Here is a 57,671-nt window from a genome sequence, read left to right as displayed (position 1 = left end):
TTGTCTATCTCTTCTAATGTAGGTTTTGGATTTTTCTTTAAAAAAGAAGCCGCATTCATAATCTGACCTGCTTGACAATAGCCACATTGTGCCACATCAATTTCATTCCAAGCTTTTTGAACAGGATGATCACCTTTTTCAGAAAGTCCTTCGATAGTCGTAACTTTATCATTTCCTACGCTAGAAATTGGAAGTGTGCAAGAAAAAGTAGCTTCACCATTAATATGTACCGTGCAAGCACCACATTGAGCAATTCCACAAGAGTATTTTGTTCCAACTAATCCAAGATGATCTCTCAAGACCCAAAGTAGCGGAGTATCATCCTCTACGTCTACTTCGTAGTTCTTTTCATTGATTCGAAGATTATAATTTGCCATTGTTGATATTATTTATTTGGATCAATAATTTAATCAAAATATTGATTTATGAGGTGACTTAAGTCGGTTTTTTGGTGTTAATTGTGACGATCTGCACTAATCAAATATAAATGGATAAATCATCTGTAACCAAAAGTGTTTTTTATAAAGGAGATATTCGGTTATATTTAATTTTGAATTATAAATCTTAACAATCAAACCTATCATGAAAAAGATCAATGCCGCTATCGTCGGAACTGGATTTATTGGTCCTGCGCATTTAGAAGCTCTTAGAAGATTACCCAATATTGAAGTTGTCGCTCTGTGTGAAGTTAATATTGACTTAGCAAAAGAAAAAGCGGCCTTACTCGGTATCCCAAATGCATATACTTTTGAAGAAATGCTACAAAATCCAACTATCGATGTGGTCCACATTTGTACGCCAAATTTTCTTCATTTTTCCCAATCAAAAGCAGTTCTTGAAGCTGGAAAACATGTTATTTGTGAAAAACCATTAGCAACTAAAATTGAAGAAGCTGAAGAACTTGTGGCTTTGGCAAAGGAAAAAGGCTTGGTCAATGCTGTCCATTTCAACCTGCGATATTATCCGATGGTCAGACAAATGAAAACCATGCGAGAAAGTGGTGAGTTAGGAGAAATATATAGCATCATGGGTTCCTATCTTCAAGATTGGTTGTTTTTGCAGACTGATTACAATTGGAGACTAGAACCAGATAAATCTGGAGATTCCAGAGCAATCGCTGATATTGGATCACATCTTTTGGACTTGACAGAGTATGTGACTGGATTGAAAATTACGGAAGTGATGGCTGACTTTTCTACCGTTCATAAGACAAGATTAAAACCATTGAAAGCAATTGAAACTTACTCGGGAAAAATGCTTGATGCTTCCGATTATCAAGAAGTCCCTATCAATACCGAAGATCATGCATCAGTCTTGTTGAGATTTGATAATGGCAACAAAGGTTCGGTTACTGTATCTCAAGTCAATGCTGGTAGAAAAAATCGTTTAAATATCGAAATAGCTGGTTCGAAGTCCAATTTTGAATGGTGCTCAGAAAAGCCGAATGAAATGTGGATAGGAAAAAGAGAAACAGCCAATCAACATTTAATGAAAGATCCTGCTTTATTTACAAAAGAGGCTGCGGGATTGATTAGTTTCCCTGGTGGACACAATGAAGGTTTCCCCGATACTTCCAAACAAATGTTCAAAGAAGTATATGCTGCTGTAAGAGAAGGCAAGCAACCTGAAAATCCTGCTTTTCCAACTTTCCAAGATGGCTTACGTGAACTGATTATCTGTGAAAGAATTATTGAAAGTCATAAGTCGCAAACTTGGGTAAAAGTCTAAGTAATTGACTATTCAAAAGCCTCTTAATTAACGTTATCAAAGGTTTTATAAATCATCAAAAATTTAATGTTGCCGATAAATTAAAATCAAGTAAAAATCTTTAAACTCAAATAAATCAAATACCATGAAACAATCAATTTTCAAAAAAATCGGTTTAGTAGCTTTATTACTAACTACGGTAAGTCTTTTTGCGAATGCTCAAGGAGAAAAGCCAAGTCCAGCAAAAACAGCTGAAGGAGAAATCAATGGTGCTAAAATCACAATCAACTACAGTAGTCCCGCAGTAAAAGGTAGAACAGTATGGGGAGATTTAGTTCCTATGGGAGAGGTTTGGAGAGCTGGTGCAAATGACGCTACTACGATTGAATTTAGCAAAGATGTGAAGATTCAAGGGAAAGAGTTACCTGCTGGAAAATACAGTTTCTTTGTCATCCCAGGCGAAATGGAATCTACATTTATTTTTAATAAAGTAGCCAAACAGTGGGGTGCTTATACTTATGATCAAGCTGAAGATGCGTTAAGAGTAACTGTACCTTCTGGACAGACATCATCTTTAGAGGAAAGATTGGTTTATGAAATCACAAAAACTGGTTTTGAAATCCGATGGGAATATGGTAGAGCTTCTGCAAGTGTAGAATAAAATACAAAAGAGATTTAATATTTAAAATCCGCTTTTTAGTCAAATATGAAAGACTAAGAAGCGGATTTTTTACCTTTATGACAAAAATAGATAGATTTTGAGTTTTGATCCATTTGCTATAGACCTTCCTGTCAAGGAAATCATCCCTGAAGTTCTTCAAGAGCTAAATTCCAAAAATACGCTAATTGTCCAAGCTCCCCCTGGAGCGGGCAAAAGCACACTCCTCCCCTTGGCACTTCTTAACCAACCATTTCTCAATGGAAAGAAGATTTTGATGTTGGAACCCCGAAGGTTGGCTACCAAATCCATTGCCCAGCGAATGTCTGAGTTGCTCGGTGAAAAATTAGGTCAAACCATAGGGTACAGAATTCGCTTTGAAAGCCAAGTATCTGAAAACACAAGATTGGAAGTACTCACAGAAGGTATTCTTACGAGGATGTTGCATTCAGATAATGCTTTGGAAGATGTTGGATTAGTGATTTTCGATGAATTTCATGAAAGAAATATTCATGCCGATGTGGCTATGGCCCTTTGCCGTGAAGCGCAGCAACTGCTAAGACCTGATTTAAGAATTTTGGTGATGTCTGCCACTTTAGACATGCCGCAACTTTCAGCTTTGCTGAATGCACCCGTGATCTCCAGTGAAGGGAAAATGTTTCCTGTTGAAATCAACTACACAGGAGATATTGACCCTTGGTTAATGCCTGAAATGGTTGCTAAAAATGTGATTGATGCCAGCAAGAAATATGAAGGTGATATCTTGGTATTTCTACCGGGACAAGGAGAAATCAAAAAAACAGAAGCGATTCTGAGGAAGCAATTGGACAATTTTTCTATCCATCCACTTTATGGTCAACTCTCCCCAACTGCCCAATATCAGGCAATTATGCCAAATAGATCGGGTAAAAGGAAAGTTGTGCTTTCTACTTCCATCGCGGAGACAAGTTTAACCATTGAAGGAATCACCGTTGTGATTGATTCAGGATTTGGAAGAACTTCAAAGTTTGACCCAAAGTCAGGACTAAGCCGATTAGAGACAATCAGAATCGCAAAAGACTCTGCTGATCAGCGTGCTGGCAGAGCAGGGAGACTTCAGCCTGGGGTTTGCTATAGACTTTGGTCAAAAGCCACCCAAGCTAATTTAGCAAGTTTCAGAACCCCAGAAATTTTAGAAGCCGATCTAGCATTTTTAGTTTTGGATACGATGGAATGGGGAATCAAAGATATTAGAAATTTGACTTGGCTTACGCCGCCACCTGCTGGCACATTAGCACAAGCCTTCGATATTTTGAATCAGCTCAACGCTATTGAAAATGGAAAGATTACGCCACATGGAAAGCTAATCCATACCATACCTGCCCATCCACGAATTGCTCATATGCTCGTGACTGCACAAGATGAAGATAAAATTGCCTTGGCTACAGATATTGCAGGATTATTGGAAGAAAGAGATCCATTATCGCCAGAAACAGGAGTCGATATCAATTTAAGAATTGAAGCATTGAGAAGAGCAAGAAAAGAAGGCTTGTCGGTAAAAGGGGTTAATAAAATTGAAAAAATAGCATCGAATTATCGAAGACTTTTCAAAGCAGAAGTAGATAATTCTCCTGTAGATTCATTTGAAACAGGCTCTATCATTGCTTTGGCCTATCCAGAAAGAATTGCATTTGCTAGACCTGGAAACAATGCCCAATTTCAACTAGCTAATGGAAAATTGGCTATGATTGGTCACAAAGATGATTTGGCACATGAATCATGGTTGGCTATTTCGCACATTGATGCTCGTGAAGGAATGGGGAAAGTATTTTTAGCCTCACCGCTTAATCCAAAGGATTTGGCTCCATTTGTCAAAGAAAAAAGAAAAGTGACTTGGGATAGCAAAAAAGGTGGATTGATTGCAAGTATCGATTTAAGTATTGGAAGCATTGTGTTGCGATCTACTCCTATCCGTGATCTTTCTGATGAAGATTTGATGGAAGCCTTAGCAAATGCATTGATCCAAGAAGGTGAAAAACTTCTCGAAGTTTCTGAAAAAGTACTAAACTTACAGGCGAGAATGTCAAGTTTAAGAAAATGGAGAAGAGAAGAAAACTGGCCTGATTGGTCTATTGAGTCGATTATCAACAATCAAAAGGATTTTCTAACGCCTTACCTTGCAGAAATTCGCAGGCCTGAAGATTTCAAAAAGCTAGATTTAGCAACTATTCTTATTCACACTTTGAATTTTGAGCAGCAAATTAAGTTCAATGAATTAGTCCCTGAAAAAATTACTGTTCCAAGCGGAAGTTCCATTAAGATCAACTACTCCAAACATGGAGAGCAACCTGTCCTGGCTGTTCGCTTACAGGAAGTATTTGGTTGGTTGGAAACTCCGAAAATCAATGAAAATCGAACAAGTCTGCTTCTACACTTGCTTTCACCTGGGTTTAAGCCTGTCCAAGTAACATCTGATTTAAAGAATTTTTGGGAAAATACGTATTTCGAAGTCAAAAAAGAACTCAAAAGGCGCTATCCAAAACACGCTTGGCCTGAAAGTCCTTTAGAAGAAAAAGCTATAAGAGGTGTTAAAAGGAAATAAGAAATGCCATCCAAGCAGATGGCATTTCTTATTGATTTAAATTAAGTCAGACTCGAATTTAATCTAAATTTTCTAAGTGATTTAATAAATTCAGAAAGCTAGCAAGTGTAAATGGCGTAACCATCATCTCCTCCAATTTGTCTAAATATGCTTTTTTCGTATACTCGTATTCTTGTTTGTTGTAAAGTTTAGAAAGGGTAATAGCGCGAGCAGATCTGTAGGTAAAGTTCTGTGTGGTCAGCTCTTGATCTGGATTTTTATTAAATAAAAATTCCATATTCTCTGGGACAGAATATTTATCTAGCCAGTGAAAACCATCTTTAACTAAAAATTCCTCGATTTTTTTCAATATATCATTAACCTCAAAATCATCTTGAAGAAAGAACCTCCTAGGCAAATTGTTATCAATTTGATTCAAAGGTATTACATGAGTTACACTTCTATCTTTGAAGTCACCAAGAGAAGGAAGAAATTGATTAATTATATTTTCGACTTGATCAAACCTAATTCCTAACTGAATTTCGAGGTAGTTAGCATCTGGGTTTTGTATATGGTGAAAAAACAAAATTTGTTTCCCCTCAGAGAATGATTTTGTGTAATGAAGCAATGATGAATCTAATTCAAAACCAAAATCCAACAGAAAATCTTCATGCAATGATATCAATTCTTTAATAGCCATATCCTTTTAACCTGTTTTGTTATACTTTTGTTGTTCATTCTTCAAGAAATAATTGTTTTATTTCTTGAAGAATGAGTTCTACCTCTTCTTTTTTGATGAGAAAATCATCACTTTCTTTATCCACATTATTTTCAAAATGCTTCCAATGTTTTTCAGCTTTTTTGATTGTTCGAGGACTAAGATCAAACTCAACATGATCCAAATAATCTTTAGCAAGATTGGACGACTTGAAATTTCCGAACAAATAAATCCTCAATACATCAACAAATTTATCACTGAGGTCGAATCCTTCTAGAGCTTGAACAAAAAGTCCATTCGTATTTTTATTTTTACTATCATGAATGATCTCCAATAATGGATCTAAGGCCTTTTGATTATTTTCAATTTTGCTCAATGCTCTTGCTGCTAAGTATGCAGCATCTAAATCTTGACCTTTTATAATCTCTATCAATTGATCTACAACTTCCTCCGTACCTATTTCCGCTAGTTTATCAGCATATTCAAAAGCCTCAGCTTCTGATTTATCACACATTTTCTCAAGTAGATATAGTATTTTATTCTCCATGGTTTTCTAATTTAGCAAGTCACAAATATAAGACCATTCTAAAGCCTTGAAAGCGAAAATTTTAAATGAAAATAGAAAAATTTGATAAAATATTGATTTTCAGATTTGTTACTTTCATGCATTCCAAGGGTATTGCTTTCGAATATAATGATAAAAAACATCTTCTTGATTTTATTCTAGACAAGGAATCCATAATAAAATTACGTTTGCCGTTAGATATGGATTTTGACTTTGATAAAAAGCTGCCTATACATACAGATTTCAAGAATTATGTCTTAATAATGATCCGTTCAGGAATTGCTTCTGTGGGATTTTTTGAGAATTATGTAAATCATCAGCACAAAGTCTTTCGGGCTTACATGACGCGTAAAAAGCAAGGGAAAAGTCAAATCAAGCATTTGAAAACCAAAGGAAAATCTAGAGCTGGTTCAAGAATCAGGTTGCAAGAAACTCTAGAATTTTTTGAAAGTATCAATCACCGTATACAAGAGCATTTCGACGAATTTAGAATAGATAAAATAGGAATAAGTTGCTCAGAAACACTTATCCCCTACTTTTATGGTGGGAAAGTGCCTACACCTTTTGACAAGCAAGATGAACGGATTTTCAAGATCCCAAAACATATTCAAAATCCCACTTTTGAAGAGTTAACTGAAGTCAACAAGTTTTTGATGCAATCAGAAATTAGAATTGCAGAAGGTGGACAGTTACATTACGAGGCTTTTATGTACGAAGTAAGGAATAGCGAAATCACTTTAAATGAGGAAAAAGACGAGGACTGGTAAATTATCTGGAATAATTATTGAACATAATTTTAAACTCTGATACTTTATAATTTATAGAATGATTAAAAAAATCACTACTTTAATAGTGCTGGGAATTTTTATTTTTATGAGTAGCCAAACTAATGCTCAGCGATATGGCACAGCAGCTGGTTTGAGATTGGGCTCTAATGATTTCAGCAGAACAGTAGGAATTACCGCTCAGCAAAGAATATTAAAAAATATCACCATTGAAGGAATAGCACAATCAGATTTTAGCAGAAACACGACACTTCATTTACTTTTAGAACGTCACAGACCAATAATTTCCAAAAGATTCAATTACTATTATGGACTTGGTTATTCTCTTGGATGGGAAGAAAGCAATATCAAAAACCCTGCAACAATGGAAATCATTACCACCTACGGAAACAATACGAATGGAATTGATTTGATTGGTGGTATTGAAATGACCATTTTGAATACGACAGTTTCCCTTGATTACAAGCCTAATTTTAATATGTCGGGTAGAGAAGAATTTTATCGAGGTCAGGTGGGGATTTCTGTTCGAACTGTAATTGTAAAAAGTAAGGCACAGGATAAAAAAAGAAGACAGCGCGCAAGAGAAAAGCGTAAAAAAAATAGAACTCCACTTTTTGAGGGTTTAAGAGAAAGATTTAAGAAGAATTAAAGTCCTTTTATATAATTCAGTTATACAATATGGATTTAAAATTTTATTTTAGAATTTGAATAAACACCAAATTCTAACCTATGAGAAAATTTAATGTTTTGCTTGTCCTCTTCTTGATGTGGGGAGCAACTTTTGCCCAAGAAAAGTCCATTTTAGAGCAGCTCGATGAAGTTGCAGTCATAGATCAAAAGGTCATGATACCCATGCGAGATGGGGTGAGATTAGCCACAGATATTTATAGACCAAAAGGCGATACGCCTGTTCCAATCATTTTTTCGAGAACTCCATACAATTTTAATTCCTACAGAGATGGAGAAATGACCACTCGGACACTTCAAACTGCCCTGGAAGCTGTCAAAAGAGGTTATGCTTATGTTGTTCAAAATGAAAGAGGCAGATTCTTCTCTGAAGGAGAATGGGATATTTTAGGAACCCCACTTACGGATGGATATGATGCTTTCGATTGGATGGAAGATCAGCCTTGGAGTAATGGCAAAATCGGAACTATCGGTTGCTCTTCTACTGCTGAATGGCAAATGGCTGTAGCAGCGATGGACCATCCAGCTCACGCAGCTTTGATTCCACAGGGATATGGCGCCGGAGTAGGAAGAATTGGTGATTATTACGAGCAAGGAAACTGGTACCGAGGTGGTGCAGGCCAAATGCTTTTCACCACATGGCTTTATAGCACACAGCACGATCCAATGGCTCCAAGATTGCCGGAAGGAATTCAACAAGAAGATTTATTGCGTTTACAGCGTTTTTATGATATGGCTCCACGCTACCCAAGAGTTGATTGGAAAGAGGGATTGAGTCATTTGCCGATTCAGGATATTATCAAAAATGTAAACGGTCCAAAAGGAATTTATGAAGAAATGATTACCCGTAAGCCAAATGATCCAAAATGGTTTGAAGGTGGACTTTTTCACGATGATATGGAATTCGAAAAACCAAGTTTTTGGTTCGTTTCCTGGTATGATGTCGCAGCTAGTCCAAATTTGGCGCTTTACAATCATGTAAGAAATAGTGCCAAAGATCCTAAAATAAGAGATAATCAATATTTGGTAATCGCTCCTACCCTTCACTGCGCATATACAAGAGCAACGGAAAACACGATAGTTGGCGAAAGATCAGTTGGAGATGCAAGGTTAAATTACAATGAATTGACATATGCATGGTTTGATTTTTGGCTGAAAGGCGAAGAAAATAAGATCAAAGAAGATATGCCAAAAGTTCGCTATTTCACCATGGGATCTAACGAATGGCAATCCTCAGACACATGGCCTCCCAAAGAAGCTCAAATGACAACTTTCTTTCTAGATAGCAAAGGCAAAGCAAACAGCAGATTGGGTGATGGCGTGTTAAGCTCAAAACGACCAAACCGTGACAATCCAGACTCTTTCAAATATGACCCAATGAATCCTGTAAATTCCTATGGTGGAAATGTGTGTTGTACCGGAAATGCTGTTCAAGGTGGTTCTTGGGATCAGCAGGAAATGGAGTTGAGAGAGGATATTTTGGTTTATACTTCAGATGTTTTGGAAGAAGGCATAGAGGTCAGTGGATTTATTGAATCCAAGCTATATCTGTCCACAGATGTAAAAGATACAGATTTGACAATTAAATTGATTGATGTTTATCCTGATGGAAGTGCTTATAATCTAGATGAGACAATCCAAAGAGTTCGTTATAGAGAAGGATACGAAAAGGAAGTTTTCATGGAAAAAGGGAAAGTCTATGAAGTCAATATGACTCCTATGTCTACTTCTAATTTCTTCGAAAAAGGCCACCGTATCAGAATTGAAGTTTCATCCTCTAATTTCCCGAGATTTGACAGAAATATGAACACCGGTGGAAATACCTATGACGAAACTGAAGGTATTGTTGCTACAAACAATATCCATCATTCTAGCAAATATCCGAGCAGCATCACTTTACCAATTGTGAGGAGATAATTATTCTTATAAACAAAAGGGGCTTTTTATTTATAAAAAAGCCCCTTTTGTTTAAATTTAGACCATGAATAAATGGTTGTTTTCAGCAGGTATAATCACCGCTATAATTTCACTATTGCATGTAGCCATTGTCATTGGCGGCTCAGATTGGTATTTATTTTTTGGTGCAGGAACAGAAATGGCGCGACAATCTAATGAAGGCATGTTGGAACCTGTGATTACTACTCTTGGAATAGCAATTGGATTAGCTTTGGTAACTTTTTACGCTTTCCACACTTCTCTCAAGAAAAAGAGATTACCATTTTCAAACTTTATTTTATATGGCTTCTCTTTTGTCATGATTTTTAGAGGGTTAGTTGGTATTCCAATAGTCTATCTTTTAGACCATCCTTATCTCAACGAATTATCCGAACGGCCTCTTTTCATGGTTGTGAGCTCCATTTTTTGTTTAGGATTAGGATGTATTTATTGGATTGGTATGAATAAGATGTCAGGGCTACGCCCCTCTCAATACTAAACCAACCCATTTTCTACGAAGATTAGAGGGCTACGCCCCCGTTTTCGACCAATATCAAATTTGCTTTTTGCTACAAAGATAAGAGTGCCACTCCCCCAATTTTTATCTCCACCGAAATTGAAAAATCCAAACATAAAGGTACAAAAACTATAGTTTTCATATTTACAAAAATCAGATAAAATCTATTATGGGGCGTTAACTTCAACATCTTCGTAGTAAATACCTGAAAGACGAGATCCTAAAGGGGAGTCAACTTGACATATTCGTAACAAATATTAACTAGATACTACAAAAAAAGGGGTGTTAGCCCTGAAATCTTCGTAGATAAAACAATGTACAAGATCCTGAGAGGGGCGTTAGCCCTGAAATCTAAAAAAATCATATTAAGACCATTCAAAAAATATTATTCTTTCCTAAAATCCTTAAAAAACTCCTTTTCATGCAAGGCTGAATTTTTTACTACATCACGATACCATTTGGAGCGTAGAACTTCTTTTTCTGCTTCTGTCAAATAGAAATCTGGAATATCTAAAGCTGCTGCTTTGCGCTGAAGATCAAATAAAAATATTGATGCTGCTACAGAGATATTGAAACTCTCGGTGAATCCATCCATCGGAATATGTACCAATCCGTCAGCTTGTGAAATCATCTCTTCACTCACGCCTTCATGTTCATTGCCAAAAACCAATGCCGTCTTTTCATCCACTTTCAAATCGTGAATGGAAATACTTTCTGCTCTAGGACTTGTTGCATAGATTTTAAATCCTTTTGCTTTCAAATCAGAAACACAGCAAGTCACCGCATTGCCTCCATAATTGCTGTATTTATGAATATCAACCCACTGTGCTGCTCCTCGGGTGACATACGGATTTACCTTATATTCTTGTTCTTTCTCAATGATATACACGTCCTGAATACCAAAACAATCAGCCGTCCTGAGAACGGCTGATGCATTGTGTGGTTTATAAATATCTTCTAAGACAACAGTAAAATACCTTGTTCTCTTAGCCAGAATTTCCTCCATCAAAGCCATCTTGTGTGGTGTGATGTACCCGCTTAGATAGTTTAGAAATTCTTTCTCTTTTGTATCCATTATTGTACCCTTCGATCAATAACTTATTTAAAATAATCCCAATTGATCTTCGTCATCTTTATTTATTTTCAGATCAATCGTAGAACCGATTTCCAAGGAATCGTCAACATCTCCACTTGCTTCAGAATCACCTTCTTCCTTCTCTGATTTCTCTACTTTTTTTGGCTGGATCAATTCAATTTCTAAAATTTGATGGGAAGAGAACTTATTCCCTACCGATTTCCATCCTTTGACATCGATCAGCATATCCAAATCGTATTCATTTTCCTCTTGCTCCTTCCCTTTCTGCAACTTCGCTTTTACTTGAGGTTGTTTTTCAGTGGATACAAGTTTCAAATAAGATTGCTTGTGATCTGAGATAAAATTGAATTTCTTATTAATCGTAGATGTCTCAATTAAAAATCTCTTAACAAAATAGGTCTTCGAGATTCCATCATAATAGATCGCAGAGATCACTTTTTGTGCATCAAATTTCTCTATCAAAAGTACATTTTGAGCTTCGTATCGATTCGTAAGTTCGAAAGTGGTCAATTCATACTCTCCATTTTTGTAGAAAACGACAATTCTATCTTCACCCAAGAAATTCCCAATCAAGACTCCTCTTTGGTCAGTGTTTAACCTGCCAACTGATCTGTCAAAATAGATATCTAGTCCTCCCAAAGTAGAAACACCTTCCATTTTGAGTTGAATTTTTCGGATTGGGTATCTAGTCAAGATATTACCTCCTGCTCCTCTTCCTTTAATTTCAATAGTACTGAAGTCGAAATCAAATACTTTAACTCTAGCTTTTGCTCCTTGAGTAAGGTACACAGTCACAATCTCAGCTTCTCCATTGGCATTTGCTGTGAGATAAAGTACTTTGGACCCTTTGGTTCCCTTCGTCAATTCATATTCTCTATCTCTAGTAACTGCCAAAACTTGAAATCTTTTGACCATCGCTCGTCCAGATTCTCCGTCAAGGTAGATTAGATTGTAAACCATTCGCTCGTCACCTTTGCGGAAGACTGCTACATGGAGAATGTCTTTTCCAACAAAACCTTTCTCCTGAATCCGACTTACAATGCATTTTCCATCTCGCCTGATCACAATGATATCATCCAAATCAGAACAGTCACAAACAAACTCGTCTTTTTTCAATCCATAGCCTACAAAACCATCAGTTCTATTCACATACAGCTTGGCATTGTTCGCAGCTACTACCGTTGCTTCGATTTGATCAAAAGTTCTGATTTCAGTTTTTCGCTCCCTTCCTTTACCATATTTTGACAAAAGATTTTCATAATACTTGATAGCATAAGTTGTCAGGTGCTTCAAATTGTAATTCACTTCTTTCAACTCCTCTTCCAACCTACGCATCAATTCATCTGCTTTAAAAGCATCAAATTTTGAAATCCTTTTGATTTTGATTTCTGTCAAGCGTACAATATCCTCAGTCGTGATATCTCTATAAAAACTTGGTTTGAAGGGGTCTAAACCTTTATCTATCGTCTGAATTACAGCGTCCCAAGTTTCGCACTCCTCAATATCTCTATATATCCTATTTTCGATAAAAATCTTTTCTAAAGAAGAGAAAAGTAACTTCTCCATCAGTTCCGCCTTACGAATTTCCAGCTCCTTTTTTAGAAGCTCTTTCGTCTGCTTGGTATTGTATTGAAGAATATCATTGACAGAAAGAAATACCGGCTTATCTTGGATAATCACGCAGGCATTTGGTGAAATGCTAACTTCACAATCTGTAAATGCATACAAAGCATCAATCGTCATATCAGGTGATTGACCCGGTGCCAATTGAATTTGAATCTCTACATTTTTGGCTGTATTGTCTACAACTTTTTTGATTTTGATTTTTCCTTTATCATTCGCTTTGATAATGGATTCAATCAAAGAATTTGTTGTTGTCGCAAATGGTATATCTTTGATTAACAATGTTTTATTGTCTCCTTCCTCAATCCTTGCTCTAACCTTTACTCTACCACCTCTTTGGCCTTCATTGTATTCAGTAAAGTCTGCTAATCCTCCTGTAGGGAAATCTGGAAGAAGGTATGGTCTTTCTCCTTGAAGAATCTGAATGGACCCCTGAATCAGTTCAATAAAATTGTGTGGAAGGATTTTTGTCGATAAACCTACCGCAATCCCTTCTACACCTTGTGCCAATAAAAGTGGGAATTTGACTGGTAAGGTTACTGGTTCTTTTTTTCTACCATCATAAGAAAGCTGCCATTCTGTAGTCTGAGGATTGAAGACAACTTCCAATGCAAATTTGGATAATCTAGCCTCAATGTATCTCGATGCAGCAGCACCATCACCTGTTCGGATATCGCCCCAGTTACCCTGAGTTTCGATCAATAATTCTTTCTGTCCTAAATTGACAATGGCATCTCCGATAGATTGATCACCATGTGGGTGATACTGCATAGATTGACCAATGATATTGGCGACTTTGTTGAATCGACCATCATCCATCTCCTTCATCGCATGGAGAATCCTACGCTGTACAGGCTTCAAACCATCTTCAATAGCAGGAACTGCTCTTTCTAGAATTACATAAGAGGCATAGTCTAGGAACCATTCCTTGTACATTCCTGTCACAGGGATCGATTCATTCAAAGAACCTTCTTTGTCTTCTAGATTATCATTATTTTGATCACTCATCCTTATTCAATGTATTTCTTTGTTTATCTCCCTTATCAATTTAGGGGAGATACATTTTTTTCAAATAGAAACTAATTCAAAACCTTTATCAGGCTATTCTCAAAGCAGAATTAAGCAGCTTCGTCCTCTTCTTCTGACTTTTGATCTTTCTCAGGATCATTGTGGACGATATCCTTTTCAATCTTGAGGTTATCAATGATAAAAGTCTGTCTGTCAGGAGTGTTTTTACCCATGTAAAACCCAAGTAGGTCAGCAATTTTGGTTTCTTTATTCAGGATGATCGGCTCCAAGCGGATATCTTCACCGATAAATGTCCCAAACTCTCCCGGAGAAATTTCACCTAAACCTTTGAAACGTGTGATTTCAGCAGTTTTCCCAAGCTTATGAATCGCTCGTTGTCTATCTTCATCTGTGTAGCAATAGATCGTCTCTTTTTTATTTCTGACTCGGAACAAAGGGGTATCAAGAATATACAAATGACCATTTTTTACCAAATCGGGAAAGAATTGGAGAAAGTAAGTCATGATCAGCAATCGAATGTGCATTCCATCCACATCGGCGTCAGTTGCAATGACAATTTTTCTGTATCTGAGATTATCTATTCCGTCCTCAATGTTGAGTGCATGCTGAAGTAAGTTGAATTCTTCATTTTCATACACCACTTTCTTGGTCATTCCAAAGCAGTTCAAAGGCTTTCCTCTCAATGAAAAAACAGCCTGTGTCTGCACATCTCTTGATTTGGTGATGGAACCTGATGCGGAATCTCCTTCCGTAAGGAAAAGCATAGTATTATTCTTCTTTTCCTCGTCACCTTTCGGATCATCGTAGTGAACACGACAATCTCTCAACTTCTTATTATGCAGATTGGCCTTCTTTGCTCTTTCGTTTGCGAGTTTCTTGATGCCCGAGATTTCCTTTCTTTCTCTTTCAGATTGAAGGATTCTCTTCAATAAAGCATCAGCAACAGCAGGATTTTTATGCAAATAATTATCCAGCTCTACTTTTAGGAAATCATTGACAAATGTTCTCAAAGTAGGTCCATCAGCGCCAATTGTTTGTGAACCTAGTTTGGTTTTGGTTTGAGATTCGAAGACTGGCTCCTGAACCCTTACGGCGATAGCTGCTACAACACTCTGACGGATATCAGAAGCATCATAATCCTTCTTATAAAACTCTCTGATAGTTTTTACAATCGCCTCTCTGAAAGCCGCTAAATGCGTCCCTCCTTGCGTGGTGAATTGTCCATTGACAAAAGAATAATACTCTTCACCATATTGATTGCTATGAGTAAGCGCCACCTCAATGTCATTCCCTTTGAGATGAATGATTGGATATCTAGCACTTTCTTCATCAACTTTTCTCGTCAAAAGATCATAAAGTCCTCTTTCAGAAAAGAATTTCTTTCCATTATAATTGATAGTCAGTCCAGCATTCAAAAATGCGTAATTCCAAATCTGATTTTCTAAGTATTCTGGGATGAAATGATAGTTTTTGAAAACGCCAGAATCAGGTGTAAAAGTGATTTTCGTTCCATTTCTGTCCGATGATTTTTCAATCTTCCGATCTTCTTTCAGAATTCCTTTTTCAAATTCTGCAACTTTTGTTTCTCCATCTCGATAGGACTGAACTTTAAAGTAATCAGAAAGTGCATTTACCGCTTTTGTACCCACACCATTTAGTCCAACTGACTTTTGGAAAGCACCTGAATCGTATTTTCCTCCTGTATTGATTTTGGAAACACAATCGATAACTTTTCCCAAGGGAATGCCTCGTCCGTAATCCCTTACCTCTACTTTATGTTCCGAAATTTTAATATCAATCGTTCTTCCATAGCCCATCATGTGTTCATCGATGCTGTTATCGAGAATTTCTTTCACTAGGACATAAATACCATCATCTTGGGCGCTTCCATCACCCAACTTTCCGATATACATACCCGGTCTTAACCTGATGTGTTCTCTCCAGTCAAGTGACTTGATACTATCTTCTGTATATTGAACGTGTTCTGCCATTTGTGAGCGTTAATAATATGGGGTCTTAATTAATTAGAATTGGCCTGTACTGATTTGAATTTTTGAACCAAAATCCAAAATAAGGCAGCAATCCATATTACAAATAATATAGGAATAAGGTAAAAGAAGAAACTGAATTGTCCAGAACTTATTTCATTTTGGTTGTTGATGCTATGAACAAATAGGGCCATGATCATCAAGGAAATATTGATAATTCCCACAAAACTATAAATCCAAGCCAACATAAAGTCGCTTAAACTGTCACCTTTCGGGAAAATCCGTTTCAGGTTTGGTGTACTTTGGTTTTCTATCAATTTTCCAGGAGTAATCATCAGGACATTGAGTACGATGAATAAAATGATTCCTGAATAGAAAAAAGTTTCTTTAGGAACACTTTTCAAAAAGCCCCCATTTTCATCAAGCTGATAAGCTACCACGTCAGAAAGTGACGCATAGATATAAAGGAATGATAGAATGAATACTAAAACTGATATAAAATGAAATACTTTGCCAAATCGGTAATACATAATGGTGATTGTTTTAAGCCGCTAATATAAAGATTTATGCTTACCAAAATCGAATAGGTTTTTTCCTTTATTCAGTTTTTATCAGTAGTTTTCAGACACAAATTACCCAATAACCTGAAAGTAAGATGAATCTGAGTCCTGTAATAATTGCCATCCCCATTTATTTTCTTTTGATGGGAATCGAGTTGATTGTCCTTCGATTTCAAAAAAATCCGAGTTATAGAATGAATGATGCCATTACCAACATCAACCTTGGTGTAGTGTCACAAGTGAGTGGTGTTTTTATCAAAGTACTTTCGATTGGAGTTTATGCTTTCTTGTTTGAGAAATTTGCCTTTTTCCAGATTGAAAATAACATTTGGACATTTCTCCTGCTGTTTTTCCTTTATGACTTTTGCTATTATTGGGCACATAGAAAATCGCATGAGATCAATTTGTTTTGGGGTGGCCATGTAGTCCACCATTCTAGCGAAGAATACAATCTATCCGTGGCATTGAGACAGAGTTCTACGCAGACGATTTGGACTTTTTTCTTCTATTTACCGTTGGCTTTTATTGGCTTTGATCCGATTTCACTGGTTTTGGTGTCAGGGCTCAATCTACTTTATCAATTTTGGATTCATACCGAGGCAATCGGTAAAATGGGTTTTCTGGAAAAATTCATGAATACACCTTCACATCATCGGGTCCATCATGGAAGAAACCCAAAATATATTGACAAGAATCATGGAGGAACATTTATTATCTTTGATAAGTGGTTTGGGACATTCCAAGAAGAGGAAGAAAAGCCAACCTATGGCATCACCGTTCCTGTCAACAGCTGGAATCCTGTTTGGGTCAACTTATCGCATTATGCGAATATGAAAGAGGAAATGAAGCAAATCCCAAATTGGTCAGATAAAGTCAAGTACCTCTTTAACAAACCAGGTTGGCTGCCTGAATATTTGGGTGGACAAAGGGAAGTGAAAGATGTAGATGAAAGTTACAGGAAGTTTGATACGAATGTGCCTAAACCCTTAAATTTCTATGTTTTCTTCCAATATGTGGTTTTGATGGGTCTGACAGCCTATTTTTTATTCAATTTAGATTCTTTTGATTGGGTGATGAAAGTTGCCCTATCCGCTTTGATTATTTGGAGTACTGTGAGCTTTTCGGGGATTTTTGAACAAAGTCGCTGGTATCATGTTCAAGAAATCGTCCGAGTTGCGCTTTTCTCAGTTGCAGCTTGGTATATCGGGTTGAATTTCTTCCAGGAAAATATAATCATCACAGGGCTTTTTCTCTATGCTATCTCCTCTTACTTTTGGCTTTGGAAAAACGAATCGGTCGTCAAAAATTTCCAAAAGTCACTCAACAATGAAAAATTACATGCGTAGCATCTGTTTCTTAGCCCTAATTGCTTTTTCACTTTTATTAAATTCTTGTACAGGAAAATTAGAAGTGGGAAATATCGATCTCGTCAATTGGAAAAATGACAGATATGGTTGCAATGGTTTGAGAATTCAGCAGCTTGATGAAATCCAGAAAATGAAAAATGATTTTTTGGGAGCAAATAATCAAGAATTAATTAAAACCTTTGGAAGACCTGATCGGGTGATTTTGGTAGATAAAAGTCAGAGTTATTTCTACTATTTCTTGGATCCGAGTGAACAATGTGACAATCATGATACCGAGACATCACCACTTAAAGTCATGTTTCGTATGAATGCCATCAATAAGGTGAGTGAAGTGAATATTAGTAGATTGGATCCTTAAGATTAGCAGTTGTAATTAAGTATTAAAATGATTAAATTTTAATGAAATTAGATTAAAAAGGCTTTTGCTTAATAATTCAAAAGACATGAAAATACTTCTAGACATAAAAGACGATAAGGCTGCTTTCATTCTTCAATTGCTTCAAAACTTCAAATTTGTTAACGCCAAACAACTTACACCATACAAAGCCGAGGTGCTGGAAGGATTACAAGAGGCTGTAGAAGAAATGAATGAGATCAAGGCAGGTAAGAAAGAAGCTCGACCACTTAGCGAATTTCTTAATGAGCTATAAGGTAGATACTATTGCTCCTTTCCGAAAAGAAGATGATACGTGTTTATTTTAAAAGAATAATGTATTCAGAAAACACTTTACTTCGGCTTCAAATACTCTGGGATTTCTTTCCAGCCATTTTTAGGGACTTTTACGGAATCAGGAACAGTTATTTCAAATAGAATATCATAAATGGTAGGATCATCCATATAATAAAACCCTAATCGCTTTTCCCCTTTTTTCACTTTCTTACATTCATTTGAAAAACAATTATCGTATTGCATTTTACCATTTGCCAAATAAGAAACTTTCATTCCAACTCTTTTGCTATCAGAATATTTTTCATAAAAGTCAACGACAGTATATCTCTTTTCAGAAGTGTTTGAAATATGTATTTTATAAATATTAAATCCCAAAACAATGATCATGAAAAGTAAGAATAATCCAAGCAGCAGTTTCATATGAGGATCATCCAAATCATTTTTATTTTGCAGTTCAATCATTTGTAGTCTTTTTTAATCAATTCATTATTTATCTTTATGAAAATGCTCTCTGAGTCCAAAATCTTCTTTTCTTTTTAGTCAATACCTTCTTATTTCTTCAGGAACTTCTGTCCAACCTGTTCTTGGGCTTTCGATCTTTAGAGAGTCTGGAATTAAATAGTATAAAAGTATTTTTGAAAAAGATGCTCGATCCTCTTCAACGGATAAATAGCTGTAATCAGGAATTATTTCGGCTTCAGATACTCTGGGATTTCTTTCCAACTTCCAACAGGTGATTTAATTGAATCAGAAACAGGATGATCAAGTAGTATCCTAGACTTTTTTTTCCTAAATATAGGAACTTCAACTACATAAAATTCTCCAACTTTTGGTTTAAAAATTCCTTTAGGTGTGTTGTTTACATACTTTTTTGACTCAAGAATAAAATTAAACTGAACATCTGGACTTTGACCCCAAGCAGGAACAATTCGTATAACCTCCCCAATTACATATCTTTTTTCTAAAGCATTATAGTCCTTTTGCCAAAAATAATTGACGATAATAATCACCAAAATCGTTAGTATCGTTTTAATCAATAGTGATCTGATTTTTTTCTTGGCAGCTTCCATTTTGATTAGATTTTTAGAAATAAATTTGAAAAAACTCAATATTCCAACGGATGATTAGTTGTACTTAAGAATCACTTTGGCTTCAAATACTCTGGGATTTCTTTCCAGCCATCAAAAGGTGATTTAATAGTATCGGGAGCTTGATGATCAAGCAGGATCTTTGAATTTTTTTTCCTGAATATAGGAACTTCAACAATGTAGTTTTGTCCAATCTTTGGACTAAAATATTCTCTAGGCCAAGATTTTATATAGTATTTACCAGAAATTGAGAATTGATATTCAACTTGAACTCCTTGTTTTAAAAGCGGATGAATTCGTAAAACCTCCCTAATGACATATCTTTTTTCCAGAATATTATAGTACTTCTTCCAATAATTATCAAAAACAACAAGTACACAAATTATCAATACCATTTTAATCAATAATGATCTGATTTTCTTCTTGGCAGCTTCCATTTTGATAAGATTTTTTGAAATATACCAGAAGAATAGTTAATTACAAATACAACTTTAGTCTAAAAATCAAAAATCCCCTTAGAAAATACTTCCAAGAGGATTTTTATAACTATTTGCTTTTTCTATTCCTCCAAAAAACAAAGCGCAGCGGCACCAAGCGTACCTGCATTATTTTCAAGTGTTGCTTTCATTAATTTTAGATCGTCAACATAATATTTCGTGAGAAATTGTCTGACTGTTTTATCTAATGCCGGCATCATAAACTCCAATCCAGCAGATATTCCTCCTCCAAAATAAACATTCGTGACATCGAGGATTCGGATGGTAGAAACAATCGCTTCACCCAAAACACGGGCTACTTCCTCAAATACCATCAAGGAAACTTGGTTGCCTTTCTTAGCCGTATCTACAAGTAAATGTGTCCCTAACTCTTGACCAATTAGTTCGCCCGCTAAATCCGGATAAGCCCGAATCATTCTATCCATGATCCTGAGAATTCCATCTCTACCAATGATTCTTTCCAAGCCTTCATTTCCTCGAGAAAGCATATGACCCATTTCCATGGCGTTTCCTCTACAACCTTGGAAAACATGACCATCCAAGATACAAGCACTGCCTATTCCAGTACCCATAGTGATAAAAAGAAAATTATTAGGAGGATTTCCTGTACCATAACGGAACTCGCCTAAGGCGGCCGCTGCAGCATCATTTTCTAGAAAAAATTTCTTATTTGGATACCTATCTAATAGGTTTTGCTTCAGCTTAAATCCATTCAATGCGGGAATTGCAGGAATTTCTAGTGTTGTAGTTCTGTCTTTTGAAATTAACCCTGGTAAACCAATCCCGATCTTTTTCACTTCAGGATATTTATCCAAATATTTCCCTACTATTTCAACAAAACAGGGATTGAATCCTCGTGGATCATCTCTGTAGGGCGTTGTATCTTCTTTGTCAAAAGCCACAATTTTTCCTTGCTTGTTAACTAGGCCAATTTTTAAGTGAGTGCCCCCTACATCAATGCCTAAAAAATGTTCTTCAGTGTTATTCATAGTCTTCTTCAATAGGTTTAATTGCTAAAAATAATAAAGACTTACCCTTACTTCCTAAATTCTTTAGAAAAGTCTTTAAATATTTCATTCACTGCAGGACAAACCAAAGTATTTTGTAGGGTCAAGTTAAGAATTCCATGCATGTTTTTTCTATTCGTATGGGGATATTCTCTGCAAGCTTTTGGCCTTTCCTCGTATACAAAACAGGTGTTGTCAGTATTCAAAAACGGGCAAGGTGAGCTTTTCAAAACATAATCTCCTTCATCATCTCTGAAGAGATAGGTATCGATAAATGCCGAAGTTTTCATTCTAAAAACTTTGGCTAACCTGTCAATGTCAGTTTGAATGAAGATAGGAGATGTTGTTTTACAGCAATTGGCACAAGTCAAGCAATCGATTTGTTTAAACTGTTCATCGTGTGCTTTTTCAAACATCATATCCAAAGTTTTAGGCTTGATTTTCCTAAGCTTTTCTTTGGTTTTTTTATGACTACTAAAATCAGCCTTACTTGAGATATTAAAATTTTCTATATTCATTTAATCTATAAACCTACTCAATATTTTGATTTTATAAATTTAATCAGATATAAATTTGGATTATAAAGATAAATAGGTATATTAAATCTTCCTAAACCAAAGTAATTATGAAAATGCATCCAAACGAACTCTTCTTTTACTTTAATCCATCACATAGCATAGATAAACAAGTGAGAGCATATGCACATGCTATCGCAAACCATGTCAATGAAATCAATATGGATAAGGAAAAGATCACTACAACAGGTTGGCGGTCGATTCTTGATAAATTGGAACTTAGGCCAAAGGATTTATTAAATCGAGCACATCCTGATTATCAAAATCATATCGCTGGCAAAAACTGGGATGATGATAGTTGGCTCCAGATATTGGTTCGAAACCCACATCTGATCAAAGCTCCTATTGCAATCATGCGAAACAAAGCTGTTCTCTGTACTTCACCAAATCAGATTCTCAAATTGAACTAAACAAGTTCAATTCCATTATCTAAAATCTTAATTAATTTTGCTTTATACAATTGACCTATAGACTGCTTGTAGTGCTTTTTACTCATTCCCAACAACTCTTTAATAGACTCAGGGGATGATTTATCATGAAGGGGCAAGAATTTCTTTACTTTTAAGACAGTAAGAATTTTTTCAGCCCCTTCTTCGTATTTTTCTCTACCGATAGGTTCCAGTCTAAGATCCAATTTGCCATCTTCTCTTCGCTTTTTTACGAATGCACGAACTTTGTCACCCAACTCTAGCGGAACAAAAACTTCATTTTTGTATAACAAACCCTCAAAAGCATTTTCAATTAAGACCTTAAATCCTAAATCAGTTTCAGCAAAAATCAAAGCTTCTACCTCCTGCCCTTCTTCAAATCCTCTTGTTTCTAATTCAAGAAAATCTTCATATTTGCTCACTCCAATCAATCTGTCTGTTTTATAATCTAAGCAAACCCTTACGAGATATTTCTCCCCTTCTACCATATCCACATGCATCTCTGATTTGGGAACAAACAAATCTTTGGGCAGTCCCCAATCCATAAAGGCACCAAATCGGGTGATCTCTTTAGCCTCCATTACTGCAAACTCATCCAACAGAGCCACCGGCCTGTTCGTCACGGCGACAGGACGATCTTCACTATCTGTATAAACAAAGACTTCTACTTCTTGTCCTTCTTTGAACTCTTCTTTCAAATAACTTTTTGGCAACAAGACCTCTTCACCCTCGTGAAGTGCTAAATATGCACCATTAGCTGTAAACCTATTGATCAACAGACTATTGATTTTACCCAATTCTTTCATAATGTAAAGGTAAGTAAATTACTTGAAGTAGAAATTGGAAAAGGGGGTGAATCGATTTAGATTTGAAGATTGAATAGCAAATAATATTGAAGCTGAAAAGACAATTTTTGACTTAGCTAGTTAATAATACAGTTCATATAAACCCATATTATACATGAAAAATATAGCAGTAATCGGCTCAGGAACAATGGGAAATGGAATTGCGCACGTTTTTGCTCAATTTGATTACAAAGTTTCCTTGATCGATATCAATCAAAATGCACTCGAAAAAGCTTTGGCCACTATTGGTAAAAACTTAGACAGACAAGTTTCCAAAGGCTTACTTTCTGAAGCTGATAAATCCAAAGCACTTTCCAATATTACTACTTTTACCAAGACAGAAGACGGGGTAAAAAACGCAGATTTGGTAGTTGAGGCAGCTACTGAGAATGTCAACATCAAATTGGATATTTTTAGGGAATTGGATAAAATCTGTCCAACTCATACGATTCTTGCTTCGAATACTTCTTCGATTTCAATTACAAAGATTGGTGCAGTCACTTCCCGCCCAGATAAAGTCATCGGAATGCACTTTATGAATCCGGTTCCTGTAATGAAATTGATTGAAGTGATCAGAGGTTACGCAACTTCAGACGAGGTAACTTCCCAGATTATGGAATTGTCTCGCAAACTTGAAAAAGTCCCTGTTGAGGTAAATGACTATCCTGGTTTTGTAGCGAACAGGATTTTGATGCCAATGATCAACGAAGCTATTTATACCCTTTATGAAAGTGTGGCAGGTGTAGAAGAAATTGATACGGTTATGAAGCTAGGAATGGCACATCCAATGGGTCCTTTGCAACTCGCGGACTTTATCGGTTTGGATGTTTGTCTTTCTATCTTGAGAGTACTTCATGATGGTTTTGGTAATCCAAAATACGCACCATGTCCACTATTGGTAAATATGGTAGAGGCAGGATACAAAGGAGCGAAAACAGGAGAAGGTTTCTACAAATACACTCCAGGAAGCAAAGAAGTCGTCGTTTCTTCTCAATTCAAAAAATAATAGTTTATCAAATAAAAATCAGAAAGAGGCAATTTTGACTTGTCTCTTTCCTCTTATTTTATCAGAATGCATATAGCAGTATCAGGAAATATAGGTAGCGGAAAAACAACGCTTACAGAGAAATTAGCCAAACATTATGGATGGAAAGCCGAATTTGAGGCCGTAGAAAATAATCCGTATTTAGCAGATTTCTATGATGACATGAAGCGATGGTCTTTTCACCTGCAAGTTTACTTTTTGAATAGCCGATTCAATCAGATCAATATCATTCAGAATAGTGACTTATCAATTATTCAAGATCGGACGATCTATGAAGATGCCTATATTTTTGCAGCTAATCTGTATAAATCCAACTTAATCAGTCAGCGCGATTATGATAATTACCTGAACTTGTTCCACTCAATGATCAATTTCGTAAAAGCTCCCGACCTTTTGATTTATCTGAAAGCAGATATTCCAAAGCTTGTTGGCCAAATCGAAAAAAGAGGAAGAGACTATGAAAATGCAATCCGTATTGATTATTTGAAAAACTTAAATACCCACTATGAAGAGTGGATTGCAAACTATGATAAAGGCAAATTATTGATTGTAGATGTCAATGACATGGATTTTGTAGCCAACCAAGAAGACTTTTCTGCTATTGTAGGGCAAGTTGACCGTGAGATTTTTGGTTTGTTTTCCTAAAATTGGTTATCAGTCAATTGGTTATCAGTTAATAGTGGATTGGGTTATCGGTGGATTAGTTAATAGTGGATTGGGTGATCAGTCGAACAGTGAATTGTGGAATGGGTGATCAGTCAATTAGGGAATAGTAAGTCGATTAGTTACTAAATCATCTACTCAAAAACCAATCAACTATTTTACTTAATTAACCAATAACTAAATCAACTATTTCACTGAATTAACTAATAACTAATTATTAAATAAAATAAATCTTGAAAACTAATCAAAAGCTTATAGATTCATCATTAAACTAACTTCCGAAATAACCAATTTTTAATTGCCTGATAAGTTTTCTCTTTTGGATTGAGAAGCAAATCGTCGATTTTCTTTAAGCTCCCTCCTGTCATGATATTTTCGTAAACAGGGATTCTGACTAGTTTGTAGCCATGAAGTCTTGTCAGCAAATCATATTGCGCATCATTGTAGGCATTGAGTTTCCAACCTGAACTTCCATTACCTGATAAGTCTCCAGGTTCCTCAGATTTACCGAATACTTTTTCGGCAATTGGTGGGCCGAACCATATTCTTTCTTGCAAACCTGACTTCAAACAATCCTTTTCAAAAGTCCTGCAAAGTCTTTTATAAGAATCTGACCATGCATAAGAAAATGTATGATATAAATCTGATTTCAAAGTTGTTAATCTATATCTATTAAAGTGAACTGGATCGTCATAAATGAATAAAAATCTATTGATTTTGAAATCAAATTTCAATCTTTCTAACACAGGTAAGTGATGAACACTTCCGCCCAAAGAATCAAAAACCTCTGCTAATAATTCATCACCCTTTCCTTTAAGGTAATCAGGATTGACTTCTAAGCGAAACTCTTCCTCAATTTGATATTCAGAATCTCGTAAAATTTGGATCAGATGATCAACTTTTATTTGGTGCAATTGAATTAGGGTTTTGATGAACCTTCTCGCAGTATTTCCCAAGTGTGGTCAGCGAGAAGTTTGATTTCAGCTACAAAGCTAGCAAAACCTTTTTTTCTTCCCCATTCTTCTGGCGCAATCATGCTCAAAAAGTCTGTACCATTCTCTTTTTCATACAAATAGTAAATATGATTGATTAGTGGCTCGAAGCTGATACTCGCCTGATAAATTCTTTCAGAAACCTCTACTCTTTTTTGAATCAACTTTGCCTGATCTGCAAGTAATTGCATCTGTTGATAGATTTGAGCCATTTGCATGTCAGTCTGCGAATGCATAGCTGAGACTGCCCTTCCCGTGATCTTGCCTTTATCTTCAGGACGAATGATAGCCCCGCCTGATGTATGTGCATAAGGTAAAAGACCCGGATTTTCAGTGGTCATTTCCTTCATGCGATCCAAATCTATTTTATTGACGTCAATTTTTTGTTTTTTACTCATTTGCTTTAAGGGTATCACTTGGGGCTATTCTTTCTTTCAAATTACCTTTCGCTCCTGGAAAGGTAGTACGGGTTGATATATCATATCCAATCCATATCATGGCAAGTAGAAACAAACCTGCGATTATTAGAAAGATGAGCTTATTCTTGTTCATAATTTATAGGTATCCTAACAGCTATTTGTTGTAAACGGTTTTCATTTCTGCAAAAATACTAGAATCCTCTAGGATAAAAATCTTCTTCTTATACTTTTCTGCTCATCCAAAAAGCCGTGACTACTCCCACGCAAGCTCCTGCTAAATGAGATTCCCAAGAAACCCTTCCATTGCTTGGAACTACCCCATAAAATATACTTCCATAGAATATTAAAATGAAAACTGATATCGCGATTGTTTTGTAAGTTCCTTTAAATAAACCCAAGAAGATCATAAAAAAGACCAATCCATAAATTAATCCACTGGCTCCGATGTGCGTATATGGTCTAGCAGCTAGCCAAACTATACCATTTGTAATAAGCAAACAACTTAAAAAAACTTGGTTGGCAATATTCTCATAAAAGAAATAAAGCATCGTAGTCAAGACGAAAAATGGCAAAAGGTTCGTTAATAAATGTGCATGGTTGCCATGAAGAAAGGGAGAGAAAATAATCCCAGGAAGATGGAACACGCTTAATGGAAAAATTCCAAGAAAGTCTAATCTGAAATTGAAGCTTATCTCAACCAAAAAAACAAGTATCATCAATAAAGAAAGACGAGAAGACACCATCAGACTTTCATTAAGAGATTTCCAATATTTTTGTTTCTTAATTTGCATTTAAACTGATTTTGAAAAAAATGTTTAACTTTCGATTCTTAGTTGATATAATTCTACGGAAAGTCAACTAGCACACTATTTCTAATGTTTTATACCCTGCCTATTTATATGTACGATTTAATCAATGCACAAACAATTTTTCAATACTTTGGTGATGATGATAAAGAAATGATCAGAGAAATGATTCAGATAATTTTGGATACAAATCTGCATGATCTCAAACAATTAGATGTGCATTATGATGAAAAAGACTTTGTAACGATCAAAAAAAAATGTCACAAAGCTAAACCCAGTATGAGTTATATTGGAGCTGTCGACACGAGAAAAATGCTTGAAGCAATTGAGGCAGATTTAGAAAACTCTTATCCCATTTACATTTCATTGAAGCAGAATATTGGAGTTATTGAAAAAGAACTCAATGATTTCCTTGTTAAACTTTAAACTCTTGTAATTTCTTAACCATCCATACTTTTTTACCAATTTTTTCCTTTTGAATGCTTATAATTGAAAAAAAAATATAAGCACATGAGAAAGATTACTTCAGTTGTATTTATTTTCTTCTTTTTATTCAGTATTGGATTTGCGCAAAGTGAACTGAGCGTAGAAAAAATAATGAAGGACCCCAAATGGATAGGAAACTTTCCTTCCAATGTTAGATGGGATGAACAAGGAAAACACATCCTTTTCAATTATAATCCAGAAGGAAATCCATCAGATTCTTTATATAAAATAGCTGTTGGTAAGGTCGGTCAAATCGAGAAAGTAACCTTAGAAGAGCAGCGTTCATTTATTCCTTCTTTTGCCAACAGCAATCTGGCACAAACCAAGAAAGTGTTTGTTAGAAATGGAGAAATAATACTTTATGAAGTCTCTTCTGGGAAGAAAACTTCGCTCCTGAATTGGGGTGATAGAATCGGTACACCACGATTTTTAGCCAATGAAAACAGAATTTCTTTTGAATCAAGTGGCAATTTATACGTTCTTGATATCCAAAGTGGTAAAATCAATAGAGTCACCAACATCAATTCTGGAAACAAGAGAATCAGTAGAGAAGGGTTTAAAATTGATGATAGAGAAACCTCTCTAAGGAAAGAAAATCTTGAATTGCTTCAAGTAGTAAAGGAGCGAGAGGAAAAAAGAGAGAGTTCTAGAGCCTATAGAGAAGCCACTGCTGAAGCGGAACCTTTTGCATATTATCTAGGCGAAAAGTCAGCTTCTTCACTTCAATTAAGCCCAGATGAAAAATTCGCTACTTTTAATTTGATAACAAGAGCTGAGAATAAAAGAACAGTTGTGCCTGACTATACGCATGTTTCTGGCTATACCACTGACATCAATACAAGATCTAAAGTTGGTGACGCTGATACAAAAGTTGAATTGGCACTTTATGATATCGAAAACGAAAAAGTTACTTTAATTGATGTCAGTAAACTTCCGGGGATTCAAGATTTACCTGATTATACAAAAGATTATCCAGAGAAAACATGGGAAGCAAAGGATAGAAATGTTACTATCTCCTCTCCTATTTTCTCAAATGATGGAAGTCTTGCAATTGTCAATATCAGATCTTCGGACAACAAAGACAGATGGATAGCGCAATTGGATTTGAATACTGCTCAACTTAAAGTGCTGGATAGACAAAGAGATGAAGCCTGGGTGGCAGGTCCTGGTGTTGGTTCTGCTTATGGAGGAGGAACCTTAGGTTGGTTACCGGATAACAAGCACATTTATTTTCAGTCAGAAGAAAGTGGATACTCACATCTCTATCTTTTAGATGTGACAACTGGAAGCAAAAAAGCTTTGACAAGTGGAAAATATGAAGTTTTTAGCCCGTTTATTTCCAAGGATCAAAAATCTTGGTATCTAACCACTTCAGAAGTTCATCCTGGTGAAAGACACTTTTATAAAATGCCTTTGATGGGAGGAAAAATGGAGAAATTAACCAGTATGACTGGCAATAATGATGTCAGTCTTTCTCCTGATGAAAAGCATATCGCAATACTTTATTCCTACAGCAACAAGCCTTGGGAATTATTCCTAAAACCAAATAATGCTAAAGCAGAATCAAAACAGTTGACTTCAGGTCAAAGCGAGGAATTTAAAGCTTACAACTGGAAAGATCCTGAGTTGGTTAATTTCACAGCACAAGACGGGGCTTCTGTTCCTGCAAGATTATACAAGCCAAGTCCCGAGAAAAACAATGGTGCTGCTGTCATCTTTGTTCATGGTGCCGGTTACCTTCAAAACGTCCACAAATGGTGGTCAAGTTACTTTAGAGAATACATGTTCCATAATCTTTTAACCGATTTGGGTTATACCGTTTTGGATATTGATTATAGAGGTTCAGCTGGATATGGTAGAGATTGGAGGACAGGAATCTATCGACATATGGGTGGAAAAGACTTATCTGACCATGTAGATGGAGCCAAATATTTAGCAGCGCAACATGGCGTAGACCCAAAGAGAGTTGGTCTTTATGGAGGAAGCTACGGAGGTTTCATCACCTTGATGGCTCTTTTCAATGAATCCGAAACATTCAAATCAGGTGCAGCATTACGTTCTGTAACAGATTGGGCACATTATAACCATGGTTACACATCCAATATTCTCAACGAACCTTTCAATGATCCTATCGCATACAAACGTTCTTCTCCAATTTATTTCGCTGAAGGATTAAAAGGAAATTTATTGATTGCCCACGGTATGATTGACACGAATGTTCATTTCCAAGATGTTGTCCGACTGGCGCAAAGGCTAATTGAATTAGAAAAAGACAATTGGGAAATGGCTGTTTATCCTGTAGAAGATCACGGTTTTGTGGAACCAAGCAGTTGGACTGATGAATACAAGCGTATTTTGAAGTTATTCAACTCAACGCTACTAGATTAAAATGAATATCAGGTCTATTTATAGTATTTCTATTCTTGTATTCCTTTTTGTTTCTTCTTGTAATAAACCTGTAGAAAGAAAAGTTGTAAGAGGATTAATTGCAGAAAAGGCAATGGTCGTATCTGCAAGAAAAGAAGCCTCAGAGATTGGGCTTTCTATCCTTCAGAAAGGAGGGAATGCTTTTGATGCGATGGTTGCTACAGAACTTTCCCTGGCTATCGCATTTCCTTTTGCAGGAAATCTTGGCGGCGGTGGTTTCATGATTTATAGAATGGCAGATGGAAGCATCGGTTCTATTGATTATCGAGAAAAAGCACCTATAGCAGCAACAAGAGATATGTATTTAGATGAAAATGGTGAAGTAATCCCAAGATTAAGTACCACGGGAGCATTAGCTGTTGGTGTTCCCGGAACAATTGCCGGTATTCTGGAAGTTCATAGAAAGTTTGGGACACTTTCTTTGGAAGAAATATTGGAACCTGTCATTCGATTTGCAGAAAAAGGTGCCGTGGTAACTGAGAATCAAGCTTCAGGCCTTAGAGGCAATAGAAATGTTATTGCTGAAGTTAGTGGAGAAAACTCCCTTTTTGCCCAAGAGTTTAATGTAGGTGATACGATCAAATACCCTGCTTTAGCTGAGACCTTGAGAAGAATCGCTAAAAATGGTAGGGATGAATTCTATAAAGGTGAAACTGCAGAGAGATTGGTTAAATTTCTTCAAGAAAAAGGCGGAATCATCACCATGGAAGATTTAGCTTCTTATGAAGCACAATGGAGAGAACCAATTGTCTTCGATTACAGAGGTCATAAAATCATCTCTATGGCACCTCCGAGCAGCGGAGGTGTCACGATTGCACAGATATTCGGCATGATTGAAGAGTTTGATCTGAAATCAATGGAGCACAATTCACCAGAATATATCCAAGTGTTGGTAGAAGCTGAGCGAAGAGCTTATGCAGATAGAAATTACTACTTAGGAGATCCTGATTTTGTGGAAGTTCCGGTTGCTCAAATGTTGGATAAAGCCTATCTGAAATCTCGTATGTCAACTTTTACCAAGGAAAAAGCAACGCTTTCCTCTGAAGTTGCTCAGGGAAGCATTCAATTTCAGGAAAGCGACGAGACTACACACTACTCTATATTAGATCAATTTGGAAATGCTCTGGCAATCACAACTACGCTTAATGGTGCATTTGGCTCAAAGTTGTTTTGTGATGATTTGGGTTTTTTCTTGAACAACGAGATGGACGATTTCTCCGCAAAAGCCGGCGTTCCCAATATGTTTGGGCTGATTGGAGCCGAGGCGAATAAAATTGAGCCAGGAAAGAGAATGCTTAGCTCCATGACACCTACTTTGGTTGAGAAAGATGGGCAGCTATTAATGATTGTGGGAACACCTGGAGGATCGACCATTATGACTTCTGTGGTTCAGACGATTCTCAATGTCATCGAATTTGAAATGGGTATGCAAGAAGCCGTTAATGCAGCTAGATTTCATCATCAGTGGCTGCCTGATGAGATCAGATTTGAAAAAGAAGTATTTACCCAAGAAACCTTGGAAAAGCTCAAAGCAAAAGGCTATTTGATCAATGAATCTCCTTCACCTATCATCGGAAAAGTAGATGCAATTTTGGTATTAAAAGACGGAAAGTTGGAAGGTGGAGCTGATCCTAGAGGTGATGATACGGCTGTTGGGTATTGATAAGGGAGAGCGAAATATTTACATGCAAAAAACTATTCGAACAAAAGTAAAAATGGACCTAGCTGGGTCCATTTTTTTATTTTCATATAGTCCATTTAAAATTTAGCTATTTATGATTTATGTATATACGGAATTATGCCAGTAGCCAAATTTAATATTGACAGTCTGTGACACTAATTTGATTTGTACTGTTTAGATTTGGTACTTGTGATCATAACAAAAGGTTCTGATCATGAATATATTAATGTTTAATGAAAGATTCCCTGATGAAAAATCATGCATAGAATATTTCAAGTCCAAGCGGATTAAAGAAGGCGTTATCTGCAAGAAATGTAAGGGTATTGATCATTATTGGCTTCATTCTAAAAACATCTTTCAATGCAAACGGTGTTGTTTCAGAACCAGTCTTAAAAGTGGTACAGTGATGGAAAATAGTAATCTTTTCCTTAGGGACTGGTTATTAGCAATCACTTTCATCAGTGCAACCAAGCAAGGTTTCAGTGCCCTAGAACTTCAACGTCAGATGGGTTTTACTCGTTATCAGACAGTTTTTGACTTATGTCATAAGATAAGAGTGGTTATGGGCAAAAGAGACGATGAGTACAGGCTTGAAGACATGATTGAGTATGATGAAGCTTATGTAACAAAAGCCACATCATCAAAGAAGAAGAAATCCAAAAGAGGAAGAGGAACCCAGCAAAAAGCAATAGTTGAAGTACTGGCTGAGTCAACTGTTTTGGAAGATTTCACAAATGGAGAGCTTAATAAAAGCTGTAGATACTTCAAAATGAACAAGATAGATAACTTGAAAGCCAAAACTGCAGAGAAACTAATCAAGGGTCTAATTGATCCAAATGCTGTGCTACAGACAGATGAAAGTACCACCTTTTCAAATTTTGAAGATTTCATTGACGTCCATGTGAAGGAAATCTCCAGTTCAAAAGAAGGCAAATTCAACCTCAAATGGGCTCATACAGCAATAAGTAATCTTAAAAGTAGTCTCACAAAATACAAAATGGTATCTGAAAAAAAGCTTCAGAATTATCTTGACGAGTTTTGCTATAAACTCAACAGAAGATATTTTGGTGAAAGACTATTTGACAGGTTAATTATTGCTTCAATTCAACCCTACTGGCAAAGTAGCGGATAATCATATTATGATTTTCACTTGATGTTTTATTTTTACTTTTTATCTATCTTATTTCTATTTTATTTCTACTTTATATCTACCCTATTTCAACTTTATTTACTTTAAAATCCAATAGAGGTTATTGCTTTTTAATAAATTCGACAATATCAGAAAGTACTTTTTCATTGAAAGTTTCTTCAATTTTTCCATATTCATCGACCCCACCTGCTTGAGCGGTTTGAAAAAGATGGTTTAGATTATTATAAACTTTAAGCGTCAATAAATTAGATTTATCTTCGAACATCTTAGTCAATCTATTTCCATTCTGAACTGCTGCAACTTGCAAATCTTTGGTTCCGAAAGCTGCAAACACTGGAATATCTATATCATTGATATAAATTTCTGGATTCATTTTTAGGAAATTCACCATCCAAGGAGTCAATTGACTTTCATAAGCATTGCGAAGAGAAGTCATTTGACTCGGCCACATATTCTCTGGTACATTCATCTCTTTAAGATTTGCTTCAAAGATTGGCCCCAAAGCTCCTTTCCATTCTTCATCGGACTGACTATCAATAACAGCTTGATAAATATCCCTATTTCTATTGACAGAAGCTTTCACAACAGCCTCAGGTGCTCCTGAAACTCTAGTAATTTCCTCAGTTTGCTTCGTCATTAACTCCTTGATAGGCACAACTGGCCCAGCAAGAGAAACTAAAAAACTTAAATCATTTTCTTCCGAACCCAACATCCATGAAATCAATCCACCCTCGCTATGTCCAATCACTCCTATTTTCCCCAAATCCACAGAAGGATGATTTTTTAAAAATTTAATTGCTGAAACAACATCATTTTTTAAATCAAAAGTAGTTGCACTGTTAAAGTCTCCTGATGACTCCCCAATTCCTCTTTCATCATAGCGGAGAACAACTATTCCATTTTCTGTAAGATAATCTGCTATAACCCAAAAAGGTTTATGGCCCAATATTTCATGATCTCTCGTATGGGGTCCCGAACCTGTGATCAAAACTACAGCAGGGAATTTTCCTCCTCCTTTTGGTTTCGTCAATGTACCCATCAATGTGATATTGTCACTTTTATTTTCGAAACTCACTTCCTCAATATCATAATTGAATGGCTCCTTTGGAGTTTGAGGTCTTTTGGGCATTTCTTTTTTCTGAATGTCCTCAGGATTTGCTCGTGTAAAATCTAGCGGAAACTTCATTCCTCCTTGAGAAAAATTACCTTTGATTTCATCATTAGTAAGCACACCTTCATAAGATGCATTTCCCATGCTCATCTCAAAACTTACCATCAATTCGTTGGCAAGGACTTTTTTCATGGGTATTCCCATCGCATTCTGATTAGGACTATCCATTTTCCCCGTCCATTCTCCATTCTGCTCTTCAAAATGGACAATTAATGGAAGACTTTGTCCCATCACTTTCAAATCTCCCTTCCAACTTCCTTTAATGTCTTGAGCGTCAACTTGCGGAACAAAATATAACAGCATTAGAAAAGAATAAAATAGTGTTTTCATAGTCTCTTTGTTAAGACACCTAAGATAATCATTAATCTGAAAAAGCACAGTAAAGTGCTTTTTGAAAAAGTTCTTCTATTTTTACTTTATGGATAAAGAGATTTTGATGGATTTAGTGACCAAGCGGATGCCGTTTGGAAAATATAAAGGAAAATTGCTTTGTGATATCCCTGAACATTATTTGGTTTGGATGCATGGACAAGGTTTTCCTGAAGGTAAATTGGGAATGTGGCTTTATACACTTTACGAGATTAGACTAAATGGTCTTGAGGATATTCTGCACCAGCTCAAAAAATTATCAAAATAAAAGCCCGATCCAGATAGATCAGGCTTTTAGATTTATAAATAGATCATTTGAATTTTATCTTACAATAATTGGATCTGGATTTCCATCAGGATCATTTTTCACAAATCCGTCAGTACTTGGATTTCCCCACATCAAAACTCCAGCAGCATGAGGTGCTGCCATAGATGTGCCACTGATAGCTCTATATCCACTGCTGATCCAAGTAGAATTGATACCTACACCAGGTGCACAATAATCAACTGGAGGATTTCCAAAGTTTGAGAATGATGCCCAAGTATCGGTATTGTTCATCGCAGAAATCGTGAAGATATTCGGACCATTAACTCTGGCTGGAGAAAAGTTGTTCGCATTAGCTCCGGAGTTACCTGCCGCAACCACAAATTTAATTCCATTGTTAGCCGCAGCTAAAACAGCATTATCCAAAGCTGTGGAAGCTCCACCTCCTAAACTCATATTAGCAACATCACCACTACTTGCATTTGCAGCAACGTAATCTACGCCTGCTATTACTCCAGCATTTGAGCCAGAACCTCTAGAATCCAATACTTTAATTGAAACAACAACAGCACCAGCAGCTACACCTACTACTCCAATATCATTATTGATCGCTGCAATTGTACCTGCTACGTGAGTACCATGGCCATTTCCATCATCAAGACTTGCATCCTTACCTTTTGTAAAAGCAGAAAAACCAATGGTTTGATCTACGTTTAGGTCAGGGTGATTCATTTGTATTCCTGTATCAATTACCCATGCTTTTTTAGAGCCTGTGAAAGTCTGGCCACCTCCTACTCTAGTAATTCCATAAGGAATGGTTTGAGATGGAGATGTACTTCCTCCCCCTCCTCCATTTCCTCCTCCAGGTCTACCCTGTGAAATAGTTACAATCTGGTCTGCTTCGATGTAAGCAATAGATGGATCTTGGGACAAAGCAGAAAATTCAGAATCCGATAGTTTAACTGCAAAACCATCAAGCGCAGATCCAAATGCATATTCTAATTTATCAGATGAAATTTTATACTTCATTAAAAGAGATTCTGCATTTTTCCTTGCAAAAGCATTTACTTCAGCATAACTGCCATCTTTTCTGAAATTAATAGAACTTGGATTTAAAACTACAATGTAGCTTCCGGGAATGATTGTTCCTCGTTGACTTTCGAGTAATTCAAAGTCATTTTCTAATAAAGGCTGTTCAATATTGTCCTGACAAGAAATTGCAACAACTGCCAAAGCTAATACTGCTGAACCAGTACTTTTCCCAATAAATCTGTAGAATCTTTTTAACATAATTAATTAAGGGTTATAGTTTATAATTTTGTCCAAACTATATTTTGAACGGCGTAATCAAATCAAAAAAATTAATTAAACAAAATAATGCTTTACTTTTTTATTCTAATTCCACTTTAAAATTTATATTCTATCAAATAAGAGATTTTTTAATTCTGTTTCTGGCATTTTATCACAATTTCATGTAACTCATTTTTTTATTTTTTACGATAAATTAAATGCAACTTTGTTTCATTTAATTAGTGTTTTTTAATTCATCTTAGTATTTTTGCAACACTGTTACATTTATGAAAACTTCGCTATTATTTCTATTTCTTCTATTCAATCAGTTGGTGTATTCGCAGCAGGAAGATTGTGTTATAACAATTAGAGGAAAGATCCTACACGAAGAAAATAACGAACCCATTGAGGCTGCATACATTTGGATCAAAGAATTAGAAAAAGGTGCAATTTCTGATGTAAATGGTAATTTCAGAATCAATAATCTTTGTCCGGGTTTTTATGAATTAAAAATATCTTACTTAGGGCATGCTGATGTTGTCGAAAAAATAGAAATTAAGGCAAATTCAAATTTCACATTTAGACTTCATGCCGAGGATATCAACCTGGAAGGTGTAGAAATTCATGGCCATCAAGACGCCATCATTACAACCACCTCAGTAAATTCACTTAGAGGTGAAGAACTCAAATATGCAAGAGGTGAAAGCTTAGGAAACTCATTAAGAAGAATTCCGGGAGTCAATACCTATTCCTCTGGATCAAATATCTCCAAACCAGTTATTCATGGATTGCATAGCAATAGAATTATGATTCTGAATAATGGAATTCGTCTGGAAGGGCAACAGTGGGGTTCAGAACATGCACCTGAATTGGATCCGTTTATTGCAAAAGAAATAGCAGTGGTAAAAGGTGCAGAAACGGTTCGATTTGGGCCAGAAGCTATGGGTGGAATCATCATTGTAAATCCTTCTCCCCTTCCAGTGAAAGCAGAGCAAAGTGGTGAAATTGATTTAATTGGCTCCACCAATGGAAGAGGAATTAATGGTGCGGCATCTTTTTCAGGAGGCTCAGAAAAAATTAAAGGACTAGGATATAGAGTCCAAGGATCTTCAAAATATCAAGGAAATATTCAAGCACCTGAATATATCCAAGGTAATACAGGTGTGAGAGAATTGAACTTCTCCGGAGCATTGGGTTACAGTACTCAGAAATTGGGAACCGAGCTGTATTTCAGTCACTACCAAACTACCATCGGAATTTTAAGAGATGCGCATACGGGTAATTTAAGTGATTTAGAAGCAATCATTCAGAATGGAAGACCATTTTCTGAGTCAGAATTTACTTATGAAATAAACAATCCTAAGCAAGTCGTTGCACATCAGCTGTTGAAGCTAAAGAGCCATTATCATTTAAATAATGGTGCAAAATTGAACCTCCAATATGGGTTTCAGCGAAACCAAAGACAGGAATTTGATCGAAGAAGAGGCGAGGCAAATACACGACCATCACTGGATTTGGAGCTTTTTACTAATACACTTGATTTCAGTTTTACTCACGTGACAAGAAAAAACTGGAATGGTTCGGTTGGTTTGAACTTGATTCAACAAGCAAATTCAAATATACCAGGAACAGGCGTGGTACCGCTTATTCCCAATTATGACATGGTCAATGCTGGAGTGTATGCTATAGAGAAATATACAAGTGGTCCACTAGAAATTGAGGGTGGTTTGCGCTATGATTACAGATATGTAGAAGCAGCACGATTCAATAACAGTGAATTAGAGGAGCGAAATTTTACATTCAAAAATTTCTCAGCCTTTCTTGGTGGTGTTTATGCTTTGAGCAGAACATTGAATTTTAATACAAATTTTGGAACAGCTTGGAGACCTCCAAATATCAATGAACAATTCAGTCAAGGATTGCACCACGGCGTCGCAGCAATTGAAATTGGAAATCCAGATTTCGTGAGTGAGCAATCTTATAAATGGATCAATACATTAAGTTATAATGGAAATAAACTGAATGTTGAATTGACCGGATATGCCAATAGAATTAATAATTACATTTATCTCAATCCAACAGAACAGCAGTTTGTATCATTGAGAGGTAGCTTCAATGTTTTTGAATATCAACAAACTGATGCCTTTCTATGGGGTATTGACTTGAGTTCAATTTATGAAATCAACTCTCACTTTGAGGTATTTTCAAGAGGTTCCATTGTCAGGGCAAAAAACCTTACAGACAATAATTATCTACCATTTATTCCGGCAGACAGATTAGAAACTGGCATTTCTTATAAATTCCTTCAAGGAAAAAGCAACTCGTTTTCAAAAATATTTATTTCTAATCTGATTGTTGCACAACAGAATAGAGAACCTGATTTCGATTTTGCATCAGCGCCTGAGGGATATAGTTTATGGAACATGGGTATCCAAACGCCCATAAAAACTGAGAAAAACAAACTTAACGTAGGTCTACATGTCAATAATTTATTCAATACTTCTTACAAAGACTACATGAATAGATTTAGATACTTTACACACGAAATGGGCAGGAATATCCTACTCAAACTCAATTACGAATTTTAACCAATTATTAATATTTAACAGTAAAAACAATGAAAATTAACAGCACAATCAAAACCACATTCAAAGCTTTCTTTTTTGTCGCCATCCTTGGATTCAATGCGGCTTGCAATAGCGAAGATCCTACTTTAGAAAATGAAGAAGAGTTGATTACAGACGTCACTTTGAAATTTACAGAAGTAGATGAAGCAGGTGTGGCTTTAGCTTCTACCTTTGAAGTAACTGCAATTGATAGTGAAGGTCTTGAAGTTGGTGGAAGTCCTACAATTGGTACAATCAATTTAACTGCCGGTACAAGGTATCTTGTTGAAATCGAATTGTTCAATAGTATTGAAAACGAAGATATCACAGAAGAAATCGTAGAGGAAGATGATGAGCATCAATTTTATTTTTTAGGTTCTGCTTTTGTTGATACTCCTATCCTTACTTACGTCTACGATGATGCGGATGGTAATGGAAATCCTATTGGACTAAGAGGATTTATTAGAGTAGCTGAAGCTCCAATCGTAAACAATGCTATGTTTAGGTTGGTCTTAAGACATGATCTTAATAAGGCATTTAATGGTGCAAATAATCCAAACTTCGTTGATTTTGTAAATGCAGGTGGAGAAACGGATTTAGATATTATGTTCCCAGTTTTTGTCAACTAATTAAAAACACATCTATACTAATTAAAAAGACTGCCTATTTACTAGCGCAGTCTTTTTTTATATATTTGACTTATAAATCAACCCGAAACAAAATATGTTTAAGCTTATTCAATATTCATTTCTCTCCGCTTTTATACTGTTTTCATGCAACAGTAAATCTTCTCATGAACATGAAGAGACTTCCGACGAGAACTTGATCTCAGCAAATGAAACACTTCAAAGTTCGCTCGATATTCGTGAAGAACTCCTAGAAGTTGAGAAGCAATTGAAAGAAGCGAATTTCGACTATGTGGAGATAAAAGAAGAGCTTAAAATTTGGGACAAGGATATCAGTGAAGTTCCAGGATTTGAGCATTCACATGATGATGAAGTACAACGAAAATATCATATTCATAATCCCATGAAGGAATTTTCACCAGAAGAGCATAAACTTTTTCAGCAGGTGATGCACGATGAAATTACAGAAATCTCTTCCAGAATGAAAAGATTACTAGCTCCTGAGGTGATGGATGAAGATGGTGTTTAGAATTTTTAATATAAAAAAGCCCTTTCAGACAGGGCTTTTCTATTTAACCTAATCACCGTTTGTTACTTAAAAACTTGGCAAACAAATCGAAATTTCATCTTTGTCAAACGCTGCATTTTCATCAGCATTCGCCCCAATATTTCCGACTGCAAGAATCACCAAATAATCTGGTCCACTTTCTGCTAAATGGACTTTAATATGACCATCAAAATTTTTAAATGCTTCAAATGTCAGTGTTTCACCATTGGAAAGAGTTCCTAAAACAGTACTGCTTTTTAAAGTTCGGATATCAACGGGCTCTAAAATAAAAGCCATCGGAGCATCCACTGTATCATAAGAACCAAAATGCAAATGTGCAGGAAAAAAGTAAGCTTCACTGTCTTTATCTCCTTTAAGCTCAATTTCCAAGATCAGTTCACCTCCAAAAGCTTCTTTGACTAATAGCTTACCTGAATAATTGAAATCTGATGCTTGAAAAAGATTGTATTCTAGCTGGTTACCTGTGTAAATTGGATCACCTTTATCGTCTTCACAAGACATCATAAAGAATAAAATGATCAAGGAATAAAGCAACTTTTTCATAGGATGTATGTTTCTATTTTCATAACGCAATATTTTATAGAAGAGTTAAATCAACTTCATAAATTTATAGAAATATTTTAAAATTGAATGTGAACAAAATCACATTGCTTACGCCTTTAAAAATTTAATAATCCCAATTTCTTCATGAAACTTTTCACAGAACTTTTTTCTAGTCTTGATCAAAGCAACAAAACTTCGGATAAGTTGAGGGCATTAGAACTGTATTTTCGAAAAACATCAGACAAAGATAAATTGTGGACTCTAGCACTTTTCACACATAAAAAGCCTAAGCGAGCAGTCACTACCAAAGAACTTCGTACTTGGTGTATAGAAATAGCCCAGATTCCTGAATGGCTTTTCGAAGAATCCTATCAGACTGTTGGCGATTTGGCAGAAACAATTGCACTCCTTCTACCCCATCCTGACACAAAATCAGACTTTAGTCTAGCCTATTGGATTGAATTTTTGAAGGACTTAAAAGAACAGCCCGAGGATGAAAAGAAATCCAATTTGTTGGCCGCTTGGTCAACATTAGACAAACAAGAACGCTTTGTTTTCAATAAAATCATCACAGGCGGTTTTCGTGTTGGTGTCAGTCAAAACTTGATCACACAGGCGATAGCCAATGTTTTTGAAATGGAAAAAACAGAAGTTGCCCATCGGCTAATGGGAAATTGGACACCTGAAAATACCAGCTTTGACAAGTTGATCTTGGCAAAAAATTTCGCTGATGACCTTTCTAGACCTTATCCTTTTTACTTAGCATATCCATTAGAAGAAGGATTAGAATCACTTGGAGAAATTGAGGATTGGCAAATCGAATGGAAATGGGACGGCATCAGAGGACAAATTATTCAAAGAGCAAAGGAAGTTTTTATTTGGTCTCGCGGTGAAGAGTTGGTGACTGAAAAGTTTCCAGAACTTGTTGAATTCAGTTCAAAACTACCTGATGGGACAGTTTTAGATGGTGAAATTATAGCATTTCAGGATGGATCACCACTTCCCTTTTCCCTTCTCCAAACTCGAATCGGTCGAAAAACAGTCAGTAAAAAATTACTTTTGGATGCTCCAGTGGGTTTTATTTGTTACGATGTTTTAGAATTTGAAGGCAGAGACCTGCGAGATCAATCCATGCTTGAAAGGCGAAAGATCCTTGAGCAAATTGACAAAGGAATAGCAGCAACAAATTTTCAAATCTCTCCTTTTGTAGAGGTTCAAAATTGGAAGGAAGCGGCGATTTTACAAAAGACATCAAGATCAATGCTTGCAGAAGGATTTATGCTTAAAAAGAAAACCTCGAGTTATGAAGTTGGAAGAAAGCGAGGAAACTGGTGGAAATGGAAAATAGAGCCCTTAACTATTGACGGTGTGGTTTTGTATGCCCAAAAAGGACATGGCAGACGTGCAAATCTATACTCTGACTACACACTTGCTGTATGGGAAGATGAAAAACTGATCCCTTTTGCCAAAGCATACTCAGGCTTGACTGATGCAGAAATGAAAGAAGTAGATCAATATGTGAAGAAAAACACCTTAGAAAGATTCGGTCCTGTTCGGACCGTCAAGCCTGGCTTGGTTTTCGAAATCGCATTTGAAGGAATTCAAGAAAGTCCGAGACATAAATCAGGGATTGCATTGCGATTTCCAAGAATTCAACGATGGAGGAAAGACAAGCCTATCGAAGAAGCCAATACTTTAAATGATTTAAAAGCCCTACTTTCAGTTTATGGTGGATAAAAAACTCGCTCCAGCTATTCAATTTTTCAACTCAAAGAATTGGAAACCATTTCCTTTTCAACTTGAGGCATGGCAAGATTATCTAGCGGGAAAATCTGGAATTCTTAATGCACCAACTGGAAGTGGGAAAACATTTGCACTTTGGATGCCAGTTCTACTAGAATACATCCACAACAATCCTACGAGCTGGAAAAAAGCCAAAAAAAATGGAATTCAGATTATTTGGGTAACTCCTCTGCGTGCTCTAGCTCAAGATATTTCTATGGCGATGCAGGAAGTTTGCGATCAAATAGGTTTGCGATGGAAAGTTGGGGTTCGTAATGGAGACACGAGCGCCAAACAGAAACAAGCGCAGCAAAGAAATCCTCCGGAATGCCTTGTGACCACACCGGAAACACTGCATATACTTCTTGCACAAAAAGATAATAGTAAGCTTTTTAAAGATTTAAAAGCCATTGTCATTGACGAATGGCATGAATTGATGGGCAATAAACGAGGCGTACAAGTTCAATTAGCCCTTGCTTATATCAGGAGTCTAAAACCTAAACCGATTAAAATTTGGGGGATATCAGCCACAATTGGTAATCTTGATGAAGCGCATAAGATATTATTAGGCGACAAATCTCCTGTGCATATTGTCAAAGCTGATATTGATAAAAAGATCGATATGCAGACCATCTATCCTGATGAATTGGAAAAATATCCCTGGTCCGGACATTTGGGTATTCAGTTGGTGGATAAGGTTATTCCAATTATTGAAGAGAAAACATCCGTTCTACTCTTTACAAATACTAGGGCTCAAACTGAGATTTGGTATCAAAAGATCATGGAAAAAAGACCAGATTGGGCTGGTTGGGTTGCAATTCACCATGGTTCGCTGGATCAATCAGTCAGAACATGGGTAGAAGAAGCTTTGCATTTGGGAAAGTTGAAACTGGTCGTATGCACTTCGAGTTTAGATCTTGGTGTTGATTTCAGACCTGTAGAAACAGTTATTCAAATCGGAAGTCCAAAGGGAGTTGCACGCTTTGTACAAAGGGCAGGTCGTGCAGGTCATCAACCCGGTTTACCCAGTCAAATATATTTTGTGCCAACCAATTCCTTGGAACTTGTCGAAGCAGCGGCTTTAAGAGATGCAATAGAAAATGGAGAGATGGAAAGCATTCATTGTCCCACGCTAACTTTTGATGTTTTAATCCAGTTTTTGATCACCCTTTCGGTTGGAGAAGGATTTTCTCCCGATGCAATTTTGCCAATCATCAAAAGCACTTACACTTTTGCAGATATCACTAATGAAGAATTTAATTGGATTCTTTCATTTATCACAAAAGGTGGCGAAAGCTTACAGAGCTATGACGAGTTTTCTAAGGTGGAAATCTTAGAAGGGAATTTCTATAAAGTGACAAATAAGCGTACGGCCATGCGTCATCGCTTATCTATGGGAACCATTGTCTCTGATCCGATGCTAAAAATCAAGCTTAGAAATGGGACTTTTTTAGGTATGATTGAGGAGTATTTTATCTCTAAACTTAAACCTGGCGATCGCTTCTTTTTCTCAGGCAGAGGATTGGAATTCATCAAAATAAAAGATCAAGTAGTACAAGTTCAACTTGCCAAAAAGAAAACCAATAATATTCCAGCTTACATGGGTGGCCGAATTTCCTTGACTTCCAAATTGTCAGGCAAAATCAGAGAGATTTTGGAAGAAGCATCAAATGGAATATATCAATCAGAGGAAGTTCAATTTATTGCTCCACTCCTACTTTTGCAACAAAAACTCTCAGCAATCCCAGATAATCAAACTTTATTGATTGAAAAAAACATTTCTAAAGAAGGACATCATGTATTTTTTTTTCCTTTTGAAGGTCGCATGATTCATGAGATTTTAGGAGCCTTGATAGCTTACCGTATTAGTGTGAGTTATCCGATTTCATTCAGTATTGCGATGAATGATTATGGTTTTGAATTACTATCAGATAGCCCAATTCCAATCGAAGAAATCCTAGAAGAAGATTTATTTACTATGGATGGCTTAGTCGATGACATCACAACCTGTATCAATGAAAGTGAAATGGCAAAACGGAAATTCCGAGATGTAGCTACCATTGCAGGTTTAGTTTTTCAAGGTTTCCCGGGCAAGCCCATGAAATTCAAACACCTGCAATCAACTTCAGGTATCCTTTATGGAGTTTTTGAGGAATATGATACGGAAAATTTACTTTTGAAACAGGCACATCGAGAAGTCTTAGAAATGCAGATGGAAAAAGATAAGATCGTTTCCGCGATTCAAAAAATCAATACGCAACAAATTATTCTAAAAAACCCAGGACAGTTCACCCCTTTTTCTTTCCCCATTATGGTGGATAGACTTCGGGCATCACTCTCTTCGGAGTCATTAGAAGATCGAATAGCAAAAATGAAAGCACAATTGATATCATAACTATTTCAAATTTTTTGTTAGAATTTTCAAAAAAAATCCATTCTTAAAAATTATATTTGGTTATACAATCTTTGCTTTAGTAGAATGATTCCAGAAAATACCCTAACAAACAAGTCTTATCGCTTATTTGTATTGTTTTTGTGTCTAATTTTTATAATTCCAACCCATTATTCTTACTCTAGACAGGAAGAGATTCATAAAGTCAAAGCGGATAGTTTGTATAAGTTATATAGACAAACTAAAACTGATTCAAGCAGACTTTATGTATTGTCTGAACTAGTACAAGAAATCCATTATTCCGATACTGCGCTTAAATATTATCAAGAAGCAATAGAACTTGCTAAGCTTCTGCAAAACAAACATTTGCAAGCCCAAAACATTAATAGATTGGGGGTTTACTACCGTAACATGAATTTGCACGAAGAAGCTCTAAAGCTCTATGAAGAAGCTTTGGAGTTAAGTTTGGAATCTGGTAATCAAACGCAGATTGGTCATTCTTTGAATAACATAGGTCAAATGTATTATTACAAAGAATATTTTGACGAAGCGCTCAGTTACTACGAACAGGCTAGAAAATATTTCGAAGAAGTCAATGACAAAAATGGCCTAGGATATAATTTCACAGGAATGAGTTTGGTTCTTGGTGAGCTTGGGAGATATAAGGATGCAATAGAACTAATCGACAAAGCTATAATCATAAGAGAAGAATTAAAGGAAATCAGACAAGTGATGGTTTCCAAATTCAATAGAGCTAATCTTTTAATTGATTTAGGAATTTATGATGAAGCAGAGAATGATATTTGGGCTCTTTATGAATATGGCATAGTCAATGATAACGTTCGAGCGATCAATGCCCTTTCAAAATTGGTTGAACTTATGGTAAAAACTGGCGAAAGAGAAGAAGCAATCAAATATGCAGAGCTAGCGCAAAAGCTACACGAGGAAAAGCCTGTTTCTCAATCCATGATTGAGATTTATCAAATAATGAATCAGGTTTATTTCAATATGGGAGACTTGGAAAAATCCAAGAAATATCAAAACTTACTCCAAATAGAAAGAAATATTATCAAAAATGAAAAAACTAAGATTTACCTAGCAGGTCTTACCATTAAAAATCAAAAAGAGCAAATAGATTTTTTGAACAGAGAAAAAGCCCTAGTTGAACAAAACGAGAGGTTCAAATTATACCTCACCCTTGGTTTAATTCTTTCATTACTGATCATAAGCATTGCCTACATTTTGGTTTTTAGGGCATTAAAAAGGGAGAAAATCAACTTGCTCCAACTTTCAGAATCTAAGAAAGAAATAGAACTCAATAAGGAAGAATTGCAAAGATTAAATCATGTAAAAGATAAAATTTTCTCCATTTTAGCTCATGATCTTAAAGGACCACTCAACTCATTAAGTGGCTTGGTAAACTTGATCCAAGAAGATAGTTTAACGAAAGAAGAGTTTGAATCCTATATCCCTATCATTGCTGAAAATCTTGGAAATAATAATATTCTTCTTGAAAACATCTTGATTTGGTCTAGAAGCCAAATGAATGGTTTGGAAGTGACAAATGTTGATATCGATGTGCGCGTAATCGTGCAAAAGAATATCGAATACCTGTATCACTCAGGTTACTTTAAAGGGCAAGTTATGATCAATGATATTCCTGAACACACATTTGCTAGAGCGGATAAGAATATGTTGGAAATCATAATTAGAAATTTATTGTCGAACGCTTTAAAATTCACCAAGAAAAATGATCAAATTGTAATCAGCTCATACAAAAAAGAAGATAATCTTGTCATCAAAATCAGTGATGAAGGGGTTGGAATCTTAAGAAAAAACCTCGAAAAATTATTTGGAAACGAGTTTTTCAGCACTCCTGGCACACATCAGGAAAGAGGTACAGGAATTGGTCTAATCTTAACCAAAGAACTTGTACAAATCAACAAAGGAACTATTTGGGTAGAAAGTGAATATGGGGCAGGTTCTACTTTTTATTTTGAAATTCCACTAGCCTAATTCGCTCTCCAAAAGAATGGAGTAAACACAATAAGAATAGTAAATAATTCTAGTCTTCCTAAAAGCATTAAAAAGCTTAGAAATATCTTAGCAGCAGGTCCAAAGAATGCGAAGTTATCTTCAGGACCCACAGATCCGATTCCCGGTCCTACATTTCCTAAACTCGTCGCGACAGCACCAAAGGAAGTTAAAATATCATACCCCATCAAAGTCATAATAATTGATCCTATCACAAAAATCATGAGATAAATAAGTAGGAAGTTCATGATGTGTGTAATGATTTTCCCTGTTACACGATCACCGTTTATTTTTAAAGGCACCACAGCCCTTGGATGTACTATTCTCTTAAATTCCAGCCATGTATTTTTGACAAAAGTCAAATGTCTTACAAATTTAATCCCACCTGCGGTAGATCCTGCTGAACCTCCTAAAAAAAGCATCATGAAAAAGATGAGCGTTAATCCTTGATGATAAGACGTGTAATCTGCTGTAATATAACCTGTTGTCGTGATCAATGAGACTATCTGAAATAGACCGTCTCTAAATGATTTCTCAAATTCTTGGCCACTATAATAGTAGATTGGAAACGCAAAACATAACGCAAGGAAAACTATGGTGAGTGCATAAGTTTTAAATTCATCTGATTTGAAAACACGATCAAACTTTCCTATTAATCCAAAATATATAATGGTGAAATTTGTTCCTGCCAAAAACATAAAAAGAATAGCCACATATTGAATAAAAGCAGAATCATAAAACGCCATACTCGCATTTTTGGTAGAAAATCCACCAGTAGCCATGGTAGTAAGTGCATGATTGACTGCATCAAAAATGGTCATTCCTCCTATATAGTAAAGAATTCCAACTAAAACAGTCAAGCCCATATAGACAAACCAAAGTCTTTTGGCTGTTTCGCGAATTCTAGGATGCAATTTATCTGAAGTAGGTCCAGGAGACTCGGCAACAAACAACTCGATCCCACCAATTCCTAAAAGCGGTAAAATGGCTACAGTTAGAACAATGATTCCTAATCCACCTATCCACTGCGTCATACTTCTCCAAAAAAGAATTCCTCTAGGAGTTGCTTCAATGTCGACCAGTATGGTGGCCCCAGTCGTAGTCAGACCAGAAACAGTTTCAAAAATTGCATCTGGAATGGTACTAATTGTTCCACTCAACAAATAAGGTAGCATTCCAAAAATTGACATAAAAAGCCAACTTAGAGAGACTATCAGATAACCCTCTCTTTTTCTAATATTCTGATCCTGCTTAGAAAAGGAAAAGTATAGCGTTGCCCCTACTGATAATGAAATGAATGCAGAACCCAAAAGTGCTACTTCATCATTGCTATTGAAATAAAGTGAAAAACCTACACCAGGAAGCATCAGCAATGCCAATAGCATTAATAAAGCTCCTAATATTTTTCCTATTGCCTTAAAATGAATCATTACTTAATGAAATAGCTTTTCTAAGGATGATTTGGCACTCGGTAGCGCAAATACAATGGTCTTGTCATCGATTTGTAATATAAAATCACCATCAGGGATATACACTTGATTTCCTCGAATCACACCAGCAACTATCGCTGTTTCTGGAAAATGTAAGTCTTTCAAAGATTTTCTTGTTACCCTGTTGTTTTTAGTGATGACATATTGGATAAACTCTGCATCAACTCCATAAATACCTGAAACAGCCTCGACATTTCCTTTTCTAAGAAATCGGGTAATCTGATTTGCTGCTACTAGCTTTTTGTTAATCAAAGAATCTACTCCGATACTGTGTGAAATATGGATATATTCTCTCGTATCCACATGTGCGATTGTTTTGTAAACTCCATGATTCTTAGCCGTCAAACTCGCAATTATGTTTGTTTCTGAGGACTCAGTCACAGAAATAAACGCCTCCATTTCTTCTAATCCCTCTTCAACCAATAGATCAATATTTTTATAGTCTCCATTGATAACCAGCGTATTATCAAGTCTTTCCGAAAGCCATTTACAACGTTCTTTATCCTTGTGGACCAAAGTCACTCTGTAGTCATTCTCGAGCTTCAATGCTGTCGCATAAGCCATATCATCACCACCGATAATCATTACATTTTTAATGGTTACTTTTTTCTGCCCAAGAAGCTCTAAAATAGACTCTACAGCTTTTTTGTTTGATATGAAAAATACGTGATCATTATTTCTTAAAACTGTATTTCCTCTTGGAATGATTGTAATTTGATCTCTTACGATTGCAATAATTCTAATATCTTTAAAAATCAAATCTTGGCTCATCTCCGAAATTGCCCGATTCACAAGCGTACTATATTGGTCCAAAGTAATTCCAACCACGTTCATTTTCCCTTCTTCAAATTCAAAAACATCAGTAAAAGAAGAGTTTTGAAGCATCCTTTTGATCTCCGTACTACAGAGCATCGTCGGCGAAATAATATTATCTATGCCAATTTGATTAAAATAGACTTCATGCTCAGGAGTTAGATAATCATGGGTTCTAACTCTAGCTATTACTCTTTTAGCGCCAAGTTGCTTCGCTAATGCAGCTGTTACAATATTGCTTTTTTCAGAAGTAGTGACGGCCATGACCATATGGGCTTCGTCAACACCAGCACTTTTAAGAATATCTAAAGAAGTCGCGTCACCCACAATAGTAAGCACATCTAAATGTGAAGCAACATTATCAAGAACATCCTTATCTGTATCGATCATTACGATGTCTTTGTTATCAAAACTCAATCGCTCTGCAAGATGGTATCCCATATCTCCAGCACCAGCAATGACTATTTTCATTCCCATAGGGGTGAATCTAATTGATTAGGGTGTAAATGTAAATACTTAGAATGAATTAATTAAGGTAAATGGAGTGGAAGATTTGAAAATTTAAAAATTATAAAATTTATTCTTCTTAGATGGCTAAAACAAACTCTCCCCCTTTAGCCAAAAAATAAATTTGGCTAAAGCCAATCCATAAAATTATAATCTCTTAAGGATGGGCTAATGCACCATCCCAATTGAAATAAATGCTTTTTGATATAATTTAATCAAATCAACTTCAAATCTGTTTACCAAGCCTTTTATTTACAAAAATTACTAAGATATTTATCTACAGACTTATTCCCTAATCTTCTTGCAGTATTCCAGTCTTCACATGCTTTACTTCCATTTTTTGCTTGATAATAACTTGTTCCACGATTAGTCAATACATCAGAGTTGTCAGGGCTGAGTTTCAAGGCATATGTATAATCCACAATAGCTTTGTCAAACTTTTTGATTTTCAAATGACAATTTCCCCTATTAAAATGGTACGCCCAAACAATTGGGAAATCTTCTCCATTAATTTTACTGTAGGCGATTGCAGCGGAATAAGCTTGGATTGCCTTATCAAATTGCTTCTGTTCTTGATAAATGTTTCCTAAATAATAGGCCAATTCATCGTCTTCTTCAAAAATTTCCAAAGCTGATGAAAGTGCCTGTATAAGCTTATTGGTCTTTTGTGGCAAATTTCTTATTGCATTATAATAATTGACATAAGCAGGGTGAAATGTCGGATCCTTTTCGAGTACTGACTCTAAAATTTTAGAAGCTCCTTCATAATTGCCAGCGGAAATCATTTTTTCAGCAGTCTTTGCAATCACAATAGAATTATTACGCTCTTCTGAGTCTACTTCAAAGATCTCTTGTCCTTGACCGACTAGCACTTGAAAGAATAAAATAGTGAAAAACAGGTACTTCATAACTATTAATTAAATTTATCAGCAAGAAATGAATTTTCCAGCTATTCCAAAAGCTTTTTGCCTTCTTCCTCAGGAATATCTTCTATTTCTCTTAGCTTTCTTTGAATCACTCTTGTCCTCGTTCCTACCAAAGTATCCAAGTCTGTACTTGCTTCGGTAATTTTCTTTTGGGCTTTGCTGATCAAATCTCCAAATTTTGCGAATTCAGTCTTCACAGCACCCAATACTTTCCAGACTTCACTACTACGCTGCTGTATCGCTAATGTTTTAAAACCCATCTGCAAACTATTCAGCATGGCTGCCAAAGTTGTAGGACCAACTAGAATAATTTTATAATCTCTTTGCAACTGTTGCGCCAAATCACCATCACGAATCACCTCTGCATAAAGACTTTCCATGGGAAGAAAGAGTACGGCAAAGTCTGTTGTGTAGGGAGGAATGATGTATTTGTTGCTGATGTCTTGGGCAGATTTTTTGACTGCTTTGAAGAGTTCTATCTTCGCAACATCTACCAATCCTTTCTCCCCCAATTCATAAGCATCTAATAACCTATAATAGGTTTCCTGAGGAAATTTGGCATCAATTGGAAGGTAAACAGGGCCATCATGTCCATTTCCCGGCATCTTGATGGCAAATTCCACTCTTTCACTATTACCCTTTTTCACTTGAACATTATATTCAAATTGATCTGGTGCCAAGACATTTTCTAAGATCGCTTGCAACTGATACTCACCCAATACTCCACGAGTTTTTACATTGTTCAAAACACGCTTCAAATCTCCAACTCCTGTGGCTAGCGTTTGCATTTCGCCAAGTCCTTTTTGAACAGCGAGAAGCTGATTACTTACTAGTTCAAATGATTGACCTAATCTAGTTTCCAGTGTTTTTTGAAGCTTTTCATCAACTGTCTCACGCATTTTTTCTAAGCGCTCTTCTGTTGACTGCAGCATTCTCTCCTGCTTATTGATTAGGTCTTGAAACTTCTCTCTTTGGAGTTCATTGAATTCCTTTACATTTTCCCTAAAGAGTACTCCAAAATCCTTCAAATCAGTCGATTGTTCTTTTGAATTTGATCTCAAGGACTCGAAAACCAAACTAAATTGATGCATCAAGCCATTATTAATCTCAGACCGGTTTGAGGCCATTTGCTGATTGATTTCACTTCTGAGTTCTTGGAATTCTTGCTTATTTCCGGAATCCGACTGACTCTTTTGATGCAACTTATAAACCAGATAAATCAGCAGAATAGATTGAAATAAAAGAATGATGTAAATGAGATTTTCTAAAAGCATGACTGTAATATTTTGGAGACGAAAAGTAATCGATATTTGACTGAATGCCTAGAAACGACAAATATTCTATGACAGTCTCTGTCGGCATTTCTTCCATCGGTACGTGGCCCACACGATCAAAAACTTTGAGTTTTGCCTCAGGAATCGCCGCAGCCAACCTTTCTCCATTAGCCAAAGGAATCCAAGTATCTTCCCTTCCCCAAGTAATCAAAACAGGCATCTTGATTTTTTCAAAATCTATATTTAAGGCTTTCCTAGTCGTCAATCGATCTAATGTTGCCCGTCTGTTGCCTTCCCTTCTCATCAATTCATAATAGCGCGTTACACTTTCATCCTTAATTTTTTCAGAATCAAAATAAACTTGATAAATATTCATTTTGAAAAGGAATTTTGGGGTGCACTTGAGAAGGATTTTTGAAAAAATAGGATGACTTGCTAACTGAAAAATAGGTGCTTTGGATGTATTTGTTCTTTTTGAATTGGTATTCACTACGGCTCTATTTGGAGCACCTGAGGAATTTACAAGGTTCAGGGTAAGGATACGTTCAGGCTTTTCTGATGCCATTCTCAGTGCTACGGCTCCACCCATCGAATTTCCTGCAATGTGAAATTCGTCAATTCCTAAGTTATCCGCCAAGCCAAAAAGCAAATCTGCATATTCCTCTACTCCATAGCGCTTTTCGGCATCAGGACCTGTCAATCCATGACCGGGCAAATCCATGGAAATGGTCATAAAATAAGGGGATAACTCCATCGCCCAAGCTTCCCAGGTATGCATGGATGAAAAACTCCCATGAATCAGAAATATCGGCTCGCCTTCTCCTTGGACATTCACATGCATATTGATCCCATCCACATTGATAAAATAAGATGATTCGTTAGCATATTTTTCTATTAAAACTTCTGGACTTATATCACTTCTGTAACTCAATACCAAGGAAAGTACTATAATAACAACGAGGATCAAGATAAATTTCAAAACAAAGACGAGGACTTTTTTCATTTTGTAGAATGGTTTCCACAAGTTTACAAAAATTAAAAATTAATTTTAACTTGACACTTTACAATTAAACTGATTATCAATTTCAGGATGACCATATGAAAAGAAATTTACCTTTATTGATCTCGCTATTTTTGATTTTTTCTGCCTGTGACAAGAACAACCCTCAAGATGAAATACCGACTCTTCAACTCACTTTGGAGGAAGCAAATAGATTAGCTGAATTACCGCTTCACTGCATGCAAGTCGAATATCCCAATAAGCTCAATCAAACCTTGGCCTCCGAAGATTATCTCAAAGGACCAAAAGCGCTTCATCCTGCATTCTATGGATGTTTTGACTGGCATTCAAGTGTTCATGGACATTGGATGTTAGTGAGTTTGCTCAGACAATTTCCCGAGCTAGAAAAGAAAGAGGAAATCAAAAAAATGCTGCTCGAAAACATCAGCTACACGAATATCTTAGCAGAGGTCAATTATTTTTTCCAACCTCAAAACTCAAGTTTCGAGCGAACATACGGCTGGGCATGGGTATTAAAATTAGCTGAGGAACTCTATCTCTGGGATGATCCTGTGGCAAAAGAATTGGAGAGAAACCTTCAGCCTTTGACAGACCTGATGGTGAAGAAATACCTTGATTTTCTACCCAAATTGAACTACCCAATTCGAGTTGGAGAGCACAGCAATATTGCTTTTGGGATGTCTCTGGCTTTTGATTATGCAGAGACGGTCAATGAAAAAGAGCTTTCAGAAATGATTCGCCAACGATCGAAAGATTGGTTTATGAATGATATCAATTGTCCTTTAGATTGGGAGCCTAGTGGCTTTGATTTCTTATCACCTTGCTTTCAAGAATTGGATATCATGCGAAAAGTGCTGGAGAAAGAAGAGTTTGATTTATGGATAGCTGACTTTATGCCTGAGTTGAAGAATAAGGATTTTGAACTAAAACCTGGAGAAGTCAGTGATCGAACAGATGGGAAATTAGTTCATTTGGATGGATTGAATTTCAGTCGTGCTTGGTGCATTTATGGTTTAGCGAAAGCTTATCCCTATCAATATGGACATTTGAATGCAATCGCAAATGCACATATCTCCTACTCTCTTCCTTCCATTGTTGATGACAATTACGAAGGAACACATTGGTTAGGGAGTTTTGCCGTATATGCATTACAGCAAGGTGCGAAATGAGTTGGAGAAAATACATCGGTCCAGGGCCCTTGGTTGCTGCTGCTTTTATTGGGCCGGGAACGGTCACAGTTTGCACCATTGCTGGAGTCAATTTTGGATATGAACTCCTTTGGGCATTGGCACTTTCTATTGTAGCTACTGTTGTTTTGCAAGAAATGGCTGCCAGAATCGGACTTCTTACACAAAAAGGACTAGCCGCAGTCATCTCAGAATTTATTCAAAAAGGAGTTGTCCGATATTTTTCCATTGCCTTAGTTCTTATGGCCATTGTTCTTGGGAATGCAGCTTATGAAGCAGGCAACATTTCCGGAGGCGCGATGGGGGCAGAACTATTCTTTCAGCTTCCTGATTTGAATTTCGGTCAATTAGAAATTAGTCTTATGAATTTCTTGATTGGGTCGATTGCTTTGCTGCTTTTACTTACTGGAAATTTCAAAACGATTACGCGCTACCTTACGATTCTTGTCATCTTAATGAGTTTAGCATTTTTGATTACAGCAATTCTTTTGAAGCCGAATTTCTATGCTTTGGTGAGTGGTTTTGCTCCAAATGTAAACTCTGAAAATATCCTCAACATCGTTGCCTTGATTGGTACTACAGTTGTGCCATACAACCTTTTCCTCCATTCAACTTTGGTCAGTAAAAAATGGAATGAAATTTCAGATATCAAGTACATTCGATTTGACACTGTTGTTTCAGTTGTGATTGGTGGATTGGTCTCGATGGCGATCGTGGTCACAGCTGCTTCGGGAAAAATTCTTGCTGTTGAATCCGCCGCTGATTTGGCCATTGGATTGGAAACGCTCTTAGGAAATTATGCCAAGTATTTTATGGCTTTTGGACTATTCTCGGCAGGAGTTACTTCTGCTATCACCGCACCTTTAGCGGGTGCTATGGTAGTTTGTGGTTGTTTTGGTTGGTCTACAGAAATCCAAAGCAGAGCCATGCGACTCAGTATCATTGTCATTTTGGGATTGGGTCTTATATTTTCATCCTTCGGAATCAAACCCATCCAATTGATCTCCTGGGCACAAATTTCGAATGGAATCCTCCTCCCCCTTTTGAGTGCCTATATTCTCTGGCTGGTTAATAAAAAATCTGTAATGAAGGACCATGTCAATACCTTATCGTTGAATATTATTGGAGGAGTGATCTGGTTAATCACCCTGACATTAGGAGTTTGGAGTGTGTACAAGGTATTATTATAACTAGCTTAAGATAGGTCCTGCTTTAAAAGAATTCTATTTTTTTAATTGAATACTATTAATTCAAAACCTAGAAAACTTCTATTTTCCTTCATTCAAATTCAATATTTTCCGCTAATAAATTTTCGACCTAAATCTAAAACATATTTACTAATTTGTTTCTTAGCTTAAGTGAAAATAAACCATAAATTAACCCTTTTTTCAAAAGATGAAACCCATTAAAAAAGAAGATATTAGCCAAGATGTATTTGATATTTATGATGAATATGTCCACAGCAAAATTGATAGAAGACAGTTTGTAGAACGACTTTCTTTGTACACAGCAGGAGGTTTTACAGTTTCAGCGTTGATGAGTTATTTGATGCCAAATTATGTAGAGGCCAAGAGATTTGATCTTGATGACAAACGTTTTGACGCAGCATATATCAAATACGATTCTCCAAAAGGTGCAGGAGAAATGAAAGCACTTTTGACCAAACCTGCTGGAATGTCTGGAAAATTACCTGGCATTGTGGTCGTCCATGAAAATAGAGGATTAAACCCCTACATAGAAGATGTAGCTCATCAATGTGCTTTGGATGGATTTATCGCCATTGCACCGGATGCCCTGACACCTTTTGGTGGTTATCCGGGTACAGATGAAGAAGGAAGAACCATGCAAGCAAAGAGAAATAGAGACGAGATGTTGGAAGATTTCATTGCAGCTTATGAAACCTTGAAAAATCACCCTGATTGTGATGGCAATATTGGTGTCGTTGGTTTTTGCTTTGGTGGCTGGATATCCAATATGATGGCTGTTCGTGTTCCTGGACTCAAAGCAGCCGTTCCCTATTATGGAGGACAGCCAACAGCCGAAGAAGTCCCTGCGATTAGCGCTCCTTTACAAATTCATTTTGCTGAATTGGATACAAGAGTTAATGCTGGTTGGGATGAGTATAAGGCAGCTTTGGATGCAAATGGAAAATCTTATGAAGTTCACTTTTATGAAGGTTTAAACCATGGTTTCCACAACCACTCCACCCCAAGATATGATGAAGCAGGAGCAAAATTAGCTTGGGAAAGAACGATGAAGTTTTTTAGAGAAAAGCTGGTGTAGGGAAAAGGATGAAATAGAAAGGATGAAGGATAAAAATTAGAAGATTATAAAAGGCAAATGATGATTTGCAAGATTAAAATCTAATATGATAAAATAAAATTTGAAGGATAAATCATAATCCTTTTTGAATGCAGACCTCCAAAATCTTTTGGAGGTCTTTTTATTGATACTTTTTTACCGTTTAGCGAAAAACACTTTCATAAGCGACGCATTTCCTAGAGAATGGTACGGGCAATCGTTATAATCAGTCATTATTAGGACACAAAAGCCCAAAAACGACTCGAATTTATACTCACATTTCAACTAGAGGGTTTGATAAAATAAAAAGTCCATTAGATGGTTTAAATTTATAAAAATTCTTTTAGTTTTATAATATATATTTCCCCAATATAGTGGAAAGCATACTAAAATGGAATGCTTTCCTCAGTATAGCGGAAAGCAAACCGTTGGACTCAATTCTAAAATGGCAAAGCAGAATCCTTGGATAATCGGAATATTAGGTTTTGGAGTTTTTCTATACCTAGCATGGAATAATTTTGAAATGCCATTTGCTCCATGGACAAAAACGGCAGAGATCAAAGCAGTAATTACAGAAAATGCACTTGGGTATGGACCCATGGGGAGAGGATATACTCAAATCATCACGATATCCTATCAGGTTGATGATTCGGTTTATGTTCAGAAGAAAAAACTTTCTCAGAGAATCGATAAAAAGAAAATGGGATCAAAGGTCTTAATAGAATATGCTGTTAAAGATCCTGGCAATTTTGAAATCAAAGGTTTTTTGAAACAATGAACTAATATTTTTATCAAAATACTTTATCTTCCTACATGGAAACAGTTGACTTTAATTCTGAAATAGTGGTTTTCAAACCCTCCCAAGGTAGTGATGAATTTGAAATCATTTTGGATGGGGAGCACGATACGGTTTGGGTCACCGAACAGCAGCTTGTTGAGTTATTTGGTAAAGCTAGAAGGACGGTTGGTGAGCATATCCGAAATATTTACAAAGAGGGAGAATTGGATAAAGAGTCAACTTGGCGGAATTTCCGCCAAGTTCAAAAAGAAGGAGAAAGAAAAGTAAAAAGGGCAGTTTCAGCTTACAATTTAGATGTTGTGATCTCAGTTGGATACCGGGTAAAATCACCTGTTGGGATTGAATTCAGAAAATGGGCAACCCAAAGATTGAAAGATTACTTAGTGAAAGGTTATGCCATCAATAACGAATTATTGAGTAAGCAAGGTCAAAAAATAATTCATTTAGAGAACCAGCTTGGAATTTTAAGGGAAAAAACGTTTGAGTCACAAAGAGTATTGACGGAAGGATTTTTGGATATTATTTCAAAGTATTCCAAATCTTTTGAATTACTCAATAGGTATGATTCAGAAGATCTTCAGCTCGATAACCTTTCAAAAGAAATCATTTATGTCATTAACTATGATGATGTCAAGAAAGCCATTCACCAATTAAAGAAAGAATTGATTCAGAAAGGAGAAGCCGGAGAGCTTTTCGGCAACGAGAAAGATGATTCATTCAGGGGAATATTGGGAAGTATCTCCCAAACGGTGTTTGGAGAATTGGCATATCCTACCATAGAAGAACAGGCAGCACAATTGTTATATTCTGTCATCAAAGGACATGCTTTTAGCGATGGAAACAAGAGAATCGGTTCTTTTCTATTTGTGTGGTTTCTTGAGCAGAACAGTTATCATTTAGATGAAAGGGGAATTAGGAAAATTAATGAAAATACTTTGGTGGCTCTGGCATTGGCAGTAGCCCAAAGTTTACCTGAGCAAAGGGAATTGATGATAAAACTGATAGTGAACCTAATAAAGAACTAAGTCCAATCGAGTAGACGGCCGTGAGCCATAAGCTCACGGTTCGCCTCTCACACCACCGTACGTACGGGTCTCGTATACGGCGGTTCACTGGATTGTAGGTTGCGATTT

53 protein-coding genes (1 of these 53 running past the window's edge) are annotated in these 57,671 nt (G+C 36.3%); 29 read left to right on the top strand and 24 right to left on the bottom strand.

Going from position 1 to position 57,671, the window contains the following annotated elements; all coding sequences use genetic code 11:
* Positions 1-377 carry the 5' portion of a (2Fe-2S)-binding protein gene (locus IEV57_RS14190; RefSeq protein WP_188443707.1) on the bottom strand. It extends 82 nt beyond the left edge of the window, so only the first 377 of its 459 coding nucleotides appear in the window; it begins with the start codon at positions 375-377; its stop codon lies beyond the left edge, outside the window.
* A gap of 205 nt (positions 378-582) precedes the next feature.
* Here IEV57_RS14190 and IEV57_RS14185 point away from each other — a divergent pair, with 205 nt between their 5' ends.
* The 3 genes from IEV57_RS14185 to hrpB all read left to right on the top strand — a co-directional run bounded on the left by IEV57_RS14185 (position 583) and on the right by hrpB (position 4,946).
* Entirely contained in the window at positions 583-1,728 is a 1,146-nt protein-coding gene (locus IEV57_RS14185; RefSeq protein ID WP_188443706.1) for a Gfo/Idh/MocA family protein, read from the top strand.
* A 124-nt stretch (positions 1,729-1,852) separates the two neighbouring features.
* Positions 1,853-2,368: a DUF2911 domain-containing protein gene (locus IEV57_RS14180; RefSeq protein ID WP_188443705.1), complete on the top strand. Its 516-nt coding sequence runs from the start codon at positions 1,853-1,855 to the stop codon at positions 2,366-2,368.
* Between the two features lie 97 nt (positions 2,369-2,465).
* Positions 2,466-4,946 (top strand): ATP-dependent helicase HrpB, encoded by a 2,481-nt coding sequence (gene hrpB / locus IEV57_RS14175; protein WP_188443704.1) that lies wholly within the window; start codon positions 2,466-2,468, stop codon positions 4,944-4,946.
* 58 nt (positions 4,947-5,004) lie between these two features.
* On the opposite strand, the gene IEV57_RS14170 is transcribed toward hrpB, so the two are convergent.
* On the bottom strand, positions 5,005-5,625 hold the full coding sequence (locus tag IEV57_RS14170; protein WP_188443703.1) for a hypothetical protein: 621 nt from the start codon (positions 5,623-5,625) through the stop codon (positions 5,005-5,007).
* A 34-nt stretch (positions 5,626-5,659) separates the two neighbouring features.
* Positions 5,660-6,190 carry a HEAT repeat domain-containing protein gene (locus IEV57_RS14165; RefSeq protein ID WP_188443702.1) on the bottom strand — a complete coding sequence of 177 codons (531 nt, stop codon included), beginning with the start codon at positions 6,188-6,190 and terminating at the stop codon, positions 5,660-5,662.
* Positions 6,191-6,255: 65 nt separating this feature from the next.
* On the opposite strand from IEV57_RS14165, the gene IEV57_RS14160 reads away from it, so the two are divergent.
* From IEV57_RS14160 to IEV57_RS14145, 4 genes are all read left to right on the top strand, one after another.
* Positions 6,256-6,975 carry a VLRF1 family release factor gene (locus IEV57_RS14160; protein WP_188443701.1) on the top strand — a complete coding sequence of 240 codons (720 nt, stop codon included), beginning with the start codon at positions 6,256-6,258 and terminating at the stop codon, positions 6,973-6,975.
* A gap of 106 nt (positions 6,976-7,081) precedes the next feature.
* Entirely contained in the window at positions 7,082-7,642 is a 561-nt protein-coding gene (locus IEV57_RS14155; protein ID WP_229744494.1) for a hypothetical protein, read from the top strand.
* Positions 7,643-7,722: 80 nt separating this feature from the next.
* On the top strand, positions 7,723-9,597 hold the full coding sequence (locus IEV57_RS14150) for a CocE/NonD family hydrolase (RefSeq protein WP_188443699.1): 1,875 nt from the start codon (positions 7,723-7,725) through the stop codon (positions 9,595-9,597).
* 64 nt (positions 9,598-9,661) lie between these two features.
* Positions 9,662-10,114 (top strand): hypothetical protein, encoded by a 453-nt coding sequence (locus tag IEV57_RS14145; protein WP_188443698.1) that lies wholly within the window; start codon positions 9,662-9,664, stop codon positions 10,112-10,114.
* A gap of 403 nt (positions 10,115-10,517) precedes the next feature.
* Here the strand turns inward: IEV57_RS14145 and IEV57_RS14140 are convergent, their stop codons facing one another.
* The 4 genes from IEV57_RS14140 to IEV57_RS14125 all read right to left on the bottom strand — a co-directional run bounded on the left by IEV57_RS14140 (position 10,518) and on the right by IEV57_RS14125 (position 16,398).
* Positions 10,518-11,207 (bottom strand): TrmH family RNA methyltransferase, encoded by a 690-nt coding sequence (locus IEV57_RS14140; protein WP_188443697.1) that lies wholly within the window; start codon positions 11,205-11,207, stop codon positions 10,518-10,520.
* A 27-nt stretch (positions 11,208-11,234) separates the two neighbouring features.
* Positions 11,235-13,859, bottom strand: coding sequence for a DNA gyrase/topoisomerase IV subunit A (locus IEV57_RS14135; protein ID WP_188443696.1), 2,625 nt, complete (start codon positions 13,857-13,859; stop codon positions 11,235-11,237).
* Between the two features lie 110 nt (positions 13,860-13,969).
* Positions 13,970-15,871 carry a DNA topoisomerase IV subunit B gene (locus IEV57_RS14130; RefSeq protein ID WP_188443695.1) on the bottom strand — a complete coding sequence of 634 codons (1,902 nt, stop codon included), beginning with the start codon at positions 15,869-15,871 and terminating at the stop codon, positions 13,970-13,972.
* Between the two features lie 29 nt (positions 15,872-15,900).
* Positions 15,901-16,398 carry a DNA topoisomerase IV gene (locus IEV57_RS14125; RefSeq protein WP_188443694.1) on the bottom strand — a complete coding sequence of 166 codons (498 nt, stop codon included), beginning with the start codon at positions 16,396-16,398 and terminating at the stop codon, positions 15,901-15,903.
* A gap of 125 nt (positions 16,399-16,523) precedes the next feature.
* Between IEV57_RS14125 and IEV57_RS14120 the strand changes: the two genes are divergently transcribed.
* The 3 genes from IEV57_RS14120 to IEV57_RS14110 all read left to right on the top strand — a co-directional run bounded on the left by IEV57_RS14120 (position 16,524) and on the right by IEV57_RS14110 (position 18,445).
* Positions 16,524-17,774: a sterol desaturase family protein gene (locus IEV57_RS14120; protein ID WP_188443693.1), complete on the top strand. Its 1,251-nt coding sequence runs from the start codon at positions 16,524-16,526 to the stop codon at positions 17,772-17,774.
* Positions 17,755-18,153: a hypothetical protein gene (locus IEV57_RS14115; protein WP_308419884.1), complete on the top strand. Its 399-nt coding sequence runs from the start codon at positions 17,755-17,757 to the stop codon at positions 18,151-18,153. Before IEV57_RS14120 ends, IEV57_RS14115 begins: the two co-directional genes overlap by 20 nt.
* 85 nt (positions 18,154-18,238) lie before the next feature.
* Positions 18,239-18,445: a hypothetical protein gene (locus IEV57_RS14110; RefSeq protein WP_188443691.1), complete on the top strand. Its 207-nt coding sequence runs from the start codon at positions 18,239-18,241 to the stop codon at positions 18,443-18,445.
* 77 nt (positions 18,446-18,522) lie between these two features.
* On the opposite strand, the gene IEV57_RS14105 is transcribed toward IEV57_RS14110, so the two are convergent.
* The 5 genes from IEV57_RS14105 to IEV57_RS14085 all read right to left on the bottom strand — a co-directional run bounded on the left by IEV57_RS14105 (position 18,523) and on the right by IEV57_RS14085 (position 21,575).
* Entirely contained in the window at positions 18,523-18,927 is a 405-nt protein-coding gene (locus IEV57_RS14105; protein ID WP_188443690.1) for a hypothetical protein, read from the bottom strand.
* Between the two features lie 224 nt (positions 18,928-19,151).
* The gene (locus tag IEV57_RS14100; protein WP_188443689.1) at positions 19,152-19,535 is read right to left on the bottom strand and encodes a hypothetical protein; all 384 of its coding nucleotides are present in this window, start codon (positions 19,533-19,535) and stop codon (positions 19,152-19,154) included.
* 71 nt (positions 19,536-19,606) lie between these two features.
* A complete protein-coding gene (locus IEV57_RS14095; protein WP_188443688.1) occupies positions 19,607-19,990 on the bottom strand; it encodes a hypothetical protein in 384 nt (127 codons plus the stop codon).
* 122 nt (positions 19,991-20,112) lie between these two features.
* The gene (locus IEV57_RS14090; RefSeq protein WP_188443687.1) at positions 20,113-21,039 is read right to left on the bottom strand and encodes an ROK family protein; all 927 of its coding nucleotides are present in this window, start codon (positions 21,037-21,039) and stop codon (positions 20,113-20,115) included.
* Positions 21,040-21,086: 47 nt separating this feature from the next.
* A complete protein-coding gene (locus IEV57_RS14085) occupies positions 21,087-21,575 on the bottom strand; it encodes a YkgJ family cysteine cluster protein (protein ID WP_188443686.1) in 489 nt (162 codons plus the stop codon).
* 107 nt (positions 21,576-21,682) lie between these two features.
* Between IEV57_RS14085 and IEV57_RS14080 the strand changes: the two genes are divergently transcribed.
* A complete protein-coding gene (locus IEV57_RS14080; protein ID WP_188443685.1) occupies positions 21,683-22,042 on the top strand; it encodes an arsenate reductase family protein in 360 nt (119 codons plus the stop codon).
* Here IEV57_RS14080 and IEV57_RS14075 read toward each other — a convergent pair.
* On the bottom strand, positions 22,039-22,866 hold the full coding sequence (locus tag IEV57_RS14075; protein ID WP_188443684.1) for a CvfB family protein: 828 nt from the start codon (positions 22,864-22,866) through the stop codon (positions 22,039-22,041). The genes IEV57_RS14080 and IEV57_RS14075 overlap by 4 nt on opposite strands.
* 154 nt (positions 22,867-23,020) lie before the next feature.
* Here IEV57_RS14075 and IEV57_RS14070 point away from each other — a divergent pair, with 154 nt between their 5' ends.
* Together IEV57_RS14070 and IEV57_RS14065 are read left to right on the top strand one after the other, a co-directional pair.
* Positions 23,021-23,911 carry a 3-hydroxyacyl-CoA dehydrogenase family protein gene (locus IEV57_RS14070; protein WP_188443683.1) on the top strand — a complete coding sequence of 297 codons (891 nt, stop codon included), beginning with the start codon at positions 23,021-23,023 and terminating at the stop codon, positions 23,909-23,911.
* 66 nt (positions 23,912-23,977) lie between these two features.
* The gene (locus IEV57_RS14065) at positions 23,978-24,595 is read left to right on the top strand and encodes a deoxynucleoside kinase (RefSeq protein WP_188443682.1); all 618 of its coding nucleotides are present in this window, start codon (positions 23,978-23,980) and stop codon (positions 24,593-24,595) included.
* A 284-nt stretch (positions 24,596-24,879) separates the two neighbouring features.
* Here the strand turns inward: IEV57_RS14065 and IEV57_RS14060 are convergent, their stop codons facing one another.
* The 3 genes from IEV57_RS14060 to IEV57_RS14050 all read right to left on the bottom strand — a co-directional run bounded on the left by IEV57_RS14060 (position 24,880) and on the right by IEV57_RS14050 (position 26,815).
* The gene (locus IEV57_RS14060; protein WP_188443681.1) at positions 24,880-25,527 is read right to left on the bottom strand and encodes a DUF7255 family protein; all 648 of its coding nucleotides are present in this window, start codon (positions 25,525-25,527) and stop codon (positions 24,880-24,882) included.
* A gap of 5 nt (positions 25,528-25,532) precedes the next feature.
* Entirely contained in the window at positions 25,533-26,003 is a 471-nt protein-coding gene (locus tag IEV57_RS14055; protein WP_188443680.1) for a DUF2452 domain-containing protein, read from the bottom strand.
* A 242-nt stretch (positions 26,004-26,245) separates the two neighbouring features.
* The gene (locus tag IEV57_RS14050; RefSeq protein ID WP_188443679.1) at positions 26,246-26,815 is read right to left on the bottom strand and encodes a rhomboid family intramembrane serine protease; all 570 of its coding nucleotides are present in this window, start codon (positions 26,813-26,815) and stop codon (positions 26,246-26,248) included.
* Between the two features lie 108 nt (positions 26,816-26,923).
* On the opposite strand from IEV57_RS14050, the gene IEV57_RS14045 reads away from it, so the two are divergent.
* From IEV57_RS14045 to IEV57_RS14030, 4 genes are all read left to right on the top strand, one after another.
* A complete protein-coding gene (locus IEV57_RS14045; RefSeq protein ID WP_188443678.1) occupies positions 26,924-27,256 on the top strand; it encodes an Hpt domain-containing protein in 333 nt (110 codons plus the stop codon).
* Between the two features lie 84 nt (positions 27,257-27,340).
* A complete protein-coding gene (locus tag IEV57_RS14040) occupies positions 27,341-29,704 on the top strand; it encodes a S9 family peptidase (RefSeq protein ID WP_188443677.1) in 2,364 nt (787 codons plus the stop codon).
* A 1-nt stretch (position 29,705) separates the two neighbouring features.
* Positions 29,706-31,406 (top strand): gamma-glutamyltransferase, encoded by a 1,701-nt coding sequence (gene ggt / locus IEV57_RS14035; protein ID WP_188443676.1) that lies wholly within the window; start codon positions 29,706-29,708, stop codon positions 31,404-31,406.
* A 232-nt stretch (positions 31,407-31,638) separates the two neighbouring features.
* On the top strand, positions 31,639-32,556 hold the full coding sequence (locus IEV57_RS14030; protein WP_188443675.1) for an IS1595 family transposase: 918 nt from the start codon (positions 31,639-31,641) through the stop codon (positions 32,554-32,556).
* 118 nt (positions 32,557-32,674) lie between these two features.
* Here the strand turns inward: IEV57_RS14030 and IEV57_RS14025 are convergent, their stop codons facing one another.
* Positions 32,675-34,075, bottom strand: coding sequence for an alpha/beta hydrolase (locus IEV57_RS14025; protein ID WP_188443674.1), 1,401 nt, complete (start codon positions 34,073-34,075; stop codon positions 32,675-32,677).
* 88 nt (positions 34,076-34,163) lie between these two features.
* On the opposite strand from IEV57_RS14025, the gene IEV57_RS14020 reads away from it, so the two are divergent.
* Entirely contained in the window at positions 34,164-34,382 is a 219-nt protein-coding gene (locus IEV57_RS14020; RefSeq protein ID WP_188443673.1) for a DUF3820 family protein, read from the top strand.
* 54 nt (positions 34,383-34,436) lie between these two features.
* Here IEV57_RS14020 and IEV57_RS14015 read toward each other — a convergent pair whose 3' ends face one another.
* Positions 34,437-35,669 carry a S8 family serine peptidase gene (locus tag IEV57_RS14015; RefSeq protein ID WP_229744488.1) on the bottom strand — a complete coding sequence of 411 codons (1,233 nt, stop codon included), beginning with the start codon at positions 35,667-35,669 and terminating at the stop codon, positions 34,437-34,439.
* A 287-nt stretch (positions 35,670-35,956) separates the two neighbouring features.
* On the opposite strand from IEV57_RS14015, the gene IEV57_RS14010 reads away from it, so the two are divergent.
* The 3 genes from IEV57_RS14010 (at position 35,957) to IEV57_RS14000 (ending at position 39,430) form a co-directional block, all read left to right on the top strand.
* Positions 35,957-38,257, top strand: a complete 2,301-nt coding sequence (locus IEV57_RS14010) for a TonB-dependent receptor (protein ID WP_188443672.1) — start codon at positions 35,957-35,959, stop codon at positions 38,255-38,257.
* A gap of 29 nt (positions 38,258-38,286) precedes the next feature.
* Entirely contained in the window at positions 38,287-38,904 is a 618-nt protein-coding gene (locus IEV57_RS14005) for a hypothetical protein (protein WP_188443671.1), read from the top strand.
* Positions 38,905-38,998: 94 nt separating this feature from the next.
* The gene (locus tag IEV57_RS14000; protein WP_188443670.1) at positions 38,999-39,430 is read left to right on the top strand and encodes a hypothetical protein; all 432 of its coding nucleotides are present in this window, start codon (positions 38,999-39,001) and stop codon (positions 39,428-39,430) included.
* A gap of 66 nt (positions 39,431-39,496) precedes the next feature.
* Here the strand turns inward: IEV57_RS14000 and IEV57_RS13995 are convergent, their stop codons facing one another.
* Complete coding sequence (locus tag IEV57_RS13995) at positions 39,497-40,012, bottom strand: hypothetical protein (protein WP_188443669.1); 516 nt, start codon at positions 40,010-40,012, stop codon at positions 39,497-39,499.
* A gap of 144 nt (positions 40,013-40,156) precedes the next feature.
* Between IEV57_RS13995 and IEV57_RS13990 the strand changes: the two genes are divergently transcribed.
* From IEV57_RS13990 to IEV57_RS13980, 3 genes are all read left to right on the top strand, one after another.
* A complete protein-coding gene (locus tag IEV57_RS13990; protein ID WP_188443668.1) occupies positions 40,157-41,749 on the top strand; it encodes an ATP-dependent DNA ligase in 1,593 nt (530 codons plus the stop codon).
* Complete coding sequence (locus IEV57_RS13985; protein ID WP_188443667.1) at positions 41,739-44,189, top strand: ligase-associated DNA damage response DEXH box helicase; 2,451 nt, start codon at positions 41,739-41,741, stop codon at positions 44,187-44,189. The genes IEV57_RS13990 and IEV57_RS13985 overlap by 11 nt, the downstream gene beginning before the upstream one ends.
* Positions 44,190-44,405: 216 nt before the next feature.
* Positions 44,406-46,202 (top strand): tetratricopeptide repeat-containing sensor histidine kinase, encoded by a 1,797-nt coding sequence (locus IEV57_RS13980; protein ID WP_188443666.1) that lies wholly within the window; start codon positions 44,406-44,408, stop codon positions 46,200-46,202.
* Here IEV57_RS13980 and IEV57_RS13975 read toward each other — a convergent pair.
* The 5 genes from IEV57_RS13975 to IEV57_RS13955 all read right to left on the bottom strand — a co-directional run bounded on the left by IEV57_RS13975 (position 46,199) and on the right by IEV57_RS13955 (position 52,233).
* Positions 46,199-47,650: a TrkH family potassium uptake protein gene (locus IEV57_RS13975; RefSeq protein ID WP_188443665.1), complete on the bottom strand. Its 1,452-nt coding sequence runs from the start codon at positions 47,648-47,650 to the stop codon at positions 46,199-46,201. The two genes, IEV57_RS13980 and IEV57_RS13975, sit on opposite strands and share 4 nt — an antisense overlap.
* A 3-nt stretch (positions 47,651-47,653) precedes the next feature.
* Positions 47,654-49,000 carry a Trk system potassium transporter TrkA gene (gene trkA / locus IEV57_RS13970; protein ID WP_188443664.1) on the bottom strand — a complete coding sequence of 449 codons (1,347 nt, stop codon included), beginning with the start codon at positions 48,998-49,000 and terminating at the stop codon, positions 47,654-47,656.
* Positions 49,001-49,278: 278 nt separating this feature from the next.
* The gene (locus tag IEV57_RS13965) at positions 49,279-49,938 is read right to left on the bottom strand and encodes a tetratricopeptide repeat protein (RefSeq protein ID WP_188443663.1); all 660 of its coding nucleotides are present in this window, start codon (positions 49,936-49,938) and stop codon (positions 49,279-49,281) included.
* Positions 49,939-49,979: 41 nt separating this feature from the next.
* Positions 49,980-51,230 carry a DNA recombination protein RmuC gene (locus tag IEV57_RS13960; protein WP_188443662.1) on the bottom strand — a complete coding sequence of 417 codons (1,251 nt, stop codon included), beginning with the start codon at positions 51,228-51,230 and terminating at the stop codon, positions 49,980-49,982.
* Positions 51,160-52,233 (bottom strand): alpha/beta fold hydrolase, encoded by a 1,074-nt coding sequence (locus IEV57_RS13955; protein ID WP_188443661.1) that lies wholly within the window; start codon positions 52,231-52,233, stop codon positions 51,160-51,162. Before IEV57_RS13955 ends, IEV57_RS13960 begins: the two co-directional genes overlap by 71 nt.
* A 95-nt stretch (positions 52,234-52,328) precedes the next feature.
* Between IEV57_RS13955 and IEV57_RS13950 the strand changes: the two genes are divergently transcribed.
* From IEV57_RS13950 to IEV57_RS13930, 5 genes are all read left to right on the top strand, one after another.
* Positions 52,329-53,420, top strand: a complete 1,092-nt coding sequence (locus IEV57_RS13950; protein ID WP_188443660.1) for a DUF2891 domain-containing protein — start codon at positions 52,329-52,331, stop codon at positions 53,418-53,420.
* Positions 53,417-54,628, top strand: a complete 1,212-nt coding sequence (locus IEV57_RS13945; RefSeq protein ID WP_188443659.1) for an Nramp family divalent metal transporter — start codon at positions 53,417-53,419, stop codon at positions 54,626-54,628. Before IEV57_RS13950 ends, IEV57_RS13945 begins: the two co-directional genes overlap by 4 nt.
* A gap of 205 nt (positions 54,629-54,833) precedes the next feature.
* Positions 54,834-55,721 carry a dienelactone hydrolase family protein gene (locus IEV57_RS13940; protein WP_188443658.1) on the top strand — a complete coding sequence of 296 codons (888 nt, stop codon included), beginning with the start codon at positions 54,834-54,836 and terminating at the stop codon, positions 55,719-55,721.
* Between the two features lie 463 nt (positions 55,722-56,184).
* Positions 56,185-56,517, top strand: a complete 333-nt coding sequence (locus IEV57_RS13935; protein ID WP_188443657.1) for a hypothetical protein — start codon at positions 56,185-56,187, stop codon at positions 56,515-56,517.
* Positions 56,518-56,552: 35 nt separating this feature from the next.
* Positions 56,553-57,563, top strand: a complete 1,011-nt coding sequence (locus IEV57_RS13930; RefSeq protein ID WP_188443656.1) for a virulence RhuM family protein/type II toxin-antitoxin system death-on-curing family toxin — start codon at positions 56,553-56,555, stop codon at positions 57,561-57,563.
* The last annotated feature ends 108 nt before the right edge of the window (positions 57,564-57,671 follow it).

The sequence above is a fragment of the Belliella aquatica genome (assembly GCF_014637795.1).
GTDB classification, from domain to species: Bacteria; Bacteroidota; Bacteroidia; order Cytophagales; family Cyclobacteriaceae; genus Belliella; species Belliella aquatica.
Note: the sequence above shows the minus strand (reverse complement) of the source record. Positions and strands in the feature narration are given on the sequence as shown.

Bases quoted from the DNA above. Each gene is read 5' to 3' on its own strand.
- IEV57_RS14085 (WP_188443686.1), bottom strand. From the start codon at position 21,575: ATGAATATAGAAAATTTTAATATCTCAAGTAAGGCTGATTTTAGTAGT.
- IEV57_RS13935 (WP_188443657.1), top strand. From the start codon at position 56,185: ATGGCAAAGCAGAATCCTTGGATAATCGGAATATTAGGTTTTGGAGTT.
- IEV57_RS14050 (WP_188443679.1), bottom strand. From the start codon at position 26,815: ATGCAAATTAAGAAACAAAAATATTGGAAATCTCTTAATGAAAGTCTG.
- IEV57_RS14150 (WP_188443699.1), top strand. From the start codon at position 7,723: ATGAGAAAATTTAATGTTTTGCTTGTCCTCTTCTTGATGTGGGGAGCA.
- IEV57_RS14000 (WP_188443670.1), top strand. From the start codon at position 38,999: ATGTTTAAGCTTATTCAATATTCATTTCTCTCCGCTTTTATACTGTTT.
- IEV57_RS14100 (WP_188443689.1), bottom strand. From the start codon at position 19,535: ATGGAAGCTGCCAAGAAAAAAATCAGATCACTATTGATTAAAACGATA.
- IEV57_RS14155 (WP_229744494.1), top strand. From the start codon at position 7,082: ATGAGTAGCCAAACTAATGCTCAGCGATATGGCACAGCAGCTGGTTTG.
- IEV57_RS14075 (WP_188443684.1), bottom strand. From the start codon at position 22,866: ATGAAAGAATTGGGTAAAATCAATAGTCTGTTGATCAATAGGTTTACA.
- IEV57_RS14020 (WP_188443673.1), top strand. From the start codon at position 34,164: ATGGATAAAGAGATTTTGATGGATTTAGTGACCAAGCGGATGCCGTTT.
- IEV57_RS14070 (WP_188443683.1), top strand. From the start codon at position 23,021: ATGAAAAATATAGCAGTAATCGGCTCAGGAACAATGGGAAATGGAATT.
- IEV57_RS14010 (WP_188443672.1), top strand. From the start codon at position 35,957: ATGAAAACTTCGCTATTATTTCTATTTCTTCTATTCAATCAGTTGGTG.
- IEV57_RS14110 (WP_188443691.1), top strand. From the start codon at position 18,239: ATGAAAATACTTCTAGACATAAAAGACGATAAGGCTGCTTTCATTCTT.
- IEV57_RS14140 (WP_188443697.1), bottom strand. From the start codon at position 11,207: ATGGATACAAAAGAGAAAGAATTTCTAAACTATCTAAGCGGGTACATC.
- IEV57_RS14105 (WP_188443690.1), bottom strand. From the start codon at position 18,927: ATGATTGAACTGCAAAATAAAAATGATTTGGATGATCCTCATATGAAA.
- IEV57_RS14005 (WP_188443671.1), top strand. From the start codon at position 38,287: ATGAAAATTAACAGCACAATCAAAACCACATTCAAAGCTTTCTTTTTT.
- IEV57_RS13995 (WP_188443669.1), bottom strand. From the start codon at position 40,012: ATGAAAAAGTTGCTTTATTCCTTGATCATTTTATTCTTTATGATGTCT.
- IEV57_RS14135 (WP_188443696.1), bottom strand. From the start codon at position 13,859: ATGAGTGATCAAAATAATGATAATCTAGAAGACAAAGAAGGTTCTTTG.
- IEV57_RS14125 (WP_188443694.1), bottom strand. From the start codon at position 16,398: ATGTATTACCGATTTGGCAAAGTATTTCATTTTATATCAGTTTTAGTA.
- IEV57_RS14160 (WP_188443701.1), top strand. From the start codon at position 6,256: ATGAAAATAGAAAAATTTGATAAAATATTGATTTTCAGATTTGTTACT.
- ggt (WP_188443676.1), top strand. From the start codon at position 29,706: ATGAATATCAGGTCTATTTATAGTATTTCTATTCTTGTATTCCTTTTT.
- IEV57_RS13985 (WP_188443667.1), top strand. From the start codon at position 41,739: ATGGTGGATAAAAAACTCGCTCCAGCTATTCAATTTTTCAACTCAAAG.
- IEV57_RS13965 (WP_188443663.1), bottom strand. From the start codon at position 49,938: ATGAAGTACCTGTTTTTCACTATTTTATTCTTTCAAGTGCTAGTCGGT.
- IEV57_RS13990 (WP_188443668.1), top strand. From the start codon at position 40,157: ATGAAACTTTTCACAGAACTTTTTTCTAGTCTTGATCAAAGCAACAAA.
- IEV57_RS13955 (WP_188443661.1), bottom strand. From the start codon at position 52,233: ATGAAAAAAGTCCTCGTCTTTGTTTTGAAATTTATCTTGATCCTCGTT.
- IEV57_RS14055 (WP_188443680.1), bottom strand. From the start codon at position 26,003: ATGAGTAAAAAACAAAAAATTGACGTCAATAAAATAGATTTGGATCGC.
- IEV57_RS14015 (WP_229744488.1), bottom strand. From the start codon at position 35,669: ATGTTAAAAAGATTCTACAGATTTATTGGGAAAAGTACTGGTTCAGCA.
- IEV57_RS14040 (WP_188443677.1), top strand. From the start codon at position 27,341: ATGAGAAAGATTACTTCAGTTGTATTTATTTTCTTCTTTTTATTCAGT.
- IEV57_RS14145 (WP_188443698.1), top strand. From the start codon at position 9,662: ATGAATAAATGGTTGTTTTCAGCAGGTATAATCACCGCTATAATTTCA.
- IEV57_RS14090 (WP_188443687.1), bottom strand. From the start codon at position 21,039: ATGAATAACACTGAAGAACATTTTTTAGGCATTGATGTAGGGGGCACT.
- IEV57_RS13930 (WP_188443656.1), top strand. From the start codon at position 56,553: ATGGAAACAGTTGACTTTAATTCTGAAATAGTGGTTTTCAAACCCTCC.
- IEV57_RS14165 (WP_188443702.1), bottom strand. From the start codon at position 6,190: ATGGAGAATAAAATACTATATCTACTTGAGAAAATGTGTGATAAATCA.
- IEV57_RS14120 (WP_188443693.1), top strand. From the start codon at position 16,524: ATGAATCTGAGTCCTGTAATAATTGCCATCCCCATTTATTTTCTTTTG.
- IEV57_RS14030 (WP_188443675.1), top strand. From the start codon at position 31,639: ATGAATATATTAATGTTTAATGAAAGATTCCCTGATGAAAAATCATGC.
- IEV57_RS14095 (WP_188443688.1), bottom strand. From the start codon at position 19,990: ATGGAAGCTGCCAAGAAGAAAATCAGATCATTATTGATTAAAATGGTA.
- IEV57_RS13945 (WP_188443659.1), top strand. From the start codon at position 53,417: ATGAGTTGGAGAAAATACATCGGTCCAGGGCCCTTGGTTGCTGCTGCT.
- IEV57_RS14130 (WP_188443695.1), bottom strand. From the start codon at position 15,871: ATGGCAGAACACGTTCAATATACAGAAGATAGTATCAAGTCACTTGAC.
- IEV57_RS14045 (WP_188443678.1), top strand. From the start codon at position 26,924: ATGTACGATTTAATCAATGCACAAACAATTTTTCAATACTTTGGTGAT.
- IEV57_RS14025 (WP_188443674.1), bottom strand. From the start codon at position 34,075: ATGAAAACACTATTTTATTCTTTTCTAATGCTGTTATATTTTGTTCCG.
- IEV57_RS13950 (WP_188443660.1), top strand. From the start codon at position 52,329: ATGAAAAGAAATTTACCTTTATTGATCTCGCTATTTTTGATTTTTTCT.
- IEV57_RS14115 (WP_308419884.1), top strand. From the start codon at position 17,755: ATGAAAAATTACATGCGTAGCATCTGTTTCTTAGCCCTAATTGCTTTT.
- IEV57_RS14080 (WP_188443685.1), top strand. From the start codon at position 21,683: ATGAAAATGCATCCAAACGAACTCTTCTTTTACTTTAATCCATCACAT.
- IEV57_RS13975 (WP_188443665.1), bottom strand. From the start codon at position 47,650: ATGATTCATTTTAAGGCAATAGGAAAAATATTAGGAGCTTTATTAATG.
- IEV57_RS14170 (WP_188443703.1), bottom strand. From the start codon at position 5,625: ATGGCTATTAAAGAATTGATATCATTGCATGAAGATTTTCTGTTGGAT.
- IEV57_RS14065 (WP_188443682.1), top strand. From the start codon at position 23,978: ATGCATATAGCAGTATCAGGAAATATAGGTAGCGGAAAAACAACGCTT.
- trkA (WP_188443664.1), bottom strand. From the start codon at position 49,000: ATGGGAATGAAAATAGTCATTGCTGGTGCTGGAGATATGGGATACCAT.
- IEV57_RS13940 (WP_188443658.1), top strand. From the start codon at position 54,834: ATGAAACCCATTAAAAAAGAAGATATTAGCCAAGATGTATTTGATATT.
- IEV57_RS13960 (WP_188443662.1), bottom strand. From the start codon at position 51,230: ATGCTTTTAGAAAATCTCATTTACATCATTCTTTTATTTCAATCTATT.
- IEV57_RS14180 (WP_188443705.1), top strand. From the start codon at position 1,853: ATGAAACAATCAATTTTCAAAAAAATCGGTTTAGTAGCTTTATTACTA.
- IEV57_RS14185 (WP_188443706.1), top strand. From the start codon at position 583: ATGAAAAAGATCAATGCCGCTATCGTCGGAACTGGATTTATTGGTCCT.